General features: G+C 44.0%; 49 protein-coding genes, 12 tRNA genes and 3 rRNA genes (2 of these 64 running past the window's edge). 28 read left to right on the top strand and 36 right to left on the bottom strand.

Features of this window, described 5'->3' with window-relative positions:
• The 3 genes from LDO37_RS16620 to LDO37_RS16610 form a co-directional block, all read left to right on the top strand.
• A protein-coding gene (locus LDO37_RS16620) for a type I restriction endonuclease subunit R (RefSeq protein ID WP_126609647.1) crosses the window boundary here: on the top strand, positions 1–2,082 show its 3' portion. It extends 1,086 nt beyond the left edge of the window; only the last 2,082 of its 3,168 coding nucleotides appear in the window; the start codon falls outside the window, past its left edge; the stop codon is at positions 2,080–2,082.
• A gap of 10 nt (positions 2,083–2,092) precedes the next feature.
• The gene (locus LDO37_RS16615) at positions 2,093–3,001 is read left to right on the top strand and encodes a restriction endonuclease (RefSeq protein WP_126609646.1); all 909 of its coding nucleotides are present in this window, start codon (positions 2,093–2,095) and stop codon (positions 2,999–3,001) included.
• A gap of 539 nt (positions 3,002–3,540) precedes the next feature.
• Entirely contained in the window at positions 3,541–4,242 is a 702-nt protein-coding gene (locus LDO37_RS16610) for a hypothetical protein (RefSeq protein WP_126607139.1), read from the top strand.
• 57 nt (positions 4,243–4,299) lie between these two features.
• Here the strand turns inward: LDO37_RS16610 and LDO37_RS16605 are convergent, their stop codons facing one another.
• Complete coding sequence (locus LDO37_RS16605) at positions 4,300–5,715, bottom strand: hypothetical protein (RefSeq protein WP_126607138.1); 1,416 nt, start codon at positions 5,713–5,715, stop codon at positions 4,300–4,302.
• Positions 5,716–6,076: 361 nt separating this feature from the next.
• Here LDO37_RS16605 and LDO37_RS16600 point away from each other — a divergent pair, with 361 nt between their 5' ends.
• Positions 6,077–6,481 carry a hypothetical protein gene (locus tag LDO37_RS16600; protein ID WP_126607137.1) on the top strand — a complete coding sequence of 135 codons (405 nt, stop codon included), beginning with the start codon at positions 6,077–6,079 and terminating at the stop codon, positions 6,479–6,481.
• Here LDO37_RS16600 and LDO37_RS16595 read toward each other — a convergent pair.
• Positions 6,476–7,387: an Abi family protein gene (locus tag LDO37_RS16595; protein ID WP_224055262.1), complete on the bottom strand. Its 912-nt coding sequence runs from the start codon at positions 7,385–7,387 to the stop codon at positions 6,476–6,478. The two genes, LDO37_RS16600 and LDO37_RS16595, sit on opposite strands and share 6 nt — an antisense overlap.
• Before the next feature lie 124 nt (positions 7,388–7,511).
• Entirely contained in the window at positions 7,512–8,672 is a 1,161-nt protein-coding gene (locus LDO37_RS16590) for a site-specific integrase (RefSeq protein WP_126607136.1), read from the bottom strand.
• A 136-nt stretch (positions 8,673–8,808) separates the two neighbouring features.
• Here LDO37_RS16590 and dusA point away from each other — a divergent pair, with 136 nt between their 5' ends.
• From dusA to LDO37_RS16525, 13 genes are all read left to right on the top strand, one after another.
• On the top strand, positions 8,809–9,807 hold the full coding sequence (gene dusA / locus LDO37_RS16585) for a tRNA dihydrouridine(20/20a) synthase DusA (protein WP_224055261.1): 999 nt from the start codon (positions 8,809–8,811) through the stop codon (positions 9,805–9,807).
• Positions 9,808–9,986: 179 nt separating this feature from the next.
• Positions 9,987–10,196 (top strand): envelope stress response protein PspG, encoded by a 210-nt coding sequence (gene pspG, locus LDO37_RS16580; RefSeq protein ID WP_101114652.1) that lies wholly within the window; start codon positions 9,987–9,989, stop codon positions 10,194–10,196.
• A gap of 93 nt (positions 10,197–10,289) precedes the next feature.
• Positions 10,290–10,955 carry a TIGR04219 family outer membrane beta-barrel protein gene (locus LDO37_RS16575; RefSeq protein ID WP_126607143.1) on the top strand — a complete coding sequence of 222 codons (666 nt, stop codon included), beginning with the start codon at positions 10,290–10,292 and terminating at the stop codon, positions 10,953–10,955.
• A 146-nt stretch (positions 10,956–11,101) separates the two neighbouring features.
• A complete protein-coding gene (locus tag LDO37_RS16570) occupies positions 11,102–11,332 on the top strand; it encodes a hypothetical protein (RefSeq protein WP_101114654.1) in 231 nt (76 codons plus the stop codon).
• A 120-nt stretch (positions 11,333–11,452) separates the two neighbouring features.
• Positions 11,453–13,276 carry an assimilatory sulfite reductase (NADPH) flavoprotein subunit gene (locus LDO37_RS16565; protein ID WP_126607142.1) on the top strand — a complete coding sequence of 608 codons (1,824 nt, stop codon included), beginning with the start codon at positions 11,453–11,455 and terminating at the stop codon, positions 13,274–13,276.
• The gene (gene cysI, locus LDO37_RS16560) at positions 13,276–14,994 is read left to right on the top strand and encodes an assimilatory sulfite reductase (NADPH) hemoprotein subunit (protein WP_101114656.1); all 1,719 of its coding nucleotides are present in this window, start codon (positions 13,276–13,278) and stop codon (positions 14,992–14,994) included. Before LDO37_RS16565 ends, cysI begins: the two co-directional genes overlap by 1 nt.
• Positions 14,987–15,766 carry a phosphoadenylyl-sulfate reductase gene (locus tag LDO37_RS16555; RefSeq protein ID WP_126607141.1) on the top strand — a complete coding sequence of 260 codons (780 nt, stop codon included), beginning with the start codon at positions 14,987–14,989 and terminating at the stop codon, positions 15,764–15,766. The genes cysI and LDO37_RS16555 overlap by 8 nt, the downstream gene beginning before the upstream one ends.
• Positions 15,767–16,383: 617 nt before the next feature.
• Positions 16,384–17,915 (top strand): 16S ribosomal RNA (locus LDO37_RS16550).
• 66 nt (positions 17,916–17,981) lie between these two features.
• Positions 17,982–18,058 (top strand) — tRNA-Ile (locus LDO37_RS16545).
• A gap of 37 nt (positions 18,059–18,095) precedes the next feature.
• Positions 18,096–18,171: transfer RNA gene (locus LDO37_RS16540), tRNA-Ala, on the top strand.
• 348 nt (positions 18,172–18,519) lie between these two features.
• A 23S ribosomal RNA gene (locus tag LDO37_RS16535) occupies positions 18,520–21,404 on the top strand.
• A 93-nt stretch (positions 21,405–21,497) separates the two neighbouring features.
• Positions 21,498–21,614: ribosomal RNA gene (rrf, locus tag LDO37_RS16530) — 5S ribosomal RNA — on the top strand.
• The 16S, 23S and 5S rRNA genes sit together here with 3 tRNA genes alongside, the layout of an rRNA operon.
• A gap of 44 nt (positions 21,615–21,658) precedes the next feature.
• Positions 21,659–21,735 (top strand) — tRNA-Asp (locus LDO37_RS16525).
• 1,033 nt (positions 21,736–22,768) lie between these two features.
• Here the strand turns inward: LDO37_RS16525 and LDO37_RS16520 are convergent.
• The 14 genes from LDO37_RS16520 to mutY all read right to left on the bottom strand — a co-directional run bounded on the left by LDO37_RS16520 (position 22,769) and on the right by mutY (position 30,377).
• Entirely contained in the window at positions 22,769–24,022 is a 1,254-nt protein-coding gene (locus LDO37_RS16520) for a DUF1835 domain-containing protein (protein ID WP_126609879.1), read from the bottom strand.
• Positions 24,023–24,301: 279 nt separating this feature from the next.
• Positions 24,302–24,377: transfer RNA gene (locus tag LDO37_RS16515), tRNA-Asn, on the bottom strand.
• Positions 24,378–24,403: 26 nt separating this feature from the next.
• Positions 24,404–24,479: transfer RNA gene (locus LDO37_RS16510), tRNA-Thr, on the bottom strand.
• A 37-nt stretch (positions 24,480–24,516) separates the two neighbouring features.
• Positions 24,517–24,592: transfer RNA gene (locus LDO37_RS16505), tRNA-Asn, on the bottom strand.
• A gap of 8 nt (positions 24,593–24,600) precedes the next feature.
• Positions 24,601–24,676: transfer RNA gene (locus tag LDO37_RS16500), tRNA-Thr, on the bottom strand.
• A gap of 48 nt (positions 24,677–24,724) precedes the next feature.
• Positions 24,725–24,800: transfer RNA gene (locus LDO37_RS16495), tRNA-Phe, on the bottom strand.
• Positions 24,801–25,052: 252 nt separating this feature from the next.
• Entirely contained in the window at positions 25,053–26,678 is a 1,626-nt protein-coding gene (locus LDO37_RS16490; protein ID WP_126607265.1) for a methyl-accepting chemotaxis protein, read from the bottom strand.
• Positions 26,679–27,301: 623 nt separating this feature from the next.
• A tRNA-Asn gene (locus tag LDO37_RS16485) sits at positions 27,302–27,377 on the bottom strand.
• Positions 27,378–27,415: 38 nt separating this feature from the next.
• A tRNA-Phe gene (locus LDO37_RS16480) sits at positions 27,416–27,491 on the bottom strand.
• Positions 27,492–27,498: 7 nt separating this feature from the next.
• Positions 27,499–27,574 (bottom strand) — tRNA-Thr (locus LDO37_RS16475).
• A 57-nt stretch (positions 27,575–27,631) separates the two neighbouring features.
• A tRNA-Phe gene (locus LDO37_RS16470) sits at positions 27,632–27,707 on the bottom strand.
• Positions 27,708–27,820: 113 nt separating this feature from the next.
• Complete coding sequence (gene mltC, locus LDO37_RS16465; protein WP_126608191.1) at positions 27,821–28,957, bottom strand: membrane-bound lytic murein transglycosylase MltC; 1,137 nt, start codon at positions 28,955–28,957, stop codon at positions 27,821–27,823.
• An 85-nt stretch (positions 28,958–29,042) separates the two neighbouring features.
• Entirely contained in the window at positions 29,043–29,315 is a 273-nt protein-coding gene (locus LDO37_RS16460; RefSeq protein WP_126608190.1) for an oxidative damage protection protein, read from the bottom strand.
• Positions 29,316–29,324: 9 nt separating this feature from the next.
• Complete coding sequence (mutY, locus tag LDO37_RS16455) at positions 29,325–30,377, bottom strand: A/G-specific adenine glycosylase (protein ID WP_126608189.1); 1,053 nt, start codon at positions 30,375–30,377, stop codon at positions 29,325–29,327.
• A gap of 189 nt (positions 30,378–30,566) precedes the next feature.
• On the opposite strand from mutY, the gene trmB reads away from it, so the two are divergent.
• Together trmB and glsB are read left to right on the top strand one after the other, a co-directional pair.
• On the top strand, positions 30,567–31,286 hold the full coding sequence (gene trmB / locus LDO37_RS16450; RefSeq protein ID WP_126608188.1) for a tRNA (guanosine(46)-N7)-methyltransferase TrmB: 720 nt from the start codon (positions 30,567–30,569) through the stop codon (positions 31,284–31,286).
• A gap of 167 nt (positions 31,287–31,453) precedes the next feature.
• On the top strand, positions 31,454–32,374 hold the full coding sequence (gene glsB / locus LDO37_RS16445; protein WP_126608187.1) for a glutaminase B: 921 nt from the start codon (positions 31,454–31,456) through the stop codon (positions 32,372–32,374).
• Positions 32,375–32,415: 41 nt separating this feature from the next.
• On the opposite strand, the gene hemW is transcribed toward glsB, so the two are convergent.
• The 7 genes from hemW to LDO37_RS16410 all read right to left on the bottom strand — a co-directional run bounded on the left by hemW (position 32,416) and on the right by LDO37_RS16410 (position 37,210).
• Entirely contained in the window at positions 32,416–33,591 is a 1,176-nt protein-coding gene (hemW, locus tag LDO37_RS16440) for a radical SAM family heme chaperone HemW (protein ID WP_126608186.1), read from the bottom strand.
• A gap of 6 nt (positions 33,592–33,597) precedes the next feature.
• Positions 33,598–34,197, bottom strand: coding sequence for an XTP/dITP diphosphatase (locus tag LDO37_RS16435; RefSeq protein ID WP_101112570.1), 600 nt, complete (start codon positions 34,195–34,197; stop codon positions 33,598–33,600).
• Positions 34,198–34,287: 90 nt separating this feature from the next.
• Entirely contained in the window at positions 34,288–34,719 is a 432-nt protein-coding gene (locus LDO37_RS16430) for a DUF4426 domain-containing protein (protein WP_126608185.1), read from the bottom strand.
• A gap of 23 nt (positions 34,720–34,742) precedes the next feature.
• On the bottom strand, positions 34,743–35,033 hold the full coding sequence (yggU, locus tag LDO37_RS16425) for a DUF167 family protein YggU (RefSeq protein ID WP_126608184.1): 291 nt from the start codon (positions 35,031–35,033) through the stop codon (positions 34,743–34,745).
• Complete coding sequence (locus LDO37_RS16420; RefSeq protein ID WP_126608183.1) at positions 35,033–35,590, bottom strand: YggT family protein; 558 nt, start codon at positions 35,588–35,590, stop codon at positions 35,033–35,035. Before LDO37_RS16420 ends, yggU begins: the two co-directional genes overlap by 1 nt.
• Before the next feature lie 28 nt (positions 35,591–35,618).
• Entirely contained in the window at positions 35,619–36,437 is an 819-nt protein-coding gene (proC, locus tag LDO37_RS16415; RefSeq protein WP_126608182.1) for a pyrroline-5-carboxylate reductase, read from the bottom strand.
• Positions 36,438–36,499: 62 nt separating this feature from the next.
• A complete protein-coding gene (locus LDO37_RS16410; RefSeq protein WP_126608181.1) occupies positions 36,500–37,210 on the bottom strand; it encodes a YggS family pyridoxal phosphate-dependent enzyme in 711 nt (236 codons plus the stop codon).
• Between the two features lie 23 nt (positions 37,211–37,233).
• On the opposite strand from LDO37_RS16410, the gene LDO37_RS16405 reads away from it, so the two are divergent.
• Positions 37,234–38,271 (top strand): type IV pilus twitching motility protein PilT, encoded by a 1,038-nt coding sequence (locus tag LDO37_RS16405; RefSeq protein WP_101112564.1) that lies wholly within the window; start codon positions 37,234–37,236, stop codon positions 38,269–38,271.
• Positions 38,272–38,279: 8 nt separating this feature from the next.
• Positions 38,280–39,386 (top strand): PilT/PilU family type 4a pilus ATPase, encoded by a 1,107-nt coding sequence (locus LDO37_RS16400; RefSeq protein WP_126608180.1) that lies wholly within the window; start codon positions 38,280–38,282, stop codon positions 39,384–39,386.
• 97 nt (positions 39,387–39,483) lie between these two features.
• Here the strand turns inward: LDO37_RS16400 and ruvX are convergent, their stop codons facing one another.
• The 8 genes from ruvX to metK form a co-directional block, all read right to left on the bottom strand.
• Positions 39,484–39,912, bottom strand: coding sequence for a Holliday junction resolvase RuvX (gene ruvX / locus LDO37_RS16395; RefSeq protein WP_101112582.1), 429 nt, complete (start codon positions 39,910–39,912; stop codon positions 39,484–39,486).
• 46 nt (positions 39,913–39,958) lie between these two features.
• Positions 39,959–40,522, bottom strand: coding sequence for a YqgE/AlgH family protein (locus tag LDO37_RS16390; RefSeq protein ID WP_101112562.1), 564 nt, complete (start codon positions 40,520–40,522; stop codon positions 39,959–39,961).
• A 35-nt stretch (positions 40,523–40,557) separates the two neighbouring features.
• On the bottom strand, positions 40,558–41,508 hold the full coding sequence (gene gshB, locus LDO37_RS16385) for a glutathione synthase (protein WP_101112561.1): 951 nt from the start codon (positions 41,506–41,508) through the stop codon (positions 40,558–40,560).
• 14 nt (positions 41,509–41,522) lie between these two features.
• Positions 41,523–42,254: a 16S rRNA (uracil(1498)-N(3))-methyltransferase gene (rsmE, locus tag LDO37_RS16380; RefSeq protein ID WP_126608179.1), complete on the bottom strand. Its 732-nt coding sequence runs from the start codon at positions 42,252–42,254 to the stop codon at positions 41,523–41,525.
• 98 nt (positions 42,255–42,352) lie between these two features.
• Positions 42,353–43,054, bottom strand: coding sequence for an endonuclease (locus LDO37_RS16375; protein WP_126608178.1), 702 nt, complete (start codon positions 43,052–43,054; stop codon positions 42,353–42,355).
• 86 nt (positions 43,055–43,140) lie between these two features.
• Positions 43,141–43,641, bottom strand: coding sequence for a SprT family zinc-dependent metalloprotease (locus tag LDO37_RS16370; RefSeq protein WP_126608177.1), 501 nt, complete (start codon positions 43,639–43,641; stop codon positions 43,141–43,143).
• Between the two features lie 53 nt (positions 43,642–43,694).
• A complete protein-coding gene (locus tag LDO37_RS16365; RefSeq protein ID WP_126608176.1) occupies positions 43,695–44,492 on the bottom strand; it encodes a DUF2189 domain-containing protein in 798 nt (265 codons plus the stop codon).
• 347 nt (positions 44,493–44,839) lie between these two features.
• Positions 44,840–45,991: a methionine adenosyltransferase gene (metK, locus tag LDO37_RS16360; protein WP_126608618.1), complete on the bottom strand. Its 1,152-nt coding sequence runs from the start codon at positions 45,989–45,991 to the stop codon at positions 44,840–44,842.
• Positions 45,992–46,313: 322 nt separating this feature from the next.
• Here metK and tkt point away from each other — a divergent pair, with 322 nt between their 5' ends.
• Positions 46,314–48,323, top strand: coding sequence for a transketolase (gene tkt / locus LDO37_RS16355; protein WP_224055260.1), 2,010 nt, complete (start codon positions 46,314–46,316; stop codon positions 48,321–48,323).
• 58 nt (positions 48,324–48,381) lie between these two features.
• On the opposite strand, the gene LDO37_RS16350 is transcribed toward tkt, so the two are convergent.
• The gene (locus tag LDO37_RS16350) at positions 48,382–48,618 is read right to left on the bottom strand and encodes a hypothetical protein (protein ID WP_126610315.1); all 237 of its coding nucleotides are present in this window, start codon (positions 48,616–48,618) and stop codon (positions 48,382–48,384) included.
• Between the two features lie 304 nt (positions 48,619–48,922).
• Between LDO37_RS16350 and epd the strand changes: the two genes are divergently transcribed.
• From epd to mscS, 4 genes are all read left to right on the top strand, one after another.
• Positions 48,923–49,948 carry an erythrose-4-phosphate dehydrogenase gene (gene epd, locus LDO37_RS16345; RefSeq protein WP_126610317.1) on the top strand — a complete coding sequence of 342 codons (1,026 nt, stop codon included), beginning with the start codon at positions 48,923–48,925 and terminating at the stop codon, positions 49,946–49,948.
• Positions 49,949–50,086: 138 nt separating this feature from the next.
• Positions 50,087–51,247, top strand: a complete 1,161-nt coding sequence (locus LDO37_RS16340) for a phosphoglycerate kinase (RefSeq protein WP_126610318.1) — start codon at positions 50,087–50,089, stop codon at positions 51,245–51,247.
• 152 nt (positions 51,248–51,399) lie between these two features.
• On the top strand, positions 51,400–52,476 hold the full coding sequence (gene fbaA / locus LDO37_RS16335) for a class II fructose-bisphosphate aldolase (RefSeq protein WP_101112551.1): 1,077 nt from the start codon (positions 51,400–51,402) through the stop codon (positions 52,474–52,476).
• Between the two features lie 298 nt (positions 52,477–52,774).
• Positions 52,775–53,641 (top strand): small-conductance mechanosensitive channel MscS, encoded by an 867-nt coding sequence (mscS, locus tag LDO37_RS16330; protein ID WP_101112550.1) that lies wholly within the window; start codon positions 52,775–52,777, stop codon positions 53,639–53,641.
• 100 nt (positions 53,642–53,741) lie between these two features.
• Here the strand turns inward: mscS and LDO37_RS16325 are convergent, their stop codons facing one another.
• Entirely contained in the window at positions 53,742–54,230 is a 489-nt protein-coding gene (locus LDO37_RS16325; protein WP_126610320.1) for a YbaK/EbsC family protein, read from the bottom strand.
• Positions 54,231–54,257: 27 nt separating this feature from the next.
• Positions 54,258–54,887, bottom strand: coding sequence for a LysE/ArgO family amino acid transporter (locus LDO37_RS16320; RefSeq protein WP_126610321.1), 630 nt, complete (start codon positions 54,885–54,887; stop codon positions 54,258–54,260).
• 136 nt (positions 54,888–55,023) lie between these two features.
• Here LDO37_RS16320 and LDO37_RS16315 point away from each other — a divergent pair, with 136 nt between their 5' ends.
• Both LDO37_RS16315 and LDO37_RS16310 read left to right on the top strand, forming a co-directional pair.
• The gene (locus LDO37_RS16315) at positions 55,024–55,920 is read left to right on the top strand and encodes a LysR family transcriptional regulator ArgP (protein ID WP_126608891.1); all 897 of its coding nucleotides are present in this window, start codon (positions 55,024–55,026) and stop codon (positions 55,918–55,920) included.
• 82 nt (positions 55,921–56,002) lie between these two features.
• Positions 56,003–56,698, top strand: coding sequence for an oxidative stress defense protein (locus tag LDO37_RS16310; protein WP_126608892.1), 696 nt, complete (start codon positions 56,003–56,005; stop codon positions 56,696–56,698).
• 77 nt (positions 56,699–56,775) lie between these two features.
• Here LDO37_RS16310 and serA read toward each other — a convergent pair whose 3' ends face one another.
• On the bottom strand, positions 56,776–57,671 hold the 3' portion of the coding sequence (gene serA, locus LDO37_RS16305) for a phosphoglycerate dehydrogenase (protein ID WP_126608893.1). 334 nt of this gene lie beyond the right edge of the window; 896 of the gene's 1,230 nt are visible here — the last part of the coding sequence; the start codon falls outside the window, past its right edge — the gene reads right to left on this strand; its stop codon occupies positions 56,776–56,778.

The following is a 57,671-nucleotide window of genomic DNA, read 5'->3' as shown; positions in this document are numbered from 1 at the left end:
GCTGAACTTCGAGAACATCTGAAGGGGCGTAAAAGTGGTGGTGTATTCCTGACTACCATCCATAAATTTACGGAAGATTTGGAGCTACTGACTGAGCGAACCAACGTCATTTGTATCTCGGATGAAGCGCACCGTAGCCAAACCAATTTAGAACAGAAAATTACCGTTACTGAAGACGGCGTGAAAAAGACTTACGGCTTTGCTAAATATCTTCACGACTCTTTACCAAACGCTACCTATGTTGGTTTTACTGGTACACCGATTGACGCAACGTTGGATGTATTTGGTGCAGTTGTCGATAGCTATACAATGACAGAATCGGTTTACGATGAAATTACTGTTCGTATTGTGTATGAAGGTCGAGCAGCAAAAGTGCTACTTGATGGTCGCCAGCTTGATGAAGTCGAAAAATACTATAAAGAGTGTGAAGAAGCAGGGACAAACGAATATCAAATAGATAAAAGCAAAACGGCTATGGCGAGTATGTCTACCATACTGGGCGACCCAGATCGTATCAAAGCTATAGCGAAAGACTTTGTTGAGCATTATGAGAATCGTGTTGAAGAAGGCACGACTCAAAAAGGCAAAGCAATGTTCGTTTGTAGCAGTCGTGAAATCGCTTATCAGTTCTATAAAGAACTGCTTGAGCTTCGCCCTGAGTGGGATGAAGTAAAAGTCTGTGAAGACGGTGCAACTCTATCAGAAAGTGATAAGAAGAAAGTGAAGCCGATGGAACGAGTCAAGATGATTATGACTCGTAACAAAGACGATGATAAAGCTCTGTGGAACAAACTCGGCAATAAAGAGTACCGTAAAGAGCTGGATCGTCAGTTTAAAAATGGTAAGTCGAACTTCAAAATCGCTATTGTGGTAGATATGTGGCTAACGGGCTTTGATGTGCCGTTCCTCGATACCATCTACATTGATAAGCCTTTGCAAAAACATAATCTGATCCAAACCATTTCGAGAGTAAACCGTAAATTTGAAGGTAAAGAGAATGGTCTGGTAGTCGATTACATCGGCATAAAAAAACAGATGAACCTTGCACTTTCCCAATACACAGCAGGGCAAGATCAGAACCTAGAAGACATTAAACAGTCGGTCATTATCGTTAAGGATCACTTGAGCCTGTTGGATGGGTTGTTCCATAAGTTCGACTCTAAGCCCTACTTCAATGGTACGCCACTAGAGCAGTTAAATTGCTTAAATGCTTCGGCTGATTTTGCACTGAGAACCAAGAAGTTTGAAAAGACGTTTATGGATCTGACCAAACGCCTTAAATCAGCTTATGACATTTGTGTGGGTAGTAGTGAGCTGACCAAAGAGCATAAGGACAAGATTCACTATTATCTAGCGGTTCGAACCATCGTATTTAAGATCACTACGGGTGGTGCGCCAGATGTTGACCAAATGAATCGTAAGGTGCGTGATTTGGTCAAAGACGCACTAATGAGTGATGGTGTTGAAGAGATCTTTAAACTGGGTGAAAAAGACGGTGGCGAGATTGATATTTTTGATGATGATTATCTTGCCAAGTTGGAGATGGTGAAACAGCCAAACACTAAACTTCAACTTCTTCAGCAGATGCTTGCCAAAGCGATTGGCGAGTTTAAAAAGACCAATAAAGTGAAAGGTGTCGATTTCACTAAGAAAATGAATATGTTGGTTGAAAAGTACAATGAGCGTGATGAAAAGGATGTACTTCGCTCGGAAGTCATCAATGATTTTTCTGATGAAATTATCAATCTTTACAATGAACTACGTGCTGAGATGGCCTCGTTTGGTGAAATGGGGATAGATTTTGAAGAAAAAGCCTTTTACGACATTCTCATTTCACTGGCTCACAAGTACGACTTTACCTATCCAGAAGAGAAGCTCCTTGACCTATCTAAAGAGGTGAAGAGGGTCATTGATGACAAAGCCAAATACACAGATTGGAACAAGCGAGACGATATCAAAGCTGAATTGCACTTTGACCTGATCATTTTGCTCGATGAGTGGGGTTACCCACCGATTGATCGTGATGAAGTGTATAAAGAGATTTTTGAGCAGGCTGAGAACTTTAAGCGCAATGCGGCATAGGTAAAGAATAATGACAATCCCCAAGCATAATGAGATTCGATTTGTAGTTTTAACTCACTTACTTGATGGTGAAGTGAAGAAACTCAAAGAACTGGTTAAACCGTTGGCGCAACATTTCCAACTCTCTGATGAAGAGATTGAGCAAATGTATGATTCTGGTAATGGTCCCGTTTTTTTAGATCGGATCTCGTGGGCGATGAGCTTTTTAAATTTAGCAGGGTATATAGATAAGCCTAAGCGTGGTGTGTATCAAATCAATGATGCTGGTCGATTGGTATTGCAACGAGAAGACGCTCAAACATACCTCTATAAAGCTCATACAAAGAGAAAATCAAAGCCTTTAACGGTAGATGAATCGGCTGATATTGAAGCGGAAGATAAAACGCCACTTCAGCTCTTTTCTGAATCATTCGATGAAATTAAAAAATCCATCTACGATGAGATTTTAGAGACGGTTCTGAGAAAATCGCCACGAGAGTTTGAACACCTTGTCGTGTCTCTGCTTGAGCGAATGGGCTATGGTGGACAAGTTAAAAACGCTGGTGAAGTGACTCAAGCCTCTAACGATGGTGGAATTGACGGGATTATCAAAGAAGATTTGCTGGGATTAGGGCGAATCCACATCCAAGCAAAACGTTATGATATTGGTAATACGGTTGGTCGGGACGAGATTCAGAAGTTTGTTGGTGCGTTAGCTGTCGCTCAATCGAACAAAGGGATTTTCATTACCACTTCATCTTATACGAAAGGTGCTCAAGAATACGCCAATAATTTGAATGGCACTACCGCACTGGTTTTGATCGATGGTCAGCAACTCGCTCAATACATTTATGATTTTAACTTGGGAATGCAAGTTGAAAAGGTCATTGAAATTAAAAAGTTAGACAGTGAGTTTTGGGACTTGATGCAAGACGCATAACTCAATAATTTTCACTCAGAGGCAGAAAAATCTCTGATTTTTCATTTCTGTGAATCTCTGATTCATCAGCCTTATGCTCATATAGTGATAGTGGCTCTTTAAATGGCGTTTTTAGCCTGATTTAGCATTGTTGTAGCTAATGGATGGGCTAACCTTAAAAGTTAGCTTAAAACACCTTTCTATGCGCTTTGGTTATATTAAAGAAAGATTTTATTATCATTCCATTATTGAATTACCTCAGATGTAAGGGGGTGAACAATTAGGGGGGAGCAATAGAGCGTATTGGTGTGTGTAATAATCTTTGGTGTGTATAACTAGGAAGGTGTGTGTAATAAGGTTTTTGCTCTTGCAATTTGTTTTTTTTGAGGTTTACTGACTGAAGAACGAAAAAAAGAACTCGGCAAAAGTTCTTTAGTTTCGGAAAATCTCGATGCAGCGAGATATAATCATTGTTAGCATATTTTTACTTTTTATCAATAGCTTAACCATAAATTATATTTTTTCTCACGAGATAGCATAATCAACCAAGGAGAAAAAATATGCTATCAAACAACCTTTTTTTAAGATTACCTCGTGATTGTGTGGTCAACAACTCTGACGCTCAATCCGCACTTTACCCTGAAAATTTAACCCCATTTCAAATGAAATTGGTGTTGTCCTTTCTTGCTCAAGCTGGAATGAAAGACGATATCGTTAATCACGTTGAAATCTTCCTTAAAGATTTTAAATCAGAAGAGTCTCTATTTGGTTGGGTGAAGCTTTCAAAGAGTAAAATCGAGCAAGCTGTTATAAATATTCACCATCCCTTTATTGCCAAAATTTCCTGTGATGATGACCGTATCAACGTCACTTTTAGTCGCCAGTTCCTAAACCTCCAAGCAAAAGAAATGCTAGATCCAAAAGCGGTAAATGTGGGGCTAAGTGCGCTTATGTCATACAAGCAAGTCTCATCTATCAAACTGCATATTCAAACGTTGGCGTATTACCCATATAGAGCTAATTTTTACTTCTTAGTCGATTTTCTAGGCGTATCTACTAATCAAGCTCGAAAAGAGCAGATTCGTTCAATCAAGAACAAAATCCGTACAGTTGGTATCGTTAAAGATTTTGATTATCAGCATCCACCTCAAATTTCTGCGCCTCGTAGAGAAGGGGATTACGATTTTTCCATCTATCGTCTGAAAGACGGTCAATTTCAAAGTGAGAAGATGAATAAGAGAAAACCGGGTAAGAGGACATAGATAGTTTAGTGTGTTTGGTCTTGTGGCTTTGCTGTGATTTTTCGTCCAAGTGACAGATTAATTTTTATATCGGTTCTTTGCCTCTTGTCTATCAAACTCCTTTTTATAACGTCTAAGCTGATCTTGTTGTAGAGCTAGTTCAACCTCATCCATTAAGATTTTTCCAGCGTCTTCACGTTCTTGACTAAGGGACAGATGAAGCTCAACAGGCTGGATCAAATCTCGGTTAAGGTTGGATTTTTTGAACGTCAATAAGCCGTTAAACCATTGCTCAAATTTTTCTTCAAACCACTGAGACAGATTCGCTTTAGTACGTTGTAATAGTGCCTTTTGCTGCTTGGCTTTTTTGTTCCAGTTGATAGCCGTTTTTCGCTCCTGAATGGCTTTATCTTTCCAGCGTTGCTCTTGATGTTTAAGGTCGCTTACCGCTTCTATTAGCTCGGTTTTATCGTCATTGAGTTGATTGACTCCGTTATGAACTCGATGCCTAATCTTGAGGTTTGAATATTCGTGTGCGTCTTGTTTTACTTCTTGCGGTGTGCGTTTCACTGCATTGATGTTGTAGCCCAGTTTTTGTAATTGGGTATTACAGTATTTAAACATAATGTTTTGATAAAGTTGGCCGAACTGCTCTACTTCGTCAGGGCTTAACTTACTCCACTTTTTACCACTAAAGAGATCAGGCTTGTTATACAGTTTACGTACTAAGTTTAACTCGTGATCAGGTAAGTCAAACCGTCTAGTTGTGTTGTTATAACCACTCAAACGATGGTGAGCGTGTGGATTTTCTGCTTTTTCGTCTAGATGGACTGCGGTGTAATAAGCATCATAGTCACTGTAAAATTTGTTGTGGAACTGGTAGATCAACCTGTTCCAATCTTCAGCGGAGATGCTAATACCGTGCTTATCAGGAATTTTAAAAATTTTTTCTGAAGATATGACTTTTAAGGACATTGAGCTATTGTCGTTGACTGTTAGGAGTTTATTGCACTCTTCTAACTTGTGAATGGTTTTCTTCTTGTTGTTATAGCGTTTGATCTTGCCAAAGCTGGACAGCCTTTTAAGCTCTGTCTTAGCGTGAATTTTATCAATTCCCACCTTTGCCAGTAGCTCATTGAAAAAGTCTCTTTCTAGTGGATTTGAAGCATTCTCCACCCACTTTTTCAGTTTGGACTTGCTCTTAGATCGAGCAAGGTTTAGCTCTCCAACATATTTGTCAGACATTCCGCCTTTGACCTGCTTGAGCTTGTTGTGTTGGTCGACTTCGATCTCTGCTAATAGGTCGGTCAATTGTGAAGGTTCGACTTGCTTACCTTGTCGAAATATCACATTATTTTTACTAAGTTCTGAATTGTAATTACGCTCTTCTGGCGCTAATTCATCCAATCTAAAGTTATGCTGATCAAATCCTGTTTTGTTCTTGTGGAAGCCGTATGTATGTGCGGTACGGCATAATAATCTTATCTGCTTCACTGCTGTTTTTTCTCCTTTTTATTTACTCAACTTTTCAAAAGTTGACCAGCATCTATACAAACTTTACTCAAACGTAGAGCAGAGAAAGTGGGTATAGATACAAGCTGGTTGTATTAATGCTTACTTTTAGTAGTCCACAGATATCAAGATTTGCAAATTTTAAGCGGTTAAGGTGCTGAATAGATTACGGTTTTTATCTTTAGTTATGGCGATTTTATGGTTGAAACGGGTTCATCTTTTAGCCATAAAATTGTCTACCACTTTTGTTATTAGCATTAGGGTACTGATGATCTTTTTACTACTAACCTATTGTCATTGCTTGTTTTTGTGGTAGTTCAATAAGTATGGATAGGAGAAAATTATGAGTGGAAAGAAACAAGAAAGCCGATTGGAATCCGCAGCAAAAAATGAGCTGAAAAAAACACAAGAGTTGGCGAACTCTGACTTCATCAAAGGTCAGCTTAAAGAGCTTATGAGCAACAAGCTACGCAAAGACATAGTTCTGCGTGATGATTTAATCAAAAGCGGTTCTGCACCGTCTGAAAAGCTGATCAGCCGAATAGAGGGAAGACAGGAAGCATTGGATGAGTTAGTCGCTGAAACTTCGACTACTCAAACAGAGCTGTTAGGTACTTACGACATTTTAAAAGCTCTGATTTGTGAGTTAAGGAAGTACGCCCCTGAAAAAGCGGATAAGTTTGAAGGCGCACTGGTTCTAAAGATTCAGCAAAGTGGTTCAACAACAATCAAGAAGCAACGTCTATGATGTCACTTTTGTTAGCATATACAGTTCACCATTAATCGTATCTACAACATCAAACTCATCTTTTTTCAGTTGCTTTAGGCGGCTACGGAAGCCTCTTTTGTAGCGGCTGTATGGAGTCGTAAGGTTAGTCATATCTTTGCGCTGACATAATAATAAGTATTCCTCTGATGCGATCCGCTTTGCCTCTGATTGAAGCATATGAACTTCAAGCCAATCGACTTTTTCTGAAGATAGCCAGTTAATGATTTCAAGGATTTTGTCTATTTGTCGATTGATATGAGCAATCGCTGATTGTGTGTCTGTGACGGTTTTATGCTTCCATATCGGTGAGTTATGAGCGATATCATTTCTTAATTCACGCAAAGCCGAAATTTCAACTTGGATAGTGGCGTTGGTTTGACCTTTTGGTAAATGTGGAAAGACCATTGGTATACATTGGGGCCATAATGCCTTTTTATCCCCGTTAATAGAAAAACATTCTCTTAGTAGATTATCCCAAAAACCAAAGTCCATCTTTGCCACGAGTAAATCGTGCATAGTTAGCCCTTTGGGTGGTGTTTGTGTTTTACGGGCAAGCTTCTTTTTTACATCTGCTATTTGAGACTTGTGCCAATTAATGTTTCCCTGATCACGCTTGCCGACCTTCCAGCTCTTTCTGGTTTTTGTATTGATTTTATCGTACCAGTCAGGGCTAATTGCGTTCGTTGCGCTGATGTGGATAGAGTTTCGAAGTGCTACTTCCAGAGCACTAAGCAGAGGATGTATACTGGCTGCAACTTTTACCGACCAAATATACGCACCGTGTAGCTCTACAGGAGTAGTTGTTTTAAATACCTTCTCGTACATAGAGAGTCGTTGATGAGGCAGGACATTAGTTAGGGCGGTGTAGGTGATAGTATTTGGCATTTGATTCTTCTGGTTTTAGTTGACAGTCTTTGGGCTGTTGCTTAGTATATTCATATCAGCTTGTAGATGACCACTGATTCAAGCCACTACATTAGCAACCGTTCTACGGAGAGAAGCCTCAATCTTATGATTGGGGCTTTTCACTTTCTGGCTGTTGTATATTCTCTTCTTTCAGGTACTTAGCGTATCCTTCTCTACCGAACTCTTTAATATCAATCTTGGCGTAGATGTTGTGCAAGATGTTGATGTTCTTATGTCCAGTAATACGAGCTACGATGTTAATTGGTAGTCCCATTTCTGCGAGCCTTGATGCCGCTTCACGTCTAAGATCGTGATAACGTAAATTTTCAATACCTAATTCTTTACGTACACGTTGCCAACCAGCCGTTATCGATCTCGAATTGTACGGAAAAATCAATTTTGGGTTTTCAGGATCTTTAGGTTGTCGAGCGATGATTTCATAAGCTCCACCGAGTAATGGTATTTCAGAATCGTTACCTTGCTTTTGACGAGGATCTTTCCTGTTACGAATGACGATGGTTTTGTTTTGATGGTCTAAGTCAGTCCATTTTAGGTTAGTAATTTCAGAGACTCGCATTGCTGTGAGTAGTGAAATTTGAAGAATATCACCAAAAGGAATCTTTGCCGCACGGTGCTGAGAGCGTTTGATTAAACGTTCTTCCATTAGCTTTAACTCTTCACGAGTCGGTCTACGATCTCTGACTTTCGATCTACCGATTAACTTCTGATTGATAAGAACAGGAATTGCCTCATCGTGATATGAAGTATCTGCATTGACTTTGAAAACCCCTTTGGCTGTATCCATTACTGATTTTAAGTAAGTAACATCGTGGTATATGGTTTGTGGTGATGGAGTGGTAGGTTCGTTGTAGCGTTCTTCGCAATGTTTGACCAAATCACTGTATCTCAAGTTACTGGCGAGAATACTTGAGATTTCGTAATTAAGTAGTGAATTGAGAACGTAATATTTAGTTCTACCAATGTCCTTTGATAGCCTAGGATGCTCCAAGTACATTCGAATGAGATCACCAACTGTGGCTTCGATTAATTCATTTTCAGGTCGATAAACACCAGCTCTAACTCTTTCGTACTTCTCTTCCATCTCCTTTTGGATTTTGACAGCCCAATTTTTTGCAAGGGTCTTTGTCTTGAAAGTCTTTGAAATACGGTCAACAACCTTCTTCTGATGGATTTGCTGAACTCTGGCTCGATATGAAACTGTGCCTGATTTATTTGCTCGTTTTTCAATAATCACTGATGCCATGTATAATCCTGTGTATCGAATGCTGTTATGGGATCACCTGTGGGATCACCAAGTGGTCAAAATGTACCAAAATAGCCCATATTTTACAATTTGAGATGTTAATGAATCTCAAATTTACATATTTAAGATGTTGATTTTGAAAGATAAAATAAATAATTTTAAAAATAACCGTTTTTCCGTTGCCCCGATGCTCGATTGGACAGATAGACACTGTCGTTACTTCCACCGCTTAATGTCGGATAACGCACTTCTATATACCGAGATGGTGACAACGGGCGCGATCATTCATGGTAAGGGTGATTTTTTGGCGTACAGTGAAGAGGAACACCCTGTTGCATTGCAGCTGGGTGGTTCTAATCCGGCAGATCTTGCAACGTGTGCGAAGCTCGCTCAAGAGCGCGGCTACGATGAGATTAACTTAAACGTTGGTTGTCCATCGGATCGTGTTCAAAATGGTCGTTTTGGTGCGTGCTTGATGGGAGAACCAAACTTGGTGGCGGAATGTGTTGCTGCCATGCGTGAAGTGGTTGATGTACCTGTTACGGTAAAAACACGTATCGGTATTGATGACCAAGACTCTTATGAATTCCTCACGGACTTTGTTTCTACGGTTTCTGAGAAGGGTGGTTGTGAGCAATTCACCATACATGCCCGTAAAGCGTGGTTGAGTGGATTAAGCCCAAAAGAAAATCGCGAAATTCCTCCTTTGGATTATCCTCGCGCTTACCAACTTAAAAAAGATTTTTCACATCTGAATATTGCGGTGAATGGCGGAATCAAAACTCTGGACGAAGCGAAAGAACATTTGCAGTATCTCGACGGTGTAATGATCGGTCGTGAAGCCTATCAAAGCCCGTACTTGCTGGCTTTTGTTGATCAAGAGTTGTTTGGTTCTGAAAAGCCAGTGAAGAAACGCTCTGATATTGTGCGCGAAATGTACCCCTACATAGAGAAAGAGCTATCGAATGGCGCGTATCTAGGTCATATGACGCGTCATATGCTCGGATTATTCCAAAGTATGCCGGGTGCTCGACAGTGGCGTCGCTACATCAGTGAAAACGCTCACAAGAAAGGGGCTGGGCTAGAAGTTGTCGAAACAGCGTTAGCTAAAATCCCTGCTGAATTGGGTGTGTAAAAATCGCCACCTGTTAGCTAAATTGACCATGAATAGAAATATGAAGCCTTGAATTAGTATTCAAGGCTTTGTTGTATTTATTTGTTATAAAAGGAAAAAGTAGTATTTTCAAAAGTTGGTCTGCTTCCTGCAATAACTCAGCTATATAGTTGAAAGTAAAAATACAAAAGGGGCAAACAATGATTGAACTGCTATTTGTGTTGGTATTTCTGGGTGTGTTGTTTTTTACTGGCGTCACCCTAGTGTCGATTTTCGCAGCGGGTGCCGTGGCTTTCGCAGTCATGTTAGTGTTCGGAATGATGGGTATGGTATTTAAGTTATTACCTTGGTTGATTGTATTGGCAATTGCTTGGTGGTTCTTTCGTAACAAAGTGTACTGCCCGCGTTAAAATTGAGTCAGCCCTGAATGAGATGTCTTTTCGTACAGGGCAATTATGATAGTATCCCCATGTGTTCATAATTGACGGGTGGGGCTTCCTTCCATGAAAAATCGCGTTTGTGCGGCTTTGTTCTCTTCTTCTTTATTAATGTGTACGTTTTCTTCTTACGCGGAAACGGACTTTTCCGTGAAAGTATCTGGCGATGCGTGGTCGGCAAAAACGGCTTATAAGCATGATGCCGAAACTATTTTAAATAGTGACAGAGAAACCAAGTTCACAGGCTCGTTAGCGCTAGAGCACAATATTGCCTATGTGCCAAATTTTAGAATTCGCTTTAGCCCAGTAGAAATGAGCTATATCAAATTCAATAAAACGGATTTTACTTTCTACTACGATCTGATTGAGCACGATCTTTTGCATTTTGATGCCGGTCTTACGGTTTCCCAATACGCGAATGGTGTCTACTCAAACCCTGTTGATCCAACGCAGGACTTCAATAAAGTTCTTTTTAGCTGGTATGCCAACGCGGCGATTACTATTCCTGAAACAAACTTTGATGTAATTGGTGAGTTTGATTTTGGTAATAGTGATGGGGATAAAACTGCCGATGTCACTGCGGGTATGCGCTATCGTTTTGATTTCGAAAAAGTTGACGTGGCTATTCGAGCTGGATATCGCGTGATGGATTACCGCTTTAACATGTTTTCAGGACCGAGTGATATGTATCTAACACATGGTGCATTTGTCGGAGTCGAAGCGGGATTTTAAACATTCTACCTCTATTTTCCCTTAAATTAGAAAAGGCATATTGAATGATATCAATATGCCTTTTTGTTATTTGTGTTAACAATCTATTTGCAAAGTGCGTATTTTGCGTCATTCTTATTAACATGCTTGTTAGCACGGAACGACCCATGACGATTTCTGAACTGCGAAGCCTGTATCAAGATAATCAACTCATTGAGGCAATCATCGAACCTTCTATCCAAGAAGGAACTTGGATTGTGGAGTTTCGCCATACGCGAGGCGGCTTTATTCTTCTTACCGATTCACACGGTGAAGAGTGTCATTACATAGACTTAGATAAGGCATCTAAATCTGCGCTAGCGGTTGGATTTCGACAAGTTCGCATTGAAGAGTACTGATTCCACCCGTTCACATCCTTTCTTACTTCCAAAAAGTTATAAAACATGCTCATCTATTCTTTTTTATTATTAAGGGGAGTGGTTAATCTATCATCACGCAATGAATAGGGATGTCGTGACATGTTACTTAAGGAACTTTCCGCCCTCGCAAGCCCACTTAACGATCAGCAAATAGGTCAATTACAACAAGCTATTTCTGAATTGTCCCCACAGCAGCTAGCGTGGGTGAGTGGTTATTTTTGGGGTATAAGTCAAAATCAACCAGCTGGTGCTGCCGCGCCTATTAATCAGGCTGCCGCCGCAGTAGCCGCAAAACCAGCCGGCAAACTGAGCATCATCTTCGCCTCACAAACGGGTAACGCGAAAGGCGTTGCAGAAGCGCTGAAAGAAGAAGCGCAAGCAGAAGGAATTGCAGTAGAGCTATTCGACGCGAGTGATTACAAAGGTAAGAACTTGGCGAAAGAAACCCACGTTATCGTGGTGGCCTCTACAAACGGTGAAGGTGAAGCACCAGATAATGCTATGGAGCTTCATGAGTTCCTACAATCTAAGAAAGCACCGAAATTACCGAACTTGCAATACGCAGTGATTGGTTTGGGTGATTCGAGCTACGAGTTTTTCTGCCAAACGGCAAAAGATTTCGATGAGTACCTGTCTAAGCTAGGTGCGACATCATTTATTGATCGCCTTGATTGTGATGTTGACTATGAAGCGCCTGCAGCAGAGTGGCGTAAAGCGGCTCTTGAAAAAGCCAAAAATATGCTTTCTGCTGGGAACGAAGCTGAAGTGGTTCAGCTTCATGCTGGCGGTCAGCCTGCTGCTGCTCACAGCCAGTACACTAAGCAAAAGCCGTATACCGCAACACTTCTGACTAGCCAGAAGATTACGGGTCGTGATTCTGGCAAAGATGTTCGTCATATCGAAATTGATTTAGATGAGTCGGGTATTACCTATCAGCCTGGCGATGCGTTAGGTGTTTGGTATGAAAACAGCGCTGAGTTAGTCGATGCTATTTTAGCGAAGGTTGGTTTGTCGGGTATCGAAACGATTGAAGTTGATGGTGAAAGTCTTTCTATTCGTACTGCGTTGATAAGCAAATACGAAGTGACGACGTCTAACCCTCAATTGGTGACTAAGTTTGCAGAACTTTCTGGCAGTAAAAAGCTAGAGAAACTGGTTGCGGACAAAGACAAGTTACGTGAATACGCGGGTAATACTCAAGTTATTGATGTGCTTGGAGAGAAGAAAACTAAGCTATCAGCAGAAGAGTTAGTAGGAATACTACGTCGTCTAACGCCTCGCTTATATTCGATTGCATCTGCGCAAAGCGAAGTTGATGAAGAAGTTCATTTAACGGTAGGTGTTGTGGAATACGGCGTAGGTGAAGAGACTCGCTATGGTGGTGCATCTAGCTTCTTATCTCATCGATTAGAAGAAGGCGGTGAAGTTAAGGTGTTTATTGAAAACAATAATAACTTCAAATTGCCACAAGACGACAACACGCCAGTGATCATGATTGGCCCTGGTACTGGTATCGCACCTTTCCGTAGCTTCGTCCAAGAGCGTGATAACCGCGATGCAGAAGGTAAGAACTGGTTGTTGTTTGGTGACCGTACTTTCACTCAAGATTTCTTGTATCAGGTGGAATGGCAGAAATACCTCAAGTCTGGTTTGTTGACTCAGTTAGATGTCGCATTTAGCCGTGATCAACAAGAAAAAGTATATGTTCAGCATCGAATTCTTGAGCACGCAGAGCAAATGTGGCAGTGGATTCAAGATGGCGCCTATATCTACGTGTGTGGCGATGCCACTCGCATGGCGAAAGATGTCAATGATGCATTGGTCTCTGTTGCAAAAGAGCATGGCGGTTTAAGCCAAGAGAAAGCAGAAGAATTCATTAACGACCTGCGTAAAGCAAAACGTTACCAAAGGGATGTGTACTAATGAGTGATAAGCAAGAAGTACTAGGCGAAGTGCTCGGTCCACTTTCCGATAATGAGCGTCTAAAAAGAGAAAGCAATTTCCTACGCGGTACGATCACTGAAAATTTACAAGATCGTATCACTGGTGGGTTTACCGCAGATAATTTCCAGTTGATCCGTTTCCACGGTATGTACCAACAGGATGATCGCGATATTCGAGCTGAGCGTGCAAAGCAAAAGCTTGAGCCACTGCACAATGTAATGTTACGTGCACGTATGCCTGGTGGGATTATTAAGCCAGAGCAATGGCTAGCTATCGACAAGTTTGCTGATGAACATACGTCCTATGGAAGTATCCGTTTAACGACTCGTCAAACATTCCAGTTCCACGGTGTACTTAAGCCAAATATTAAATTGATGCACCAAACGCTGAACAGCATTGGTATTGACTCAATTGCAACAGCGGGTGATGTTAACCGAAACGTACTTTGTACAACCAACCCAATCGAATCACAGTTTCATCAAGAAGCTTATGAGTGGGCGGCGAAAATCAGTGAACACTTACTTCCAAAGACGCGTGCTTATGCAGAGATTTGGTTAGATGGTGAAAAAGTAGAAACCACAGATGAAGAGCCGATTCTAGGTAGTAACTATCTACCACGTAAGTTTAAAACTACGGTTGTGATTCCACCTCAGAATGACGTCGACGTCCATGCTAATGACTTGAACTTTGTTGCAATTGCAGAAGAAGGCAAGCTAGTTGGTTTTAACGTTCTAGTGGGTGGCGGTCTTGCCATGACGCATGGTGATACATCGACTTACGCACGTCGCGCGGATGACTTTGGTTTTATTCCACTAGAAAAAACGCTAGACGTTGCAGCAGCCGTGGTAACCACTCAGCGCGACTGGGGTAACCGTTCAAACCGTAAGAACGCTAAAACAAAATACACCTTAGACCGAGTAGGTTCTGATGTATTTAGAGCAGAAGTTGAAAGACGAGCTGAAGTAAAGTTTGAAGATAGCCGTCCTTACGAGCTGACTTATCGTGGTGACCGCATTGGTTGGGCGGAAGGCATCGATGGAAAACACCATTTAGCGCTTTTCATTGAAAACGGTCGTCTGCTGGATTACCCAGGAAAACCTCTGAAAACAGGTGTAGCTGAAATCGCGAAAATCCACAAAGGTGATTTCCGCATGACAGCGAATCAGAACCTCATCGTTGCAGGTGTGCCAAAAAGCCAAAAAGCGAAAATCGAAAAGATTGCGCGTGAACACGGCTTGATGGATGACAGCGTGAGCGAACAGCGCAAAAACTCGATGGCATGTGTGGCGTTTCCTACTTGTCCACTTGCAATGGCAGAAGCGGAGCGCTTCTTACCAGAGTTTGTTACGGACGTTGAAGGTATCCTTGAAAAGCACGGGTTACCTGAAGATGAGAACATCATCTTGCGCATAACTGGTTGTCCTAATGGATGTGGTCGTGCAATGTTGGCTGAAATTGGCTTAGTCGGTAAGGCACCTGGTCGATATAACTTACACTTAGGAGGGAACCGCGCAGGTACTCGTATTCCTAAGATGTATAAAGAGAACATCACAGATGCTCAAATCCTAGAAGAGATCGACCACTTGGTTGAACGCTGGGCGAATGAGCGTAACGAAGGCGAGTGCTTCGGTGACTTCACAATTCGTGCGGGCATTATCGAAGAAGTCTTCATCTCTAAGAGGGATTTGCATGCCTGATACTACAGCAACAAAGAAGCCCCAGCTTTCTGAGTTACTGTCGATGACCAAGGCGGAGCAGTCGCTGCGCCTTGCTGAATTGAACGGTTATTTAGAAACACTGACGGCACAAGAAAGAGTCGCGTGGGCTATCGAAAACTTAGAAGGCACACATGCGGTGTCGTCCAGTTTTGGTATTCAGGCTGCAGTGATGCTTCATTTGGTTTCCCAGGTTAAAGCCGATACGCCAGTCATTCTGACGGATACGGGCTATTTGTTTCCAGAAACGTATCGCTTTATTGACGAACTAACTGAGAAACTCAATTTGAATCTCAAGATCTTCAGTGCTGCAACTAGCCCTAATTGGCAAGAAGCACGTTATGGAAAATTGTGGGATCAAGGTGTAGAAGGCATAGAAAAGTACAACAAGCTAAATAAAGTGGAACCGATGCGTCGTGCATTGGATGAACTTGAGGTGGGTACTTGGTTTTCTGGTCTTCGCCGCGAGCAATCGAGTTCTCGAGCGAACTTACCCATCTTAGCTATTCAAAACGGTGTATTTAAGTTTTTGCCTGTAATCGATTGGACGAATAAAGATGTCCACTATTACCTAGAGGAAAACAACCTTCCATATCATCCACTTTGGGAAGAAGGCTATCTGTCTGTAGGCGATACCCATACAACCCGTAAGTGGGAGCCGGGAATGAGCGAGGAAGAAACTCGTTTCTTTGGATTGAAGCGAGAATGTGGTCTTCATGAAGAAGAGAACGAAAGTGATGGCTCAGGCATTTAAATGACAACTTAGTATCATGATAGAAAAGCTGCTTATGCAGCTTTTCTTTTTTATAGGCAATATCAGTTGTGCGCTTTTTGTACTAAAATGAATAACTTTGTGGATAAGTTGTGCTTATTCTGGGGTAAAACATGGATAAATCAGCACTTTGAATGAAATTCAAAGAAAAGTGCGTTTTTTCCTTATTTTTTAAAGAAAAGGCTTGCCATAAAGATTAGTGTCTCTATAATGCCGCCTCACTGACACGGCAGACGCCACAAGGCTTCAGCAGTGTTAGAGAGGTGAAAAACTTCTGAGAAAATAAATTTGAAAAAGTGTTTGACTCTTCAAATTATCTCGCTAGAATGCACCTCCGCTTTGAGAGAAAAACTTCTCGAAAAGCAACGCTCTTTAACAATATAGACCTATCAATCTGTGTGGGCACTCGTTGATGATAATCCAAATAGATACTTCGGTATCAATTTAGGTTTCAATGAACTGAGTGACCAATACGATGATAACTTTCTTAGAAAGCAATCATTGGCACAGTCAATTCATTATCGTTCTGTTGGAACGATAATAGCTTTAAATTACATACGTAGTTTGAAGTCAGTATTCATTGAGCCGAACAAAATCTTAAATTGAAGAGTTTGATCATGGCTCAGATTGAACGCTGGCGGCAGGCCTAACACATGCAAGTCGAGCGGAAACGAGAATAGCTTGCTATTCGGCGTCGAGCGGCGGACGGGTGAGTAATGCCTGGGAAATTGCCCTGATGTGGGGGATAACCATTGGAAACGATGGCTAATACCGCATAACGCCTTCGGGCCAAAGAGGGGGACCTTCGGGCCTCTCGCGTCAGGATATGCCCAGGTGGGATTAGCTAGTTGGTGAGGTAAAGGCTCACCAAGGCGACGATCCCTAGCTGGTCTGAGAGGATGATCAGCCACACTGGAACTGAGACACGGTCCAGACTCCTACGGGAGGCAGCAGTGGGGAATATTGCACAATGGGCGCAAGCCTGATGCAGCCATGCCGCGTGTATGAAGAAGGTTCGGGTTGTAAAGTACTTTCAGCAGTGAGGAAGGGTGTGAAGTTAATAGCTTCATATCTTGACGTTAGCTGCAGAAGAAGCACCGGCTAACTCCGTGCCAGCAGCCGCGGTAATACGGAGGGTGCGAGCGTTAATCGGAATTACTGGGCGTAAAGCGCATGCAGGTGGTTTGTTAAGTCAGATGTGAAAGCCCGGGCTCAACCTCGGAACCGCATTTGAAACTGGCAGGCTAGAGTACTGTAGAGGGGGTAGAATTTCAGGTGTAGCGGTGAAATGCGTAGAGATCTGAAGGAATACCAGTGGCGAAGGCGGACACCTGGACAGATACTGACACTCAGATGCGAAAGCGTGGGGAGCAAACAGGATTAGATACCCTGGTAGTCCACGCCGTAAACGATGTCTACTTGGAGGTTGTGGTACTTGAGCCGTGGCTTTCGGAGCTAACGCGTTAAGTAGACCGCCTGGGGAGTACGGTCGCAAGATTAAAACTCAAATGAATTGACGGGTACCGCACAAGCGGTGGAGCATGTGGTTTAATTCGATGCAACGCGAAGAACCTTACCTACTCTTGACATCCATAGAACTTAGCAGAGATGCTTTGGTGCCTTCGGGAACTATGAGACAGGTGCTGCATGGCTGTCGTCAGCTCGTGTTGTGAAATGTTGGGTTAAGTCCCGCAACGAGCGCAACCCTTATCCTTGTTTGCCAGCACGTAATGGTGGGAACTCCAGGGAGACTGCCGGTGATAAACCGGAGGAAGGTGGGGACGACGTCAAGTCATCATACTTTACGAGTAGGGCTACACACGTGCTACAATGGCGCATACAGAGGGCGTATCAACCAGCGATGGTGAGCGAATCCCAAAAAGTGCGTCGTAGTCCGGATTGGAGTCTGCAACTCGACTCCATGAAGTCGGAATCGCTAGTAATCGTGGATCAGAATGCCACGGTGAATACGTTCCTCTTGTACACACCGCCCGTCACACCATGGGAGTGGGCTGCAAAAGAAGTAGGTAGTTTAACCTTCGGGGGGACGCTTACCACTTTGTGGTTCATGACTGGGGTGAAGTCGTAACAAGGTAGCCCTAGGGGAACCTGGGGCTGGATCACCTCCTTATACGATGATTGTCGCGATGAGTACCCACACAGATTGATACGGTTTATAACAGTTAAGAGTAATGTTGGGTCTGTAGCTCAGCTGGTTAGAGCGCTCGCCTGATAAGCGGGAGGTCGGTGGTTCAAGTCCACTCAGACCCACCAATCTTGCCAAAAGCAAGATTCCAGCAACATTATTGATGGGGCTATAGCTCAGCTGGGAGAGCGCCTGCCTTGCACGCAGGAGGTCAGCAGTTCGATCCTGCTTAGCTCCACCATCTTTAAGTATTTTTTTAATACAGAATATTTAGAAATGGTTCTTAATGAATCACGCTCTTTAACAATTTGGAAAGCTGACGAATAACAACAATCCCCTTATCTACGGATAAGCGTTGTTATTCAAATTAAAAGTTCTCAAATCCTAGATGACTTGTTCATTTAGGTACCAACACACATTCAAGTGTTCTTGGGTTTTCACGAAAGTGAAAACATATTTGAGTTCGGCAAAATCGAAGTGTTGTCTCGCTCATAACAAAGAGACAACAATAAACCTTGGTTGTTTGCCATACACCTTTTTGTCTTCACTTTCAAAAGTGAACGCAAATCGAAACCTCTTGGGGTTGTATGGTTAAGTGACTAAGCGTACACGGTGGATGCCTTGGCAGTCAGAGGCGACGAAGGACGTATTAACTTGCGATAAGCGTAGATTAGGCAGTAAAAGCCACTTGAGTCTACGATTTCCGAATGGGGAAACCCACTTACATAAGTAAGTATCCTGTTGTGAATACATAGCAGCAGGAGGCAAACTGGGGGAACTGAAACATCTAAGTACCCCGAGGAAGAGAAATCAACCGAGATCCCGAAAGTAGCGGCGAGCGAAATTGGGTTAGCCCTTAAGCTTTTTGTGCGTCAGGTGAAGTCTCTGGAAAGGGACGCGATACAGGGTGATAGCCCCGTAACCGACAACGCACATTGAGTGAAATCGAGTAAGGCGGGACACGTGATATCCTGTCTGAATATGGGGGGACCATCCTCCAAGGCTAAATACTACTGACTGACCGATAGTGAACCAGTACCGTGAGGGAAAGGCGAAAAGAACCCCTGTGAGGGGAGTGAAATAGAACCTGAAACCGTGTACGTACAAGCAGTAGGAGCACCTTTGTGGTGTGACTGCGTACCTTTTGTATAATGGGTCAGCGACTTATATTCAGTGGCAAGGTTAACCGTTTAGGGGAGCCGTAGGGAAACCGAGTCTTAACTGGGCGTTCAGTCTCTGGATATAGACCCGAAACCAGGTGATCTAGCCATGGGCAGGTTGAAGGTTGAGTAACATCAACTGGAGGACCGAACCGACTAATGTTGAAAAATTAGCGGATGACTTGTGGCTAGGGGTGAAAGAAATCAAACCTGGAGATAGCTGGTTCTCCCCGAAAGCTATTTAGGTAGCGCCTCGGACGAATACTACTGGGGGTAGAGCACTGTTAAGGCTAGGGGGTCATCCCGACTTACCAACCCTTTGCAAACTCCGAATACCAGTAAGTACTATCCGGGAGACACACGGCGGGTGCTAACGTCCGTCGTGGAGAGGGAAACAACCCAGACCGCCAGCTAAGGTCCCAAATTACTACTAAGTGGGAAACGATGTGGGAAGGCTCAGACAGCCAGGATGTTGGCTTAGAAGCAGCCATCATTTAAAGAAAGCGTAATAGCTCACTGGTCGAGTCGTATGCGCGGAAGATGTAACGGGGCTAAGTAGTAAACCGAAGCTGCGGCTGCAATCTTTTGATTGCGGGGTAGGGGAGCGTTCTGTAAGCCGTTGAAGGTGGTCTGTAAGGGCTGCTGGAGGTATCAGAAGTGCGAATGCTGACATGAGTAACGATAAAGGGAGTGAAAAACTCCCTCGCCGGAAGACCAAGGGTTCCTGTCCAACGTTAATCGGGGCAGGGTAAGTCGACCCCTAAGGCGAGGCTGAAAAGCGTAGTCGATGGGAAACGGGTTAATATTCCCGTACTTCTTACAATTGCGATGGGGGGACGGAGAAGGCTAAGTGGGCGCGCGATGGTTGTCCAGGTTCAAGTGCGTAGGCTGATGGTTTAGGTAAATCCGGACCGTCATTAAGGCTGAGACACGACGTCGAGCTGCTACGGCAGTGAAGTCATTGATGCCATGCTTCCAGGAAAAGCCTCTAAGCTTCAGATTGTAAGGAATCGTACCCCAAACCGACACAGGTGGTCGGGTAGAGAATACCAAGGCGCTTGAGAGAACTCGGGTGAAGGAACTAGGCAAAATGGTACCGTAACTTCGGGAGAAGGTACGCTCTTGACGGTGAAGTCCCTCGCGGATGGAGCTATTAGGAGTCGCAGATACCAGGTGGCTGCAACTGTTTATTAAAAACACAGCACTGTGCAAAATCGTAAGATGACGTATACGGTGTGACGCCTGCCCGGTGCCGGAAGGTTAATTGATGGGGTTAGTCTTCGGACGAAGCTCTTGATCGAAGCCCTGGTAAACGGCGGTAGTAACTATAACGGTCCTAAGGTAGCGAAATTCCTTGTCGGGTAAGTTCCGACCTGCACGAATGGCGTAATGATGGTACGCTGTCTCCACCCGAGACTCAGTGAAATTGAAATCGCTGTGAAGATGCAGTGTACCCGCGGCTAGACGGAAAGACCCCGTGAACCTTTACTACAGCTTGGCACTGAACATTGAACCTACATGTGTAGGATAGGTGGGAGGCTTTGAAACCATGTCGCTAGATATGGTGGAGCCGTCCTTGAAATACCACCCTTGTAGCTTTGATGTTCTAACTTGACCATTATCTGGGGTGAGGACAGTGCCTGGTGGGTAGTTTGACTGGGGCGGTCTCCTCCCAAAGAGTAACGGAGGAGCACGAAGGTGGGCTAAACACGGTTGGACATCGTGTGGTTAGTGCAATGGCATAAGCCCGCTTGACTGCGAGAATGACAATTCGAGCAGGTGCGAAAGCAGGTCATAGTGATCCGGTGGTTCTGAATGGAAGGTACCATCGCTCAACGGATAAAAGGTACTCCGGGGATAACAGGCTGATACCGCCCAAGAGTTCATATCGACGGCGGTGTTTGGCACCTCGATGTCGGCTCATCACATCCTGGGGCTGAAGTCGGTCCCAAGGGTATGGCTGTTCGCCATTTAAAGTGGTACGCGAGCTGGGTTTAGAACGTCGTGAGACAGTTCGGTCCCTATCTGCCGTGGGCGTTGGAAGATTGAAGGGGGCTGCTCCTAGTACGAGAGGACCGGAGTGGACGAACCTCTGGTGTTCGGGTTGTCATGCCAATGGCATTGCCCGGTAGCTAAGTTCGGAATCGATAACCGCTGAAAGCATCTAAGCGGGAAGCGAGCCCTGAGATGAGTCTTCCCTGATACTTTAAGTATCCTAAAGGGTTGTTCGAGACCAGAACGTTGATAGGCAGGGTGTGTAAGCGTTGTGAGGCGTTGAGCTAACCTGTACTAATTGCCCGTGAGGCTTAACCATACAACACCCAAGGGGTTTTGATGGACTCAGATAAGAACAGATTGAATGTGTAAGAACCAGAACTTAAAAACAGCTTTCCAGATTAAGAATTTGCTTGGCGACCATAGCGTTGTGGACCCACCTGATTTCCATGCCGAACTCAGAAGTGAAACGCAATAGCGCCGATGGTAGTGTGGGGTTTCCCCATGTGAGAGTAGGACATCGCCAGGCTTTGAATTTGAACATCTGCTTATGATAAGCGGGTATTCCACTGCGGAGTGGTAGTTCAGTTGGTTAGAATACCGGCCTGTCACGCCGGGGGTCGCGGGTTCGAGTCCCGTCCACTCCGCCATTTGTTTAAGAAACCTCAGCAGACATGCTGAGGTTTTTTGTATTTAGGGAAGGTATATTCGACCTGCGGTCGAACGAGTCCCGGTTGCGTGCGACCCCAGCCACTCCGCCATTTATTTAAGAAACCTCAGCAGAAATGTTGAGTTTTTTTTCGTTTAAGAAAGGTATATTCGTCCCACGTTCGAACGAGTCCCGGTCGTATGCGACCCCAGCCATTTCGCCATTTATTTAAGAAACCTCAACAGAAATGTTGAGTTTTTTTGCGTTTAGGGAAGACATATTCGACCTACGGTCGAACGAGCCCCGGTCGTGTGCGACCCCAGCCACTCCGCCATTTATTTAAGAAACCTCAGCAGAAATGTTGAGGTTTTTTGCGTTTAGGGAAGGGATATTCGACCTGCGGTCGAACGAGTCCCGGTCGTATGCGACCCCAGCCACTCCGCCATTTATTTGAGAAACCTCAGCAGAAATGTTGAGGTTTTTTGCGTTTAGGGAAGATATATTCGACCTATGGTCAAACGAGCCCCGGTCGTGTGCGACCCCAGCCACTCCACCATTTTTTTAAGAAGCCTCAGCAGAAATGCTGAGGTTTTTTGCGTTTAGGGAAGGTATATTCGCCCTGTAGTCGAACGAATCCTGTCGTGTGCGGCTCTAGCTGCTCTAGCATTGATTCAGAAGCCTTACGAAGTCTTTTACTATTAAGAGATATATTTACTCTCTCGGCTGAATGAATCCAAGCCCTATCTAGTTCTCCACTCTTTTATTTTGACTACCAACATGAGCCAATAAAGTTTATTCCTTTTCGGTAGATGTGCTTTAAAACTCAGAGGTGTTGATACCAAATTTCTAATTACTAGGCGTGAATGCGATGGTATTCAGTGTGCATGCCAGAGCTGATACTCTCACTATAGAAAGATACTAAGTCTTCCGTATCAGGTTGAAGAAGACTTGTGGAGTGGGTTCATGGTCTTGGTCTCTCTAAAAAGGTAAATGCTCTGGATAAAGCTCACATAGAGCCTTGCCCAGAGATGGACCTAAGAAAGGGTGATCGCGTTCATAGTAGAGAGATCTTTATGATCCCATGTCCAATACTGTTTGTTGCTGATTTGTATCCCTCCAACCCACTTGTTTTCAATGGCTGGCGCAGATTCAAAATCGCGGTCGAGCAATTCAATAGAGGCTTTTTTCCACCCCTTTTCATCGATACCTTTTGCATGAATAACGGGGTTTTCACCGAGAGTTAGAGGTTTTATCACCGCCCAATACATAAGATCAGCAAGATATACCAATGGCTCTGCCTCCATATAGCGCTTGTAAAGTGTTTTGAAATCCAATTCTTCTTCGCTATTTTTGAGTACTTGAATGGTGATTTCTTGAGTGAGCCCTAATTTCGAGATTGAGTTTGGTATCTCTTGCAAATGTCTAAAGATGACGTGTTTGATGTTTGGAAATAACGATTCATCAATATGATTGTACTGGTCTATGAGTTTCTTCGGTGTAGGAGAGCAAAATGCCGCCCACAGACTTTTTGCAGCGGTAATATGATCAATAGTCAGTTCTTTACGTGTGTCCCAAAGAACTCTTAATGCTTCGGAAGGAAGCTGTCCTAAACCAATGAAACGTTCTCCTCCAGGGAATTTATCGATTTCAATCAACTCAACGCGGTCAAGGTTTTGATAAGAAAGCAGGGCAAGAGTGCGAATGAGCATGAGTTGGTCGTAGTTGTCGTGTTCTACCCATAGGACGATTCTCTGATACTTACTTTCTAATAATTGGTTGGAGTCTCTTACGCTGTCCTCTCGGATATGCTCTATGGATTTCTCGACCCCTTTCATTTCTGAAATAAGGTTATGGTAAATAAACTCAGAACGTAGAGTGAGTAAATTTTCTTCATTTGTTACCAAGGGACCAATACAAAAAGGGTCTATGTAAGGAAGAAAATCTCCAATGAATCCGGATTTTTTGAGTGTTCCTTGAATATCGTGACCACAACGTACATGCAGTGTGTGGAGGTCGTCGTCTAGAAGCGTAAGCATATTGCCAGGTTGGTTTCTGTTGCTTTCTAATAACTCTACGTGATGTTTGAGTTTAGCCCAACTAGGAAGCCCGAGTTCGCGTGCTATAGAAAGTTGGACATCTGAAAGCTTCACGCTTTCTGCTTCTTGGGTATTGGTAATATGGTGCTCATTGAGCCAAATAAGATCGTTTTTAGATCCCGATTTAATGGCTTTAAGGCGTGTTTTAGCTTGTTTCTTTAGGTACGAAAGGTTTAGAGAAAAAGGGTTCATATATTCACCGTCTCATTGCTCCTGTACTCGCTTTTCAGAAGAGAAGGTAAACCGAATTGTGGTTCCCAAATGGGTAATACTTTAATACCTTGAGTATCACTCTTTCCGCGAGTAGGTGGCGTAGGTGGCGCGCACAGGAGAATATATAACGAATTAGGCGGGAATGAAAGGGTCGTGATGGAAATGCGCTAAGCAGGGTGAGTGAGGTGTTTATTTGCTATTACTTAATTGTGTATCTACAACGAAAAAAGCCAAGTCTTTCGACTTGGCATTTGAATTTGGCTCCCCCTGCGGGACTCGAACCTGCGACATACGGATTAACAGTCCGCCGTTCTACCAACTGAACTAAGGGGGAATTGATTATTTAGACTCTATCAAGAGTGGTGCCGACTACCGGAATCGAACTGGTGACCTACTGATTACAAGTCAGTTGCTCTACCTACTGAGCTAAGTCGGCTCTTGTGAATTCAGAATGGTTTCTAAACTCTTTAAAGTGGCTCCCCCTGCGGGACTCGAACCTGCGACATACGGATTAACAGTCCGCCGTTCTACCAACTGAACTAAGGGGGAATAATAAATGGTGCCGACTACCGGAGTCGAACTGGTGACCTACTGATTACAAGTCAGTTGCTCTACCTACTGAGCTAAGTCGGCACACTTTATTCATTGTTTGTTCGTGCAAGCACCAACAACATAAAATTGTGGTGCCCGGAGGCGGAATCGAACCACCGACACGAGGATTTTCAATCCTCTGCTCTACCGACTGAGCTATCCGGGCGACGGGGTGTATTAAAAGGCTTTTCGGCTTAGAGGTCAATACAAAAATGTAAAAAAACTATCGTTTGATGTTTTTCTGTACTTAGTGGCACGTTTTTAAGCATTAGAGATGGAAATGCCATCAATTATAAGGCGGTTTAAGTTCCTATAATTAGAATATCGTGACGAAAAGCATGAGCTCAACATATATCTGGATGATAAAAAAGGCTAAGAATGCCATGAACACTCTTAGCCTGTGTATTACCCCAATATATTATTTTTGTACGGTGAACTTGTTGACCCAAGTTTCCAGTTCATTTGAGAGTGAAGACAGTGTTTGCGTACTGTTATGACTTTCAGAAACGACACTGCTTAGCTGGTTACCACTTTCTTCAATCATGTTGATTCGTTGTGAGATGTCATCGCCAACTTGAGTTTGCTCTGCTGCTGCCGTAGCAATTTGATGACTCATTGATGTAATGGACTCTAGAGCTTCAACGATGTGCTGCAACGCTTCGGATGCGTTTCTTGACTCAACTACCGTATTTTGGCTAGTTTCAGCGCATACACCCATAGTGTTGATTGCGTTACGAGACCCTTCTTGAAGATTAGAGATCATTTGTTGGATTTCTTTGGTGCTACCTTGAGTTCTACCTGCCAGGTTTCTGACTTCATCGGCAACGACTGCGAAACCTCGACCTTGCTCACCGGCACGGGCGGCTTCGATTGCAGCATTCAAAGCCAGAAGATTTGTCTGCTCAGCGATATCACCAATAACATCCAATACTTTTGCAATGTTGTTTACGTCGTTGTCTAGGTCTGAAACAGCTTGGCTTGCTGTACCTAGCTGGGTCGCCAAACCTTCAATGTTACCTACGGTGCTGTGAATAAGCTGCTGCGTCACTTGGCTTTGTCTATCGGCTTCATCGGTGTTGGAGGCTGTGTCTCGAGCTGAATCTGCTACGTTGTTTGCAGAAGAGGCCATTTCCGTCATTGCCGTTGCAATCATTTCAGTAGACTGTTGCTGTGTATCTGTTAACCCAGCAATAACACCTGCGCGAGATTCGACATCAGATAGCTCTTGTCTTAGGGCGACCATAGATTTCTCTAAGTTGCTGACCAATTGCGCAAGAGAGCGGCTCATCTGCTGTACTGCATGGTAGATACTGCCTTCCTCTGCCTCTTCACTGAAGTTTGCTTGGATTTGACCTGCAGCGACAGCTTGAACGGCTTTGCGAACTTCCTGAGGCTCCCCACCTAGTAGTGATATCATTCGGCGAATAGCGAGAAGAAGAATAATAAAGATAGCCCCACCAATGAAGACACAAAGAGTGAGCTGCCATTTAGCGGTAGACCAGAATCGCTCATTCACTTCATTAAATCCGATACCAGTACCCACGTACCAGCCCCACACTTGAGACTTTTCAGCAATGGACAGCTTTTCTTCTATCGAGTTGTCTGCCTGTTTTTGTGTCCAGACGTATTCCGCAATGCCGTTTGGATTTTGTGCTACCGCTTGTTGAAGAATGCTACCAACACTGCCGCCGTTTCCATCTTTGAAATCATGGAAGCTGGTTCCATGGAGTTGAGGATCTAAAGGGGTCGCTACAAAGTTGAGGTTTTCATCCGCAACATAAACGTATTCATTGTCTTTATAAATATTGTTTCGAAGGATGCGAGTAGCGATTGTTTTTGCTTGTTCCTCTGTAAGGGTCCCATCCTGCGCCATTTTTTCCATCTCGCCCAAAATACTGTACGTACTTTTGAACAGTTCGGTTACACGAGACTTGTTATCTAGGTTACTGGCAACGCGCAGTGTCCACAAGCCTGTAGCGGTCAATGCTAGCAGCGAAACCAGAATGATCGCCGAAAGCAAATAAGATTGAGTTTTTAATTTCATGGTGTCCCCTCGGCAGTTTGCCTAATTAAAGTCAGCCGAAACCAAGTATCGATTTCTGCCTGCTGCTTTATATCGGCATATTAGGGTAGAGTTTAATATTTTTATAATGCTTAAATATCAAAGTATGAGTTAGATTAAATTTTTAGCTCGAAATAATTGACATCTAGGCGAATAATTAATCGAGATTTTGTTTGGTAAATTATGATATTTAGTGCATAAAATAATTGGCTGGATATTCTATTAGTACGAGTATTAATCATAGAATTCGTTATCTTATTTTGTTGGGCTAACTATCAGTGGGAATTCATAAATTATTAATATTTGAATGGTGATCAATAAAATCATCATTAATAGAAAATGAAATCTTAATTGTTAGATGACATACATTTATCGATTGCATAGCGAGTAATGTCGTTATGCGCATATGGATTTTTAAGTTGATTCTGTTGAGATAACTGACTTAATTTGGTTTCAGCTTATGGTCAAGATGACCGCTTTAGGTAGGCTGTTTTAAATGATGTTTTTCTGATGGGGCTTATGGAGCCATCAAGACCTGAAGTATAAGCGGGATATGAGTAATTAGAACGAAAAAAGCCAAGTCTTTCGACTTGGCTTCTTAAAAGTGGCTCCCCCTGCGGGACTCGAACCTGCGACATACGGATTAACAGTCCGCCGTTCTACCAACTGAACTAAGGGGGAATTATTTGTGTTATCTCATTGAGACAAGCACCAAATAATGGTGCCTCGAGGCGGAATCGAACCACCGACACGAGGATTTTCAATCCTCTGCTCTACCGACTGAGCTATCGAGGCAAAAGAATGGTGCCGACTACCGGAGTCGAACTGGTGACCTACTGATTACAAGTCAGTTGCTCTACCTACTGAGCTAAGTCGGCACACTAAATTCTTTGCTACTTTGTTAACGTCTAAATGAGACACCAACAATCAAATTGTGGTGCCCGGAGGCGGAATCGAACCACCGACACGAGGATTTTCAATCCTCTGCTCTACCGACTGAGCTATCCGGGCGACGGAGCGCTATTAAACGGATTTTCAGCCTTACCGTCAACTTCTTTTTGCAAAAAAAATCAAAAAAGTGTGTTTTTGTCGAGAAAGTAAACGATATGCCTAAGTTTCAACACTTAACTCTTACCGGAATTGAAGTCGCGCTTGAATTTAGTCACTTTTTCCAGATAACGGCGAGCTTCGCTGTTCGGGTGTTTCTTGGTCAGAGCCCAATAAACTTGATTTGGTTGAAGGGAATTTAAATCTCTCATGGCTCGTTTTCTATCGTTACGATTGAATGTATTTAACACACCTCCGGTTCCACCGTTGTAGGCTGAAATCATACTGTATTCTAAAGAGGTCGGGTGTTTCACATTTTTTAGGTAGCGGTTCTTCAGAATGTAGAAATAAGCGGTACCTGTATCGATATTCTTTTCAGGATCGAATAAGTATTCAGGGGAAGGTTGCCCTGGCTTCTTTTTGACGAGTTTAAATACGTCGCGGCCTGCAGTTTTAGGAACAACTTGCATCAAACCATAAGCATTTGCCCAGCTAACGGCATAAGGGTTGAAGCTACTCTCGGTTTTGATAATGGCGTAAATCAGATCTTCGGGGATGTCATACTTGCGTGACGCTCTTTGAACGATGTCAGCGTATTTATAGCTGCGGCGTTCAAAATGGTCTTTAACCATCGGAATTTCAACGTAGAAGGATTTTTTGAAATCAATGGTTCGTGACTTTAACTGGTTGGCGATGAGGTAATCAGCAAAACGATTTGCGCGCCAGCTCCATTGGATTGCTTTTTTGTCTTGGTCTACGACTTGTTGGTAAAGAAAGGGTCTACCTTCCAGTTTTATATTGGAAGATGAATACAAATCGACACTTGCAGGATCATCGGGTGTCAGCAACGTGGTGATAATGGCATTTTTAAGGTGTTTTTTCGGTTCAGTAGAAGAAACCGTACTGATGGTTACTTTACCTTTTGCAAAATCAACTTCTGCGCGGCTTTGGTAGTTATCTATGTATTTTACGTAATTGCTTTTTCCTGCCACTCGAATTTCAGCTTTACCCCATTTCTTTTCAATATTAATGGAGAAACTGTTCATCAACGCATCAAGTGCAGCAATGTCTTTTTGGAATTGACCAGGGAGCTCAGCGAGGTTTTTGGCGAATCGATTGGTGGGCTCGTAATCTACTTGGTAAATGTTTTCGATAAATTCACGACTGCATCCCACGAGTAATAAAGCAGTACAAAAGTAGAATATTTTTTTCATCGTTTTCCCGAAAAAGACACCGTTAATGAAAGCAATGATGTCTTTTTAAGGGATAAAGGTAAAGGTAGGTTATGCGTTTAAGTGATCATTCACTCGGTGGCGTGTAACCATCGATGACGACGTCTTTACCTTCAAACAAGAATTTGACCATTTCTTTTTCTAGCTCTTTACGATGCTCAGGGTCCATCATGTTGAGCTTCTTCTCATTGATAAGCATGGTTTGTTTGTGCTGCCACATACCCCAAGCTTCTTTCGAGATGTTATCAAAAATACGCTTGCCCAGATCACCGGGATACAGTTGAAAATCCAATCCCTCTCCGTCTTTCTTCAATCGAGCACAGAAAACAGTGCGGCTCATAATGGCTCCTTAATTTATTTCAAAGGGTAGGCTTTCAATTAACTGCTTTACAGGAGCAGCTAAGCCAATTTCTTCAGGTTGTGACAAGTTATACCAGAGACCTTTCGTTCCTTCCATTACCATATCTGGCTGTTTAGAAAGTTTGAACAAAACAGGCGTGATATCTAGATGGTAATGGCTGAAAGTATGACGAAACGCAATCAGCGTTTTTTCTTCATCTATGGTTGATTCCGTAATTGAACGTTTGTTTAACTCTGTCGCTAATTCTTGGTCTTCTTTTTGAGGAAAACAAAATAGCCCGCCCCAAATTCCACTTTGTGGTCTTTGTTCCAACCATATGTGGTTATCGTGATAGAGCAATGCGAACCAAGTCTCTTTTACGGGTTTTTCTTTTTTCGGTTTTTTACCTGGGTAATCAAGTTGATTCCCATTTTTGTTGCTTTCACACATTGTCGATACAGGGCATAACGTGCATTTTGGTTTGCTTCGGGTACAAATCATTGCGCCCATATCCATCATTGCTTGGTTGTATTTATCGACATCGGTGTTTGGAGTGTGCTGTTCAGCGTACTCCCAAAGCTTATTTTCTACTTTTTTTTGCCCTGGCCAGCCAGAAACAGCAAAGCTACGCGCTAATGTACGCTTTACGTTCCCGTCTAGAATGGCGTGGGGTAGCTTGTAAACAGACGAAAGTACGGCAGCTGCAGTGGAACGACCAATTCCCGGAAGGGCGTTCATGCTCTCCAGATCTTTTGGAAATTCACCTTGGTATTTTTCAGCGACCTCCTTTGCGGCTTTATGTAGGTTCCTTGCCCGTGCGTAGTATCCAAGCCCTGTCCATAGGTGCAGGACTTCATCTTGTTCGGCATTAGCGAGATCCGTTACTGTAGGAAAGCGGTTAAGAAAACGCTCGTAGTATGGAATGACGGTGGCGACCTGAGTCTGCTGAAGCATGATCTCAGATAGCCAAACCGAATACGCGGTTTTGTTCTTTTGCCACGGTAGACTCTTTCGCCCGTAGGCGTCATACCAAGTTAAAATTGCCTTTGCGAATGGTGTCACGACATGCTCTGCTTTTTGCTTTTATTAAGGGCAAAATTGCACCACACTTAGGGCTGGATGTAAAACCGACAAAGTGTGTGGAGATAGTGTGTGAAATTGCCAAGAGCTTTTTCTTCGAATAACACTTGCACCAACGCCAATTCTTTGGATAATCCCCGCTTTGATCAATTAATGCGCAGGCTATAATCAATGAGTGAAGTGACCACTAACGAATACACTGAAGACGGCAAACTGGTACGTAAAGTTCGCAGTTTTGTACGTCGTGAAGGGCGTCTTACCAAAGGTCAGGAAAGTGCGATGAATGAGTGCTGGCCGACAATGGGTATCGACTATCAATCACAGCTTCTTGATTGGAAAGAAGTATTTGGTAATGACAATCCTGTGGTTCTGGAGATTGGTTTCGGAATGGGTGCATCATTAGTTGAAATGGCAAAAAATGCACCAGAGAAAAACTTCATTGGTATAGAAGTGCACAGCCCAGGTGTCGGCGCTTGCCTTGCAGCAGCGCGCGAAGCGGGTATTACTAACTTGCGTGTAATGTGTCACGATGCGGTGGAAGTGTTTGCGAACATGATTCCAGACAGTAGTTTAGCGACACTTCAACTTTTCTTCCCAGACCCGTGGCATAAAAAGCGTCACCATAAGCGCCGTATTGTTCAGCTTGATTTTGCTGAAATGGTTCGCCAAAAACTGAAATTGGAAGAGGGTATCTTCCATATGGCAACCGACTGGGAGAATTATGCAGAACATATGATTGAAGTGATGAATGAAGCACCTGGCTACACAAATATTGCTGAAGAAGGTGATTTTGTGCCAAGACCAGACGATCGCCCTTTAACTAAATTTGAGGCGCGAGGCCACCGTTTGGGGCATGGTGTTTGGGATATTAAATTTAAGCGTGTAAGCTAACTTTTAAGCGCTAACTGCCTAAGGTTAGAAGCAATTTATTTCTGGGTACTCACCAATTAATACTTCGGTGATGATGCCCAAAAAAGCCAACGTTATGTTGGCTTTTTTGCTCTTCTATAGGGCGAAAAAGAAAAACGATAAGAATAAAAATTAAGGTCCAATAATTAATGAAACCTACAAACTTACTGCTTGCCGACATACTTGATGATGTTCGACCGTTGATTGGGAAAGGCAAAGTCGCCGACTACATTCCTGCATTAGCAAAAGTTCACAATGAAAAATTAGCGATCGCCGTTTACACCAATGATGGAAAAGTATTTCAGTCTGGCGATGCCGATGAACCTTTTTCGATTCAGTCTATTTCCAAAGCGTTAAGCCTAACGCTCGCCATGGTTTTGTATCAGCAAGAAGAAATCTGGATACGAGTTGGAAAAGAGCCATCGGGTCAAGCATTCAACTCAATGATTCAGCTAGAAATGGAGCAGGGGATCCCTCGTAACCCTTTCATTAATGCAGGAGCCATTGTGGTTGCCGATTTACTTCATAGCCGCCTTTCTGCGCCAAGGCAGCGGTTACTGGAGTTTGTTCGCCAGCTTTCAGGGGATACTCATATTGTGTACGACAAAGTCGTGGCAGCCTCGGAAATGATGCACAGCGACCGCAATGCGGCAATTGCTTACCTAATGCGATCATTTGGTAATTTCCAAAATGACGTGATTCCAGTGCTGAATAATTACTTCCATGCCTGCGCATTAAAGATGAGCTGCGTTGATTTAGCCAAAACGTTCAGTTATTTGGCAAACAAAGGAGTATCGGTACAAACTGGTAAGCAAGTGATCACACCTACACAAACAAAACAGCTTAACGCATTGTTAGCGACGTGTGGTTTGTATGACGGTGCAGGCGAATTTGCGTATCGAGTTGGTATGCCGGGTAAATCTGGTGTTGGCGGGGGGATTGTTGCCATCGTACCCGGTGAAATGACTATCGCTGTATGGTCTCCAGAGCTCGATGCGTCGGGGAATTCTTTAGCGGGTACACGAGCTTTAGAACTGCTTTCAGAACGTATTGGTCGCTCAATATTCTAGTTAAATCTTAAATCTTAAATCTTAGGCAGGAGCTTTCCTGCCTATTCATCTTCTTCTGGCATAAAGGCCTCTAGCAAATCATTGAGGAAAAGCTTTCCTTTTTCGGTAACTTGCCAATGGGTTTCTGTTTCAGATAAGTAGCCAAGCTCTAGCGCATGGCTAATTGTGTTTTGAATTGCAGAGAAATTCAGCCCAGTCATCTCGGTGAAATCTTTTTTGGGGCAAGCTTCGAGCAGGCGAAAGCGATTCATAAAGAATTCAAATGGGCGGTCTTCGTCTGATACTTGCTGTTCTTTGTCGAGGTAAGGCTTAACCATGTTCTGATACGCAGCCAAATAGCCACGCGGATGTTTCACTTTTGTGGTGCGAACAATACGCCCATCTGCAAAACTAACCTTTCCGTGCGAACCACAGCCAATACCAAGGTAATCCCCAAAACGCCAATAGTTTAAGTTATGTTGGCATTGGTACTCTGGTTTGCTGTAGCCGGATATCTCATATTGAACATAACCCGCATCGGTCAACTTTTGGTGTCCGAGATCGAAGATATCCCATAAGTCATCATCATCTGGCAGTGTCGGTGGCTTGTAATAGAACATGGTATTGGGTTCTATCGTCAGTTGATACCAAGACAAGTGCGGAGGATCTAATTCTATCGCCTTTTCTAGGTCGCTGAGAGCCTGCTCTATGCTTTGATCGGGTAAACCATGCATGAGATCGAGATTAAAGCTGTTTAGCCCGATCTTATGCGCAAGCTTTGCAGCGTTGACGGCTTCTTCTTTGCCATGAATACGACCAAGTCGTTCTAGCTTTTCTTGTTCGAAGCTTTGTACACCAATAGATATTCGAGTAACGCCTGCTTTTCGGTATCCAACAAAACGTTCGGCTTCAATACTCCCCGGATTGGCTTCCATCGTAATTTCGATATCTGGCTTAAAAGGAAGCCGCTGCTCAATACCATGGAGTAAATCTGAGATACCTTCTGCCGAAATCAAGCTTGGTGTACCGCCTCCAATAAAGATCGAATGCAGCAGTCTTGGGTTGTCATTGAGCTTGTACCGCTCTATGTCTGTATCGAGATCTTCGAGCAGTGCAGCAATGTACTCAGCTTCGGGGATATCAGCTTTGAGTGCATGAGAATTGAAATCACAATAGGGGCACTTTTGTACACACCAAGGGATGTGTACATAAAGGCTTAACGCAGGTGGTGTGAGCATAAGACGTTAGATGCCTTGCTGCTTAAGCTGGTCAAATAGCTGGCTTAAGGCCTTTCCACGGTGGGAAAGTTGCTTCTTGCGAATAGGATCTAATTCCGCAGATGCGCAATTATCTTCCGGTACATAGAAAATAGGGTCGTAGCCGAAACCATTTTCACCGTGCGCTTGAGTTAGGATCTTTCCTTCCCATTTTCCATGGCAAACAATGGGCGTAGGATCGTTTTCATGACGCATTAATACCAATACACAATGGAAGCGAGCCGTTCTCTGTGCTTCGGGTACGTCTGTCATCGCTTGTAAGAGCTTTTCAAGGTTATCTTGGTCAGAAGCATCTTCTCCAGCGTAGCGTGCAGAGTAGATGCCCGGCGCGCCTTTTAGAAAGTCCACCTCAAGACCAGAATCGTCTGCGATAGCGGGCAGCCCCGTTTCTTTTGCAGCGTGTCGGGCTTTGATGATGGCATTTTCGATAAATGTTGTACCAGTTTCTGCCACTGAGGAAACATTGAATTCGCTTTGTGCCAATACATCAAAGCCGAATTCAGACAGCAGGGTTGCCATTTCTTTTACTTTGCCCTGATTTCCTGTCGCTAATACCAATTTGTTCATTATGAGGTTTCCTGTCAGTAAGATTGGAAGCGGCGCAAGGATATCACTTTTCAGCTATGCGACTCCATTACTCTTCTTTTTGTCACTCAATTATTCTTCCACGTAGAATTTTTGGGTAAAGCGCAATTGCCCTTTTCCAGATAAACCTGAATCTACATCTACTGTAAAAGTAATGATCTCTTCATGAGTAATCGGAATCTCAGCTAAGTAATATATCGCGGTACCTTCTTTGACTTCCCTAAACGTCAGTTCCCGTATTTGCCCCAACAAATTTTTCGCGTGACCTTTGAGTTTTGCCGTGATGGCGGGCTTACCAATTTTGGAATCATCTAAAACACTGATGTTCAGTAAAGCAGAGTACCCATTTCGTGTGAGGTCGTATTGCCTAGCCACTTTGGGAGTAAGAAATGTCGTGTTAAAGGCGGAGTAGTGAACTTCGATATTTTTGATGGTTTTGAATTGACCTGCTGTGGCTGGCGCGACTAGGCACAGTGTCAACAAGACGGTTAGCCATTTGCTCATGATTGCTTCCTCTAAAAAAGCCCTCATAGGAGGGCTAGTATTTCGTTGGGCATTTTTTTAGGAGTGAATACTCGAACTTGCTTATGCCGTCCGAGCTCTCCTTTTTCTATTTTGATTTGCCCTTTGGGAACATTAAATTGCTTCGCTAAATATTTAATGAGGTGGCTGTTGGCTTTACCGTCGACCGGTGGAGCAGTGATGGCGATTTTCAGTTCATCGCCATGTTCCCCAACGATTTTGTCTCGGCTTGCTTTAGGCTGAACGTAAAGCCTTAGCACTACCTCATCATTTTTGTACGTAACTGCCGTCGGCATTATAAGCGGAACCAAATGTCTCCGATTACATCACCCATCATGATATTGGCAAACTGCAATACAATAAACAGGACAAGTACGCTTAAATCGAAGCCGCCCATTTCTGGAAGAATACGACGGATTGGCGCTAACATTGGCTCTGTTAATTGATGGAATACATACTCGATTGGGCTTCGACCTTGGCTTACCCAGCTCAGGATAGCGCGAATTAATAGAACCCAGAACAACAGTCCGCCCGCGGCTTTCACCAAAGACAGTGCGCCTAAGTAGAGAAACTCTACGCCAAACGCAAAGTTACCATTTGTTGATATCGCAACTATCGTAACGTACTTAAGAACGCAAAGTACGTAGGCAAAAAGCAGCGTTGCCATGTCCACACTTCCGATCGAAGGGATCACTCGGCGTAATGGCGCGACGATAGGCTGAGTAGCTTTAACGATAAACTGTGAAAACGGATTGTAGAAATCCGCACGCGCCATTTGTAGCCATAAGCGCAAAATGACCACCATTATGTAGAGGTCAAATAAGGTTGAAACCAGAAAATGTAGAGAATTCATTCTTTACCCTTATTTTAGAAATCAGATGTTAGAGTTGTTTTTCCATCTCTTCTGCGCGAGCTACAGCAGCTTTCATCGCTTTGGAGACAATATCAGTCAATTGGTGTTCGTTAAATGTGCGTAGGGCTTCAGCAGTGGTTCCACCTTTTGAGGTGACTTGTTCACGCAATGTACCCAGTTCAATATTCGGGTTGGCTACCACCATTTGTGCCGCACCTATTGCAGATTGTTGTACCAGTAATCTCGCGGTGTCTTTATCAAACCCTTGCGCTATTGCTTCCGCTTGCATGGCTTCCATAAACAAGAAAAAGTACGCGGGTGCACTACCAGCAGCAGCGATGATGCTGTTTATGCCAGATTCCGTTTCAACCCAGCAAGCTTCGCCAACCGACCCCATGAGATCAAAGGCGAATGTCTTGTTCTCTTCTGATACTGAGGGTAGTGCAAAAAGTCCACTCATTCCTTTTCCTACGAGAGAAGGCGTGTTAGGCATAACTCGAACTAAGTTCAGCTTTGCGTTCAGCATTTCTTCAAGCCTTACTGCAGAAATACCAGCAGCAATGGAGATGACAAGTTTGCCACTATAATCGATGCTTTGAAGCTTTGTGCACACGTCAGCCATCATCTGAGGTTTCACTGCCAAAACGACGACATCGGCATTTTGAGTTGCGGCAAAATTGTCGGTCGTGGTGTTGACTTTGTATTGGTCTTCCAGTGCGACAAGTTTAGACTCTGTTCGCCCCGTGGCAGTAATGAGTGCTGAAGGGTAGCCACTGACAACCAAGCCAGCAATAATGGAGCGAGCCATGTTACCCGCACCAATGAACGCAATACTTTTGTGTTCCATGTTCAAAAGATCCTAAATGTAAATTCGCGAGCAGACGTTATCTTCTGATCACTTAAATTCTGTTATTGCTTGTTACTGTAATCTCGAGCACCGAAAATCGCCGTTCCGATTCTCACCATGGTGCTGCCTGCTTCTACAGCTGCTTCCATGTCACCGCTCATACCCATCGATAGCATGTCAACTTCTGGGTACTTCTCTGCCAGTTTGTCTTTTAGAGCTGCAAGTTGGTTAAACGCGGTTAACTGAGACTCATGACTGCTTACGTTCGCAGGAATTGACATCAACCCTTTTAATGTGAGGTTGGGTAAGTCATTTATCAATGCAGCCAGTTCAAACAGTTCCGCTTCGTTGATGCCAGACTTTGATGCTTCGCCGCTGGTATTGACTTGAATCAGCACGTTTAATGCTGGTAGGTCTGCCGGGCGTTGATCATTGAGACGCTGTGCGATCTTCGCTCTGTCGACTGAATGCACCCATGCAAAATTTTCTGCTATAGGTCGAGTTTTGTTGGACTGTATCGGTCCAATAAAGTGCCATTCAATGGCATTGTCGCTATAGTGTTCAGCAAAATACTGAACTTTATCAACACCTTCTTGAACGTAGTTCTCCCCAAATGCCACCTGACCAGCTTTAAGCGCGTCGGCAATGGCTGCATTGGGTTTTGTTTTACTTACGGCTAAAAGTTGCACCGAGCCTGAAGCTCTACCACACTTTTCTTCAAGACTGCGAATTTGTGCGGTGATCTGCTGAATGTTTTGTTGAATACTACACATAATTGACTTAATTAAGGATTTTTATGGATATCGCTGAGTTACTGGATTTTAGTGTAAAGCATAATGCATCAGATCTACATCTTTCTGCTGGAGTTCCTCCAATGGTGCGTGTAGATGGCGATGTACGTAAGTTAGGTGTCCCTGCTTTTACACACGCCGATGTTCATCGACTGGTCTTTGAAATCATGAACGATGCGCAACGAGCAGAGTTTGAAGAAAAGCTGGAAACCGACTTTTCCTTCGAGCTGCCAAATGTCGGGCGTTTTCGTGTCAATGCGTTTAACCAATCCCGTGGCAGTTCTGCGGTGTTCCGTACGATTCCTACTGAAGTACCTAGCTTGGAGCAACTTGATGCCCCAGATATCTTTACTCAAATTTCCAATTATGAGAAAGGGCTTGTTCTGGTAACAGGACCAACAGGTTCAGGTAAGTCAACCACACTGGCAGCCATGGTCGACAATATCAATCGCAACCATAACAAACACATTTTGACGATTGAAGACCCGATCGAATTCGTACACCAGAGCAATAAATGTTTGATCAACCAGCGTGAAGTACACCGCGATACACACAGCTTTAATGCGGCACTTCGAAGCGCACTGCGTGAAGATCCGGATGTGATTCTTGTGGGCGAGCTCCGTGATAAAGAAACCATTAGCTTGGCATTGACGGCGGCGGAAACCGGACACCTCGTATTTGGCACCTTGCACACCAGTAGCGCGGCGAAAACCGTCGACCGAATCATTGATGTGTTCCCGGGTACCGATAAAGACATGGTGCGTTCTATGCTTTCTGAATCATTACGTGCGGTGATTTCGCAAAAGTTGTTGAAGCGTTTGGGTGGTGGCCGAGCTGCGTGTCACGAAATCATGTTAGCGACACCTGCGATTCGCAACCTTATCCGTGAAGACAAAGTCGCTCAAATGTATTCCGTGATCCAAACGGGCGGGGCGATGGGAATGCAAACGACAGAGCAACACGCAAAGCAGCTGATTGCACAAGGTGTGGTAGATGCAGATGAAGTCCGCGCCAAGCTTGAATCAGACTCCTTCGGCTTTTAGGTGACACTATGGAACTGAATCAAGTCTTATCTGAAATGGTGGCTCAGAAAGCCTCAGATATCTACATTACCGTTGGTGCACCTGTTTTGCTGCGAGTCCATGGCGAATTGCAGCCATTGGGAGAAGTGTTGACGGAAACACAAGCCTTTTCCCTGCTCGATAGCATGATGGATGAAGAGCGACGAGGCGATTACCGTAAAAATAAAGAGTCCAACTTCGCGATTGTTCGCGATGTGGGTCGCTTTAGGGTCAGTGCTTTTTTCCAGCGTGAATTACCAGGAGCGGTAATACGCCGAATTGAAACTCAAATACCTACCTTTGAGGATCTTCGATTACCCGATATCTTACAAGACTTGTCTATTGCTAAACGTGGTTTGGTGCTGGTGGTTGGTGCTACAGGTTCAGGTAAATCAACCACCATGGCAGCCATGACAGGCTTTCGTAATCAAAACCGAACAGGGCACATTCTGACGGTTGAGGATCCTATTGAATTTGTTCACGAGCACAACAAGTGCATCATCACACAACGTGAAGTTGGGCTGGATACCGATTCTTATGAAATTGCGTTGAAGAACTCGCTTCGTCAAGCGCCAGATATGATCTTGATTGGTGAAATTCGTTCACGAGAGACCATGCAATACGCCATGACATTTGCTGAGACTGGGCACTTGTGTATGGCGACTCTGCACGCCAATAACGCCAACCAAGCACTAGAGCGAATTCTTCATTTAGTGCCTAAAGAGCAAAAAGAGCAATTCCTATTCGATCTCTCCATGAACCTCCGAGGAGTGATCGCTCAGCAATTGATCCGGGATAAGAGCGGTAAAGGGCGTCATGGGGTGTTTGAGATCTTATTGAATACGCCAAGGGTATCTGATCTTATTCGTCGCGGAGAATTGCATGAGCTAAAAGCGACGATGTCGAAATCGAATGAATCGGGTATGAAAACCTTCGATCAGTGTTTGTACGAGCTGGTGGTTGGCGACAAGATTACAGAGCAAGACGCCATGCACAGCGCCGATTCGGCAAACGATTTAAGACTAATGCTGAAAACCAACCGTGGAGACGATTTCTCTGGTGGCGCATTGGACGGTGTGAAGATCGATATGAATTGATGCCTTTGAAAAGTAGAATGAAAGAATAAAGGGAAGACGATGATGTCTTCCCTTTTTTATTTGTCGCTACACCAAATCTAGTCTTTTTAAGCTTAAATTAGCTAGCCCACTGTGCCTCGAACCAACTTTCTAGGATAACAACGGCAGATTGGCAATCTACGTTTCCTTTGCTCAAGGCTTTGTAGCCACCCATGGAAAAAAGCTCTGAGCGCGCTTCTGTGGTAGAAAGCCTTTCATCATGCAGTTCCACAGGCACTCCAAAGCGCCCGAATAACCGATTCGCAAATTTCTTAGCTCTGGGTGTAATGGTTTCTAAATCACGCCCATGTAGGTCGGTTGGTAAGCCCACAACCAGTAGATTGGGTTGCCACTCTTTAATTTGCTTTTCTATGGCGTCCCAGTTTGGGATGCCATCGTTGGCTTTAAATGCTTTTAGTGGGCTGGCTGTGCCCGTTATTTCTTGCCCGATGGCACTGCCAATACTTTTGGTGCCAAAATCAAAGGCCATGATGGTGCGTGAAGTCATGAATGTCTCAATGTGTTTCGTTTTATTAGAGGCGAAAACCGCCTCTTTATGCATGCCCAATTTGCGACGATAGCTGGCTTGCGTCGATTCCAAGCATTTGAACGGCTTTCTTCCATCGTTCATGGATGGGTGTTTGAAAAATTACACTAGGATCGGCTTCAATCGTTAACCACGAATTGTCCGCCAATTCACTTTCAAGTTGACCCGCTTCCCAACCCGAATAGCCTAGTGCTACAACATAGTGATCCGGTTCTGCTTCTGTACCGAGTACGCTCAAAATATCCTTTGATGTCGTGACCGCAATGGATTGTGTCATCTGGATACTTGACTGGTAATGATCTTTGGGTTCATGAAGAATGAACCCCCGATCTTCTGCTACCGGTCCACCGTTCAATACTGGCTTCTCTAAACTGTCGGTATTGAGCTGTGGGTGAACAGGTTGCACTTCGACTTGCTTGAGCATGCCGCCAACGGAGATATCAATGGGAGCATTAATAATAATACCCATAGCGCCATCATCACTATGATCACATATGTAAACAACGGTGCGCTTAAACAACGGGTCTTGCATGCCGGGCATGGCAACAAGAAAATGATTCGCTAAGTTCATAACATCTCCAGTGTCGAGCTTAGGGTCAACAGCCCTTAGTTATTTTTGACTCTTCGCTCTATCGCATCCATCAACTTACCAGTGATAGATATATCGAATGCCGCTTCGATTTCGCGAATGCAAGTTGGGCTGGTGACGTTAATTTCAGTTAGCTTGTCACCAATAACGTCCAAGCCCACAAATATAAGCCCTTTTTCCTTAAGTGTAGGAGCTACAGCGTGTGCTATCTGTAAATCTGTTTCACTTAATGGTCTTGCCACGCCAGTACCACCTGCGGCAAGGTTACCTCGGGTTTCACCTTCTGCAGGAATACGCGCTAAGCAATAAGGCATTGGCTCCCCATCCACCACCAAAATACGTTTATCACCGTTGCTGATATCCGGTACAAAAGTTTGCGCCATGGCGTAATTCTGCCCGTGGTTTGTCAGCGTTTCGATGATTACCGAGACATTAGGATCGCCTTGCTTCACTCTGAAAATAGAAGCGCCACCCATACCATCTAATGGCTTAAGGATCACATCACCATGTTTGGCTTGAAATTCACGGATTTTTTCCGCTTTGCGAGTAACGATGGTAGTTGGAGTCAGTTCTGGGAACCAAGCAGTAAATAGCTTTTCGTTACAGTCACGTAGGCTTTGTGGCTTGTTGACGATCAGCGTCCCTTTTTCTTCCGCTCGCTCAAGAATGTACGTTGCGTAGATGTACTCTGTGTCAAACGGAGGATCTTTTCTCATCAAAACGGCATCAAGTTCTGAAAGTTCGATCGTTTGCTCTGATTGGAATTCATACCAACCAGAAGGATCTTCTTTCAGAGTAACCACTTTCGTGTCAGCAATAGGGGTGCCTTGATCTAAGTGGAGGTCGTTCATCTCCATATAGTGGATTTCCCAACCACGACGCTGAGCTTCTAACATCATTGCAAAGCTAGAATCTTTTTTGATGTTAATCGATGCAATGGGATCCATTACGATGCCGACTTTTATCATTCGAATATCTCCGTTTATCCAAGGTCGCCAAAGCGAACTTGTAATGCAGTAATAGCGGTTAACGCTGCGGTTTCTGTCCGTAATACTCTAGGACCAAGCAACGTTTCTTCAAATTGGTACTCTTCTGTCATGCGGATTTCTTCTGCAGACAATCCGCCTTCAGGACCTATCAATAATCTTACTCTTGTAATAGGTGTTGGTAAGGTATTGATTGAGTATTGGGCTCTTGGGTGTAAATTCAATTTCAGAGCGTCGCTTTGCTCGGCACACCATTGTTCAAGCTGCATGATGGGACGAATTTCTGGAATGGTATTGCGCCCACATTGTTCACATGCACTGATGGCTATTTTCTGCCATTGTGCCAGCTTTTTTTCGAATCGTTTGGTGTCCAGTTTTACGCCACATCGTTCAGAAATCAAAGGGGTTATGGTATTTACACCCAATTCAACGGATTTCTGAATGGTGAATTCCATTTTTTCACCACGAGAGACAACTTGTCCTAGATGAATGTTTAACGGCGATTCAATACTGGTTTCGACACGCTCTAGAACATCTACTGTGACATTTTTTTTACTGACTTCTGAAATGATTGCAGGAAATTCAGCATTGCTGCCATCAAACAACAACACATTTTGCCCTTCTTTCATGCGCAGCGCTCTGCCTATATGACCAGCTGCATCATCGCTTAATTTCACCAAGCCGAGTTCATTGATGGTTTCGGGGTGATAAATTCGAGGGATTCGCATGTTTTTTTGTTTCCTGCATGACACATATTTAGTGACTAACATGGATGCGTGAAGAGGAAAAAACAAGGGGCTAGCGCCCCTATAGACTGGAAGAGTTCTTAGGAACGGTTTTGGCAGGCTTCGTAAACAAAAGTATTGTGGTTACCTTGTACCTTATATATGCGCTCATCACGCGTGCATTCCCATTCACCGACTGGGAATTGCTTATTCCACGCTTTCATTAAATTGGTTTGTTGCTTAGAAAGGCGAAATCCATACTCTTTACTCATGTAAAGGTATGTGCGCGCGATAGATCCTTTGGCGCGATCGGGTGGCATAACCCTTCTTTGTTTGAAGTTGACCTGCACTTCACATTGACCATAGGTCGCGCCATCGACGCCATTCCATTGGCTAAAGTTGTAATTGGAACGATCGCCATTAACTTCACCGATGGTCGGAGTCAGATTGTGAAGATCAGCCTCCATTGAGCGAAATACTTTGTCTTTTTTAGTGCAGTTCTTTCTTCCGCCTGTTTGCCAGCATTGTCGCTGATGACCAAATTGCCACGCAGGTACTACGTGTTCCCATTCAATTCGAGAAGCGCGTTTTAGTTGTTTTCGCACTTCATAACCGCACCCTTTTAGATCAGGAACGCCTTTTTTCCCCTTCCACTCAATATCACATCCGCAGTAAAAGCTAATTGGATGATCTGCGTAAATCTTAACTGCCTCTCTTTTGGCTTTTGAAAACGAAGAGGGCGGGGCAGCAATGGTAGCGGCACTGAAGAGAGCCAATACAAGGAAATAATATAGTGGACGCATAGTTATTGATAATTAAGATTATTAATAACTTGAGTCTAGCAACTACGTGATATTTTTATCTATAGATATAAAGGAAATTAACAAACTTAAGACAATTGAGTGCCTGTAAATTTGAGGTCGTGCTGACAGGCTTTACAGCGATAACTGGTTTCTCCCCTCAGAACCTTATTGTGTCGACGGATAGATAATGGGTGAACTTGGCAACCACATTGGTACTCGAATGTTTTTCCTTGAACCCCTGTTACGTCAAAGCTATGTGTTGTTTTTGCCGGGATACCTAAAACGGATTCCATGACATATTGCCATTCTTTACCGTGAGGTTTGACTCGACCAAAGTATTGGTAGGTAATCAGATGTGCGACTTCGTGTGGGATAACTTCTTGTAGAAAGGCTAACTTATTCTCTTTAAATAAAGCGGGGTTGAGGCGGATCTCCCATTGTTGTAGGTACGCCTTTCCAGCAGCCTTACCCCTGACATTAAAGTTCCATGTAGGCTGTACAAATTTCTTTTGAAACACGCGTTCTGCTTTTTTGATGCACTGTTTGATGATTTGTTCGATCGCGTAGTGTGTTGTCGGGTCTTGCATAAGATAACAGCCTCTGGATTGAGGCTGTTATTGTACTTAAATCTGCTAATTTGTTAATGATGTCGACGTTGAATTGTCGCTTCGTAGCCGTGCCATGTTCCATAACCCAATATTGGCATTACGACCATCATTCCAAGTCCGAAAGTGGCAAAACCGATAATCAAACCACCGCAAATAATTGCAGCCCAGACAATCATTGCTGGGATGTTTGATTTTACCGCGTTAAAGCTTGTAAAGATGGCGGTCATAATATCGACTCTGCGTTCCATCATCATTGGAATAGAGAAGACGGATATACAGAAAATAATAGTAGAAAGTACAATCCCTATTAAGGAGCCGATAACAAGAAACGGTAAGAACTCAGAAATAGGTGCCCCTTCGACGGAAGGGTATAAAGCGTGTAATAAGGCTGCGATCCGCATCCAGAATATCATGGCAATACTGAGCATGAGGGCAAACCCCCACTGAGAGACGGAATTTCTCCCAATAGCATGTATTGAATGCATTAACCGAGGTTTATGACCTTTCTCGAGCTCCCAAGCGGCATCATACAGCCCAAGTGCAAGGAAAGGACCGATGAGCATATAAACAATTAAGCTTGGCAAAACAACAAGGTGAGTTCCTTGCCAGTATACTAAGCCGACAACCCCTATCGCGGCCGCGGTAAAGCATAAACCGTAAAAAGCGCTGATAAGTGGTGTTCTCATTAGGTCGTGAACGGCCATTGCAAGCCATTGAAAAGGCTCAGTGATACCGACTTTATTACAAGGTATGGTTTTGGCGTATTCAGAATCTGGGATGACATTGTCTTTCTTATCAGACACGTTATCTGGATTGAGTGTACGAGGCATAAATCCTCCTGAATGAGTGCATTCAACTACCACTGATGGGCAGTTTCCCCTAATTCGATGCAGAATGAGTTCGTGAACCCAACCCCTTGTCACGAATGCATTTTGCATCTCACAGTTATTAACCGGCTCAAGTACGACAAAACCTTAAGGGGCGGAAAATAACAAAATCCTTTGAATAAGTGGGTGAACCGTGATGACAAAAATATAATACCCACACTTTTCTTACTATTAACTATGTCATCACCCAGCGAAAAAACAACCTTTAATGTTTAAAAAATGATCTTAATGTAAATTTTATGTAACAAAAAGCCCTCGCATTGCGAGGGCTCCAGTTTGAATATTTTATCTTACAGACCAGCGAATTCGCGTAGTAGAATCGCTTTGTCTGTTGCTTCCCAAGGGAATTCTTCACGACCAAAGTGACCGTAAGCCGCAGTCTTCTTATAGATAGGCTGAAGTAAGTTCAGCATTTCTTGAAGCCCGTATGGGCGTAGGTCGAAGTTCTGACGAACCGCTTCAATGATGATGTTATGTGGCACTTTTTCAGTACCGAACGTTTCCACCATGATAGATGTTGGGTCAGCAACACCGATAGCATATGAAAGCTGAATCTCACAGCGATCAGCCAAACCTGCTGCTACGATGTTTTTCGCAACATAACGTGCCGCGTATGCTGCACTACGGTCTACTTTTGATGGATCTTTACCTGAGAATGCGCCGCCGCCGTGACGAGCTGCACCACCGTAGGTATCAACAATGATCTTACGACCAGTCAAACCACAATCACCCATTGGACCGCCGATCACAAAACGACCGGTTGGGTTGATGAAGAAGTTGGTTTCTTTGTTCAGCCATTCAGAAGGCAAAACAGGTTTAATGATTTCTTCCATTACTGCTTCACGCAGGTCTGGTGTAGAAATAGAATCACAATGCTGAGTAGATAAAACGACCGCATCGATACCAACAATTTTGCCTTGATCGTACTGGAAGGTTACCTGAGATTTCGCATCAGGTCGCAACCATGGAAGGCTGCCGTTTTTGCGGACTTCGGCCTGCTTCTGAACCAGTAAATGTGAGTATGTGATTGGAGCTGGCATGAACACATCAGTTTCATTTGTCGCGTAACCAAACATAATGCCTTGGTCGCCTGCGCCTTGCTCTTTAGGATCCGTTTTATCGACACCTTGGTTGATGTCTGGGGATTGTTTACCGATGGTGTTCAGTACTGCACAAGAATCGGCATCAAAGCCCATGTCAGAGTGCACGTATCCGATTTCTCGAACGGTTTGGCGAGTCAACTCTTCGATATCAACCCAAGCTGAAGTAGTGATTTCACCACCGACCATTACCATGCCAGTTTTTACATAAGTTTCACACGCTACACGAGCTTTTGGATCTTGTTCTAGAATCGCATCAAGTACAGCATCAGAAATTTGGTCTGCAATTTTATCTGGGTGACCTTCTGAAACTGATTCAGAAGTGAATAGGTGCTTTGCCATGATAGCTCCACTCTTTAAAAAGTTTAAGAGACCGATTATTCAAATCCATCTCGCTTAAATACATTAAATTTTGTAGGTGTTTCTACATCTAGACGTCTATTCTAATTTCGAATTGATAGAATTCAAGCAAATTTTGTACATATCTCATAACCAACCGATTGCGCAAGTTGCTGTGATTTCGCAGATGTTCACGCGCAATGTAGTAAAAGGGTAGCAAATGTCACGAAATGGTAGGTAAATCGATTGCAGCACCTATTGCGCTTTGCGACAATACGCGCTCACAATTTCTCTTTCAATTCGCTTAATGCATTCAGGAGCAGACATGTCTTCTCGTAACCTTCTTTCAAACAAAGAGCTAGCTAATGCAATTCGTGCCCTTAGCATGGATGGTGTTCAAGCTGCTAACTCTGGTCACCCAGGTGCACCAATGGGTATGGCTGATATCGCCGAAGTACTGTGGCGCTCTCACCTAAACCACAACCCAACCAACCCTGAGTGGGCAGACCGCGACCGTTTCGTTTTATCTAACGGTCACGGCTCTATGCTGATTTACTCTTTGTTGCACCTTGCGGGTTACGATTTGCCAATCGAAGAGTTGAAGAACTTCCGTCAACTGCATTCAAAAACACCAGGTCACCCTGAGTACGGTTACGCACCGGGCATCGAGACCACGACAGGTCCGCTTGGTCAAGGCATCACTAACGCAGTGGGCATGGCTCTGGCTGAGAAATCTCTAGCGGCGCAGTTCAACAAAGACGGTCACGACATCGTTGACCACTTCACTTACGCCTTCATGGGTGATGGCTGTCTGATGGAAGGTATCTCGCACGAGGCATGTTCTCTTGCGGGTACGCTGGGTCTTGGCAAGCTGATTGCGTTCTGGGATGACAACGGCATCTCTATCGACGGTGAAGTGGAAGGCTGGTTCTCAGACGACACACCTAAGCGTTTTGAAGCGTACGGCTGGCATGTCATTCCTGCAGTAGACGGTCACGATGCGGATGCGATTAACGCAGCGATTGAAGCGGCGAAAGCGGACCCACGTCCAACCCTTATCTGTACCAAAACCATCATCGGTTTCGGTTCGCCAAACAAGTCGGGTTCACACGACTGTCACGGCGCGCCATTGGGTCATGAAGAAATTGCAGCAGCACGTGAGTTTTTAGGTTGGGAGCACGGTCCTTTTGAAATTCCGCAGGAAGTTTACGCAGAGTGGTCTGCGAAAGAAGCAGGCGCAGCTAAGGAAGCAGCGTGGAACGAGAAATTTGCAGCTTATGAAGCAGCATATCCAGAGCTTGCCGCCGAGTTCAAACGTCGAGTAAACAACGAACTGCCTGCAGAATGGGAAGCGAAAGCAAGCCAAATCATTGCAGATCTTCAAGCTAACCCAGCTAACATTGCGTCACGTAAAGCGTCGCAAAACGCGTTGGAAGCGTTCGGTGCTATCTTGCCTGAATTTATGGGTGGCTCGGCTGACCTTGCGCCTTCAAACCTGACCATGTGGTCTGGCTCTCAATCACTGACGGCGGAAGACGCGTCCGGTAACTACATCCACTACGGTGTGCGTGAGTTCGGTATGACAGCCATCATGAACGGCATTGCTCTGCACGGTGGTTTCGTACCATACGGCGCAACGTTCCTCATGTTCATGGAATACGCACGTAACGCGATGCGCATGGCAGCACTGATGAAAGTGCAGAACATTCAGGTGTACACGCACGATTCTATCGGCTTGGGTGAAGACGGTCCGACTCACCAACCGGTTGAGCAAATCGCCTCTCTACGCCTAACGCCAAACATGAGCACATGGCGTCCATGTGACCAAGTGGAATCGGCAGTGGCTTGGAAACTGGCGATTGAGCGCAGAGACGGTCCAACATCGCTTATCTTCTCTCGTCAAAACCTAGCGCAGCAAGAGCGTGACGCCGCACAAGTGGCTGATATCGCAAAAGGTGGCTACATCCTGAAAGACAGCGATGGCAAGCCAGAGCTTATCTTGATTGCAACGGGCTCTGAAGTAGAGTTAACCATTGAAGCCGCAGCGCAACTGACAGCAGCAGGCAAGAAAGTACGCGTAGTCTCTATGCCTTCAACGGATGCATTCGACAAGCAAGACGCTGCTTACCGCGAATCAGTACTGCCTTCAGACGTAACCGCTCGTATTGCAGTGGAAGCCGGCATTGCTGACTTCTGGTACAAGTACGTGGGCTTCGATGGTCGTATCATTGGTATGACGACGTTCGGCGAATCTGCACCAGCGGGCGAGCTGTTCAAGATGTTCGGCTTCACGGTTGAAAACGTAGTCGAGACCGCTAACGAACTGTTGGCGTAAACCTCTCCCAAGCCTATAAAGAAAAAACCGAACCATCGCTGGTTCGGTTTTTTTATGTCTATTCGAATTCGTTACCCTGATTCTTTAGCTCTTTTGTATGGCACGTTTTACAAGTGACATAGCGATCCATATCGTAGTAACTGCCACCATTAATAATGGTATGAAGAGAGAGCTTTATTCTGCCTAGTAATGAAGTATCGCTATCATAACTACTTGGCTTGCGTACCAAGGTTTCTGTATGCGAGGTCGTTTTTCGGCACGTATTGCAATACTGTTCGGCAGACCATTCAGTCATGTATTTGTCCTTTGGTGAGAAAATGAGGGTAGAAAGCGCCAAAGGAACGTTACATTGGTTTTATAAACATGAATGTTAACAGGTTCAATTGGAGGTACACTCGAATGCGAGTGACTTCAACTTTAAGAGTTGCTTTGTTGCATCAAAGGGTACGACCAGCCACGACTTCCATGGTAGGGCTTGGCAATCTTTCCACAACTCATTCTTATGGAAATAAAGGACCGGATAAGGCTATGGCTGCCTGTGAACTTTCAGTAATATCAGTTACTATCTGTACCACGCAATTTATGTGAGGGCAGCAGAGATGCTAAAAGTCGCGATCAACGGATTTGGTCGAATAGGGCGTAACGTGTTACGTGCGGTTTATGAAAGCAGTAAAAACCAGCAGATCAAAGTGGTTGCGGTTAATGAGCTAGCGCAGCCAGAAGCCATGGCGCATCTTCTCCAATATGACACCTCGCATGGTCGATTTTTTAAAAAGATATCTCACGACCAAGAGCATCTTTTCATTCATCACGATAGTGGTGAGCGTGATTCTGTTCGCATTTTGCATTTAGAAGATATTGAATTACTTCCGTGGCGTGACTTAGAAGTCGACATCGTGCTGGATTGCACAGGTGTGTATGGGTCTCAGGCTGATGGGCAAAAACATATTGCGGCAGGTGCCAAAAAAGTTCTATTTTCGCACCCTGGGGCTGGTGATTTAGATAACACCATCATTTACGGTGTGAATCATGAATCCATCAAAGCAGAACACAAAGTCGTATCCAACGGCTCCTGTACGACAAACTGTATCGTGCCAATCATAAAGGTACTTGATGATGCCTTTGGTATCGATTCGGGAACCATCACGACCATTCATTCATCTATGAACGATCAGCAAGTAATTGATGCATACCATCCAGACTTGCGACGTACTCGAGCGGCCAGCCAATCTATTATCCCAGTCGATACAAAATTGCACTTGGGTATTGAACGTATATTCCCGAAATTTTCTAACAAATTTGAAGCAATTTCGGTTCGAGTACCTACCGTAAACGTCACTGCAATGGATTTGAGTGTAACAATAAATACAAATGTGAAAGTTAATGACGTAAATCAAACCATTATTAACGCTTCTCGGTGTACATTAGACAACATTGTTGACTATACTGAGGCGCCGTTAGTTTCCATCGACTTCAATCACGATTCCCACAGTGCCATAGTGGACGGCTCGCAAACACGAGTGAGCAATGGACATCTTGTTAAGATGTTGGTGTGGTGTGATAACGAATGGGGCTTTGCTAACCGGATGCTGGATACCGCGATTACCATGCACGAATTGGGTTAAATCAAGCGGTAAAAGTTTTAATTTGGGGCTTGAAATAAATGTGTTTTGCCCCAAAGTAAGCACCAGAGAAAGAATTTATTGGCTGAGCGTGATGCTGAGCTACCAAACTTTAAAATTGAAACATTGAGAGGACAAACCATGTCTGTAATCAAGATGACTGACCTGGAACTAGCAGGTAAACGCGTATTTATCCGTGCTGACCTAAACGTACCAGTAAAAGACGGTAAAGTAACTTCAGATGCTCGTATTCTAGCATCTCTACCAACCATCAAGCTTTGTTTGGAAGCTGGTGCAAAAGTTATGGTCACATCTCACCTAGGTCGTCCTACTGAAGGTGAATACAACGAAGAGTTCTCTCTAGCTCCTGTAGTTAACTACCTAAACGACGCACTAGACTGCGACGTTAAACTAGCGAAAGATTACCTAAACGGTCTTGAGCTGAACGCTGGTGAACTTGTTGTTCTTGAAAACGTTCGCTTCAACAAAGGCGAGAAGAAGAACGAAGAAGAGCTATCTAAAGCATACGCATCCTTATGTGACATCTTCGTAATGGACGCATTTGGTACGGCTCACCGTGCACAAGCGTCTACTCACGGTGTTGGTACTCACGCTCCTGTTGCATGTGCTGGTCCTCTTCTTGCTGCTGAGCTTGAAGCACTAGGCAAAGCAATGGACAACCCAGAGCGTCCACTGGTTGCTATCGTTGGTGGTTCTAAGGTTTCTACTAAGCTGACAGTTCTTGAATCTCTTTCTAAAGTTGCTGATCAACTTGTTGTTGGTGGTGGTATCGCAAACACATTCATCGCAGCTGAAGGTCACAACGTAGGTAAATCTCTATACGAAGCAGACCTAGTTGACACTGCTAAGAAGCTAATGAAAGAGTGTGCTATTCCAGTCGCGACTGACGTTGCATGTGCTAAAGCATTCGACGAGAACGCAGAAGCTGAAATCAAGCATGTTTCTGAAGTTGCAGACGACGACATGATCTTCGACCTAGGTCCAGATTCAACTGCGGCTCTAGCTGAAATCATCGGCAACGCAAAAACTATCCTTTGGAACGGTCCTGTAGGCGTATTCGAATTCAAGAACTTCGAAGCGGGTACAGCGGGCATTTCTAAAGCAATCGCGGAATCTGCAGGTTTCTCTGTAGCAGGTGGTGGCGATACACTAGCAGCAATCGACAAGTTCGGTATTAAGGCTGACGTTTCTTACATCTCTACAGGTGGCGGCGCATTCCTTGAATTCGTTGAAGGTAAAGTACTGCCAGCAGTAGCGATGCTTGAAGAGCGCGCTAAGTAAGAATAACTGAAAGCGGGAGTGAATCCCGCTTTCTTGTTTGCTGCACGCCAAATGGTTCTCTGTTAGAATACCTCGCGTTGTGAGCAAACGTTTGCAAGAATTTAAACTTAATCAGTTTTATTTTAAAACGACAGATAAATAGGATTACATCCATGTCTAAGATCTTCGACTTCGTAAAGCCAGGTGTTATCACTGGTGATGACGTTCAGAAAGTATTTGAAGTTGCTAAAGAAAACAACTTCGCACTTCCAGCGGTTAACTGTATTGGTACTGACTCTGTAAACGCAGTACTAGAAGCAGCTGCAAAAGTTAAAGCGCCAGTTATCGTTCAGTTCTCTAACGGTGGTGCTGCTTTCTTCGCAGGTAAAGGTCTAAAACTTGAAGGCCAAGGTCTACAAATTCTTGGTGCTGTTGCTGGTGCAAAATACGTACACGCTGTAGCTGAAGCTTACGGTGTACCAGTAATCCTACACACTGACCACGCGGCTAAGAAACTACTTCCTTGGATCGACGGTCTGCTAGATGCTGGTGAAGAGTTCTTTGCTCAAACTGGTAAGCCTCTGTTCTCTTCACACATGATTGACCTTTCTGAAGAGTCTCTAGAAGAAAACATTGAAATCTCTGCTAAGTACCTAGAGCGCATGGCTAAAATGGACATGACTCTTGAAATCGAACTAGGTTGTACTGGTGGTGAAGAAGATGGCGTAGACAACTCTGATATGGATGCGTCTGAGCTATACACTTCTCCAGAAGACGTAGCTTATGCTTACGAGAAGTTGAATGCTATCAGCCCTCGTTTCACTATTGCTGCATCTTTCGGTAACGTACACGGTGTATACAAGCCAGGTAACGTTGTACTGACTCCAACAATCCTACGTGATTCTCAAGCATACTGTGCAGAGAAGTTTGGTATTGCACCTAACGCTCTGAACTTCGTATTCCACGGTGGTTCAGGTTCTTCTCAAGAAGAAATTCAAGAGTCTATCGGCTACGGTGTTATCAAAATGAACATCGATACTGATACTCAGTGGGCAACTTGGGATGGTATCCGTGCATACGAAGCGGACAAGCACGATTACCTACAGGGTCAAATTGGTAACCCTACAGGCGATGATGCTCCTAACAAGAAATACTACGATCCACGTGTATGGCTACGTGCAGCGCAATCTTCAATGGTTGTTCGCCTTGAGCAAGCATTCGCTGACTTGAATGCAGTAGACGTTCTTTAATTCTTTCGAATTGAACTGAAAAGCCCGCTCATTGAGCGGGCTTTTTTATGCTTGCTATCTTTTCAAACACCGCTAAAGTTGGTTGAGGGTTATTCTATTGATTACATAACCCTTTCGCTAAAAGCCCAAATTTTTAAGTCGTAGTCTCAATATTAATGTGGCGATGACTTTCATTGAGTTCAATTGTAAGATATTTTGTCGAAATTCTGTCGCAGAGATGCACCGCCCTAAATTAGTGAAGTTACTAATTTGGACAAGGCACACATATTCAAAATAAGAAACCTAGAGGTAAAAAGGAATGGCAAGCGAACCATCAGTGGTTGATAACCTAAACTTAGCAGGAGGAGTCAGTAAAATGGAATCTTGGCTGACAAACAACTCAGATCTGATCATTCAATATGGTGTAAACATCATTTCAGCAGTACTGATACTGTTTATCGGTAACATTATCGTTAAAGCTATCGCAAACAGCGTAGCGAAGGTGATGAAGAAGAAGAACATGGATAAAGCGGTGGTGGAGTTTATCCACGCGCTGGTTCGTTACTTGTTGTTTGTTATTGTTCTTATTGCAGCATTAGGTCGTTTGGGTGTTCAAACTGCTTCAGTAGTTGCGGTTATTGGTGCGGCTGGCTTAGCAGTTGGTTTGGCACTGCAAGGCTCTCTGTCTAACTTCGCGGCAGGTGTACTTATCGTTGCGTTCCGTCCATTCAAATCGGGCGATTACGTTGAAATAGGTGGCGTATCTGGTTCTGTTGAGTCTATCCAGATCTTCCAAACCGTTCTTACTACACCAGACAACAAGATGGTTGTAGTGCCTAATGGCGGTGTTATTGGTGGTCCAATAACAAACTACTCTCGTCACCAAACACGACGTATTGATCATGTTATTGGTGTTTCTTACAACGCTGATCTTAAGAAAACTCAAGAGATCATTGCCGAAACATTGGCAAAAGATGAGCGTATTCTGAAAGATCCAGGTGTGACCATTGGTGTGGTTGCACTTGCAGATTCTTCTGTTAACTTTGTTGTTCGTCCTTGGGTGAAAACCGCGGACTACTGGAATGTTTATTTCGACTCTCTTCAGGCAATTAAAGAAGCACTTGATGAAGCAGGTATCGAAATTCCATTCCCTCAAATGGATGTGCACTTGAACAAAGTTGATTAATTTTCTTTGTAGATCAAAACACTTCCATTGAAATAAGGCGCTTACTCAGTTAAGCGCCTTTATTTTTGAATCTTTTTTTGTGATTTATGTTCAGTGTCAGCTATTCAGATAGCTTATAAATCGGATTCTCTAGAGACTCCAGCAGTATTTCTAAATAGACAATATTAATTCCAATCGTTACAGCAGGATCCCCAGATGTATAAAGCAGCTCGTCATGTGTCAGAAGTGCAGTATCCAAAATAATGGGGACTGAGGTGGGTAATGTGAATGGGCAAACAGCCCCAACTAAATAGCCTGTTTTTGCTGTCATTTCTTCATTATCACAGATAGATACACGTTTGCCTAAAAGCCCTTTAATTCCTTTAGCATTGAGGCGGCTGTCTTTATCGGTTAAGTAAAGTGCGTAACCACCACCTTTAACTTTCAGAAATAAGCTTTTAGACAACGTACCTGTCCAGCCCAACTCCTTGGCAATCGCTTCATCTGTCGCAAAATCCAAAATTGGACGATGTTGCCATTCATTGAATGGGATGTTGAGTTCGTTTAAAAGATCGATGTTCCTTTGGTAAATCTGTTGAATTACATCCATGTCATATCCTTAAGTTTGAACAAGAATCTACATGTATTGCTGCCATAACCCATTCGCGAGAATTATTGCGATAGTGAACATCATTGCGGCCACACCAATATCAATCCCTTTCTTTACTTTAGGTTTAGAGAGCGTAGGTCCCAACTTTGCTGCGCCAAGGGATAAGCTGTAAAACCAAGCAAACGACGCCAGTACTGTACCTATAGCGAAAGCAATACGATCTTGTCCTTCGTATTGTCCTCCGATAGAACCCAAAATGACGACCGTATCTAAATACAGGTGAGGGTTAAGAACGGTAACTGCGAGCGCCCCTAAAACGACTGCACGCTTTCCTCTTGCAGTGATTTGGGCATTAGATTCTCGTTGCTCTGCTGGAGCAAAAGCACTTCTTAGAGACATAAGACCATAGATGCTTAAAAACGCGATTCCCCCCAGAGTGACAGAGGTGAGTAGCAATTCGTTTTGAGAAAGGATTGCACCACCACCAAAAATGCCTAGAGAGATGAAAAAAACGTCCAATAAACTACAGATCGTCGCGGTTGTAAGATGGTGATTGCGCTTAATGCCCTGGTTCAGCACATACGCATTCTGCGCTCCAATTGGAATGATCATCGTTGCGCCTAACCCAAAACCTTGCAATAACACCCAGAAGTTCACAACGTTACCCTTACTTAAAAATAGAAATATCAAAAATGAGCCGCAAGGATAAGGGGAATAAGAAAATAAATTAAACTAATAATTTTAATGAATGATAAGTTAAACTTATATCTTGGGTGCGTGAGTTGAGGGAAATATGAGAGGGTTAGATTATCGATGGATTGAAGCACTAGACAGTGTACTTAATCAAAGAGGTTTTGAACGAGCCGCGGAGCAGTTATGTATCTCCCAATCGGCTGTATCTCAAAGGATTAAACAGTTAGAGAAATGGCTGGCACAGCCTGTATTAGTTCGGGAACAGCCTCCCAGAGCGACTCAAGCTGGAAAGAAATTACTTGGACTGTACCGACGAGTTTGCTTGCTAGAAGAGGAGCTTTTGCCCGAGCTTAGCACTGAAAACAGTGAGCGCCCATTGTCTGTCGCATTGGCTACGAATGCCGATAGCCTTGCCACTTGGCTTTTACCTAGCTTGTCACCTTTGCTGAAACAAAAGCGAATTGAGCTGAATTTGGTGGTAGATGATGAAGGAAGAACCATTGATAAGCTTCGAAGTGGTGAAGTCGTTGGGGCAATAAGCCTTGATTCTCAACCGATGTCTGGATGTGATGCCGACTACCTAGGAAGAGTGGATTATTTGTGTGTCGCGAGTCCAGATTTTTGTCAGATGTACTTTCCTGAAGGTGTAAATAGAGAAGCGCTAAAACGAGCGCCAGCAGTGGCTTTTGATCAGCATGATGATATGCATGAAAGATTTGTTCACCAGCACTTCAATTTACCCATTGGAAGTGTATTGAAGCATACAGTTCGCAGCTCAGAAGCTTTTGTTAAATTGGCGATCAGTGGTGTGGCTTATTGTTTGATCCCAAGGCAGCAAATTGAATCTGAACTCAAGCAAGGAGTGTTGATAGACATTACACCGAGTTTTTTTCTCTCTCACCGCATGTATTGGCATCATTGGCAGTTAGAGAGTGGAGTACTAAAAGAAGTTTCCCAGTCAATTATTCAATACGCGAGACAACATCTCCCTCAGTAAACTTTGTGTCAAATATGAATATGAATGGAATCAATCTCTGATGTTAGCGTCTATTATAGCGACGAACCCTTAGGAGAACGGCATGAAAAAATTATCGATGATCGGTGTGTTGCTCATGGGAGTAATGATGGCTCCTGTTAAAGCAGAAGAGCTTTCATTTCCGCATATTTCTACGTCGGGGCACGGCGAAGTGACCGCTGTGCCAGATATGGCTGAGTTTACTGTTCAAGTGGTAGAAACCATGTTGACAGCAGAGCAAGCGAAGCAAGCGGTAGATAAAGCTGTGAGCTCTTTTGTTGAGCGCTTAACCGCTGCTGGAGTGAAAAGAGACAACATCGCCAGCACTAATTTGTATTTAGCGCCGCAGTATCACTACCCTAAAAGTGGCAAAGTCGAACTGGTTGGGTATCAAGCTTCCCGCAGTGTCACGGTGACCGTTGAAGTCTTAGGTAACTTAAACAGTTATCTTGATGGTGCCTTAGGCGATGGGATTAATCGCATCGACGATATTCAATTGAAAGTAAAAGACGAATCCAAGTATCAAGAGCAAGCGCGTTTGGCGGCAATCAAAGACGCGACACAGAAAGCAAAATTTCTCGCAGAAGGTTTTGAGCGTGAAGTGGATGGCGTTTGGAGAATCAGTTACAACAATAATTCAAACCGTCCGATGCTAATGCGAAGCATGGCTCTTGGGGCAGAAAAGGCATCCAATACTTATCAAGATTCCAGCATTGTTATCCGTGATAGGGTGGATGTGATTTACAAGCTGAAAGATTAAGCGACGCAAGTTTTAAACTAAAAAGGGGGACGCCAACTGGCGTCCCCCTTTTTACCAATGTAGCTAAGAATGTGAAATTAGTGAAGAATACGAGCTCGAATAGTTCCCGCGATTTCTTTCAGCTTCAGTAAAGCTTCTTCAGAGCGATCTGCTTCAACATCAATAACCACATAACCCATTTCTGAGCTGGTTTGTAAGTACTGACCCGCGATGTTAATTCCCTCTTCAGCGAAGATGGTGTTAATTTGCGTCAGAATACCTGGGCGGTTTTCATGAATGTGCAGTAGACGAGATGTTCCTCTGTGCTCTGGCAGCGACACTTCTGGGAAATTGACACTGGATAGTGTTGAGCCGTTATCTGAGTATTTTGCTAGTTTCCCAGCAACTTCAACACCAATGTTTTCTTGTGCTTCTTGGGTAGAACCACCAACGTGAGGAGTCAGGATACAGTTATCGTATTTAAGCAATGGAGACTCAAATGGGTCAGCATTGGTTTTTGGTTCAACAGGGAATACGTCAATTGCTGCACCAGAAAGATGTTTGGTTTCTAATGCTGAAGCGAGAGCTGGTATATCCACGACAGTACCGCGAGCTGCGTTGATGAAGATAGAGCCAGGCTTCATGCGAGCGAATTCAGCTTCGCCCATCATATTCTTAGTGCCGTCCGTTTCAGGAACGTGCAGCGTTATCACATCACATTTGTTTAGCAGTTCACTCATGGTGTGAACTTGGGTTGCGTTACCCAATGAAAGCTTGTTCTCAATATCGTAGAAGTAGACACGCATGCCTAAGTTTTCAGCAATAATACCCAGTTGAGTACCGATGTGACCGTAACCAATGATACCTAAACGCTTACCACGTGCTTCGTAAGAACTGTCCGCACTTTTCTTCCAAATACCACGGTGTGCCAATGCGTTCTTTTCAGGGATACCACGAAGTAACAGAAGGATTTGACCCAATACCAACTCAGCCA

Source organism: Vibrio penaeicida, assembly GCF_019977755.1.
Taxonomy (GTDB): domain Bacteria; phylum Pseudomonadota; class Gammaproteobacteria; order Enterobacterales; family Vibrionaceae; genus Vibrio; species Vibrio penaeicida.
The sequence above is the reverse complement of the archived record's forward strand: the minus strand, read 5'-3'. Positions and strand labels throughout refer to the sequence as shown.

Excerpts from the sequence above, each read along its gene's own strand:
- hemW (WP_126608186.1), bottom strand. The coding sequence starts at position 33,591 with ATGCTCACACCACCTGCGTTAAGCCTTTATGTACACATCCCTTGGTGT.
- LDO37_RS16400 (WP_126608180.1), top strand. The coding sequence starts at position 38,280 with ATGGAACTGAATCAAGTCTTATCTGAAATGGTGGCTCAGAAAGCCTCA.
- LDO37_RS16430 (WP_126608185.1), bottom strand. The coding sequence starts at position 34,719 with ATGAGCAAATGGCTAACCGTCTTGTTGACACTGTGCCTAGTCGCGCCA.
- mltC (WP_126608191.1), bottom strand. The coding sequence starts at position 28,957 with ATGAAAAAAATATTCTACTTTTGTACTGCTTTATTACTCGTGGGATGC.
- proC (WP_126608182.1), bottom strand. The coding sequence starts at position 36,437 with ATGGAACACAAAAGTATTGCGTTCATTGGTGCGGGTAACATGGCTCGC.
- mscS (WP_101112550.1), top strand. The coding sequence starts at position 52,775 with ATGGCAAGCGAACCATCAGTGGTTGATAACCTAAACTTAGCAGGAGGA.
- pspG (WP_101114652.1), top strand. The coding sequence starts at position 9,987 with ATGATTGAACTGCTATTTGTGTTGGTATTTCTGGGTGTGTTGTTTTTT.
- tkt (WP_224055260.1), top strand. The coding sequence starts at position 46,314 with ATGTCTTCTCGTAACCTTCTTTCAAACAAAGAGCTAGCTAATGCAATT.
- LDO37_RS16390 (WP_101112562.1), bottom strand. The coding sequence starts at position 40,522 with ATGAACTTAGCGAATCATTTTCTTGTTGCCATGCCCGGCATGCAAGAC.
- rsmE (WP_126608179.1), bottom strand. The coding sequence starts at position 42,254 with ATGCGAATCCCTCGAATTTATCACCCCGAAACCATCAATGAACTCGGC.
- yggU (WP_126608184.1), bottom strand. The coding sequence starts at position 35,033 with ATGCCGACGGCAGTTACGTACAAAAATGATGAGGTAGTGCTAAGGCTT.
- epd (WP_126610317.1), top strand. The coding sequence starts at position 48,923 with ATGCTAAAAGTCGCGATCAACGGATTTGGTCGAATAGGGCGTAACGTG.
- LDO37_RS16365 (WP_126608176.1), bottom strand. The coding sequence starts at position 44,492 with ATGCCTCGTACACTCAATCCAGATAACGTGTCTGATAAGAAAGACAAT.
- fbaA (WP_101112551.1), top strand. The coding sequence starts at position 51,400 with ATGTCTAAGATCTTCGACTTCGTAAAGCCAGGTGTTATCACTGGTGAT.
- LDO37_RS16310 (WP_126608892.1), top strand. The coding sequence starts at position 56,003 with ATGAAAAAATTATCGATGATCGGTGTGTTGCTCATGGGAGTAATGATG.
- LDO37_RS16375 (WP_126608178.1), bottom strand. The coding sequence starts at position 43,054 with ATGCGTCCACTATATTATTTCCTTGTATTGGCTCTCTTCAGTGCCGCT.
- gshB (WP_101112561.1), bottom strand. The coding sequence starts at position 41,508 with ATGATAAAAGTCGGCATCGTAATGGATCCCATTGCATCGATTAACATC.
- LDO37_RS16370 (WP_126608177.1), bottom strand. The coding sequence starts at position 43,641 with ATGCAAGACCCGACAACACACTACGCGATCGAACAAATCATCAAACAG.
- LDO37_RS16350 (WP_126610315.1), bottom strand. The coding sequence starts at position 48,618 with ATGACTGAATGGTCTGCCGAACAGTATTGCAATACGTGCCGAAAAACG.
- LDO37_RS16590 (WP_126607136.1), bottom strand. The coding sequence starts at position 8,672 with ATGGCATCAGTGATTATTGAAAAACGAGCAAATAAATCAGGCACAGTT.
- LDO37_RS16340 (WP_126610318.1), top strand. The coding sequence starts at position 50,087 with ATGTCTGTAATCAAGATGACTGACCTGGAACTAGCAGGTAAACGCGTA.
- LDO37_RS16405 (WP_101112564.1), top strand. The coding sequence starts at position 37,234 with ATGGATATCGCTGAGTTACTGGATTTTAGTGTAAAGCATAATGCATCA.
- LDO37_RS16600 (WP_126607137.1), top strand. The coding sequence starts at position 6,077 with ATGAGTGGAAAGAAACAAGAAAGCCGATTGGAATCCGCAGCAAAAAAT.
- cysI (WP_101114656.1), top strand. The coding sequence starts at position 13,276 with ATGAGTGATAAGCAAGAAGTACTAGGCGAAGTGCTCGGTCCACTTTCC.
- LDO37_RS16615 (WP_126609646.1), top strand. The coding sequence starts at position 2,093 with ATGACAATCCCCAAGCATAATGAGATTCGATTTGTAGTTTTAACTCAC.
- LDO37_RS16420 (WP_126608183.1), bottom strand. The coding sequence starts at position 35,590 with ATGAATTCTCTACATTTTCTGGTTTCAACCTTATTTGACCTCTACATA.
- LDO37_RS16435 (WP_101112570.1), bottom strand. The coding sequence starts at position 34,197 with ATGAACAAATTGGTATTAGCGACAGGAAATCAGGGCAAAGTAAAAGAA.
- LDO37_RS16325 (WP_126610320.1), bottom strand. The coding sequence starts at position 54,230 with ATGGATGTAATTCAACAGATTTACCAAAGGAACATCGATCTTTTAAAC.
- LDO37_RS16410 (WP_126608181.1), bottom strand. The coding sequence starts at position 37,210 with ATGTGTAGTATTCAACAAAACATTCAGCAGATCACCGCACAAATTCGC.
- LDO37_RS16610 (WP_126607139.1), top strand. The coding sequence starts at position 3,541 with ATGCTATCAAACAACCTTTTTTTAAGATTACCTCGTGATTGTGTGGTC.
- LDO37_RS16565 (WP_126607142.1), top strand. The coding sequence starts at position 11,453 with ATGTTACTTAAGGAACTTTCCGCCCTCGCAAGCCCACTTAACGATCAG.
- LDO37_RS16490 (WP_126607265.1), bottom strand. The coding sequence starts at position 26,678 with ATGAAATTAAAAACTCAATCTTATTTGCTTTCGGCGATCATTCTGGTT.
- metK (WP_126608618.1), bottom strand. The coding sequence starts at position 45,991 with ATGGCAAAGCACCTATTCACTTCTGAATCAGTTTCAGAAGGTCACCCA.
- LDO37_RS16315 (WP_126608891.1), top strand. The coding sequence starts at position 55,024 with ATGAGAGGGTTAGATTATCGATGGATTGAAGCACTAGACAGTGTACTT.
- LDO37_RS16460 (WP_126608190.1), bottom strand. The coding sequence starts at position 29,315 with ATGAGCCGCACTGTTTTCTGTGCTCGATTGAAGAAAGACGGAGAGGGA.
- LDO37_RS16520 (WP_126609879.1), bottom strand. The coding sequence starts at position 24,022 with ATGAACCCTTTTTCTCTAAACCTTTCGTACCTAAAGAAACAAGCTAAA.
- trmB (WP_126608188.1), top strand. The coding sequence starts at position 30,567 with ATGAGTGAAGTGACCACTAACGAATACACTGAAGACGGCAAACTGGTA.
- LDO37_RS16570 (WP_101114654.1), top strand. The coding sequence starts at position 11,102 with ATGACGATTTCTGAACTGCGAAGCCTGTATCAAGATAATCAACTCATT.
- LDO37_RS16575 (WP_126607143.1), top strand. The coding sequence starts at position 10,290 with ATGAAAAATCGCGTTTGTGCGGCTTTGTTCTCTTCTTCTTTATTAATG.
- ruvX (WP_101112582.1), bottom strand. The coding sequence starts at position 39,912 with ATGACTTCACGCACCATCATGGCCTTTGATTTTGGCACCAAAAGTATT.
- LDO37_RS16595 (WP_224055262.1), bottom strand. The coding sequence starts at position 7,387 with ATGCCAAATACTATCACCTACACCGCCCTAACTAATGTCCTGCCTCAT.
- LDO37_RS16555 (WP_126607141.1), top strand. The coding sequence starts at position 14,987 with ATGCCTGATACTACAGCAACAAAGAAGCCCCAGCTTTCTGAGTTACTG.
- glsB (WP_126608187.1), top strand. The coding sequence starts at position 31,454 with ATGAAACCTACAAACTTACTGCTTGCCGACATACTTGATGATGTTCGA.